This is a genomic window from Microcoleus sp. BROC3 (assembly GCF_036702515.1).
Classification (GTDB): Bacteria; Cyanobacteriota; Cyanobacteriia; order Cyanobacteriales; family Microcoleaceae; genus Microcoleus.
Map to the genome: position 1 here is coordinate 171,194 of NZ_JAUBTQ010000005.1, position 40,636 is coordinate 211,829.

At 46.1% G+C, this 40,636-nt stretch carries 29 protein-coding genes and 2 pseudogenes (1 of these 31 only partly in view); 16 read left to right on the top strand and 15 right to left on the bottom strand.

Features of this window, described 5'->3' with window-relative positions; genetic code table 11:
• On the top strand, window positions 1–179 hold the 3' end of the coding sequence (locus tag QUB30_RS05180) for a Uma2 family endonuclease (RefSeq protein WP_190737295.1). Its footprint begins 397 nt before the window's first position; only the last 179 of its 576 coding nucleotides appear in the window; the start codon falls outside the window, past its left edge; it ends in the stop codon at window positions 177–179.
• A gap of 114 nt (window positions 180–293) precedes the next feature.
• Here QUB30_RS05180 and QUB30_RS05185 read toward each other — a convergent pair whose 3' ends face one another.
• From QUB30_RS05185 to QUB30_RS05195, 3 genes are all read right to left on the bottom strand, one after another.
• Window positions 294–746: an Imm30 family immunity protein gene (locus tag QUB30_RS05185; protein WP_333330158.1), complete on the bottom strand. Its 453-nt coding sequence runs from the start codon at window positions 744–746 to the stop codon at window positions 294–296.
• A gap of 216 nt (window positions 747–962) precedes the next feature.
• A complete protein-coding gene (locus QUB30_RS05190) occupies window positions 963–1,142 on the bottom strand; it encodes a hypothetical protein (protein ID WP_333330060.1) in 180 nt (59 codons plus the stop codon).
• Window positions 1,143–1,410: 268 nt separating this feature from the next.
• Window positions 1,411–2,676, bottom strand: a complete 1,266-nt coding sequence (locus QUB30_RS05195) for a folylpolyglutamate synthase/dihydrofolate synthase family protein (RefSeq protein ID WP_333330063.1) — start codon at window positions 2,674–2,676, stop codon at window positions 1,411–1,413.
• Window positions 2,677–2,734: 58 nt separating this feature from the next.
• Here QUB30_RS05195 and QUB30_RS05200 point away from each other — a divergent pair, with 58 nt between their 5' ends.
• Both QUB30_RS05200 and QUB30_RS05205 read left to right on the top strand, forming a co-directional pair.
• A complete protein-coding gene (locus QUB30_RS05200; protein ID WP_333330066.1) occupies window positions 2,735–3,601 on the top strand; it encodes an NgoPII family restriction endonuclease in 867 nt (288 codons plus the stop codon).
• A 19-nt stretch (window positions 3,602–3,620) separates the two neighbouring features.
• Window positions 3,621–4,865 carry a DNA cytosine methyltransferase gene (locus QUB30_RS05205; protein ID WP_333330069.1) on the top strand — a complete coding sequence of 415 codons (1,245 nt, stop codon included), beginning with the start codon at window positions 3,621–3,623 and terminating at the stop codon, window positions 4,863–4,865.
• A 29-nt stretch (window positions 4,866–4,894) separates the two neighbouring features.
• Here QUB30_RS05205 and QUB30_RS05210 read toward each other — a convergent pair whose 3' ends face one another.
• Both QUB30_RS05210 and rsmI read right to left on the bottom strand, forming a co-directional pair.
• Window positions 4,895–6,112 (bottom strand): glycosyltransferase, encoded by a 1,218-nt coding sequence (locus QUB30_RS05210; protein WP_333330072.1) that lies wholly within the window; start codon window positions 6,110–6,112, stop codon window positions 4,895–4,897.
• A gap of 111 nt (window positions 6,113–6,223) precedes the next feature.
• Window positions 6,224–7,105: a 16S rRNA (cytidine(1402)-2'-O)-methyltransferase gene (gene rsmI, locus QUB30_RS05215; RefSeq protein ID WP_333330075.1), complete on the bottom strand. Its 882-nt coding sequence runs from the start codon at window positions 7,103–7,105 to the stop codon at window positions 6,224–6,226.
• Between the two features lie 69 nt (window positions 7,106–7,174).
• Here rsmI and QUB30_RS05220 point away from each other — a divergent pair, with 69 nt between their 5' ends.
• From QUB30_RS05220 to QUB30_RS05235, 4 genes are all read left to right on the top strand, one after another.
• A complete protein-coding gene (locus QUB30_RS05220; protein WP_333330080.1) occupies window positions 7,175–8,032 on the top strand; it encodes a PfkB family carbohydrate kinase in 858 nt (285 codons plus the stop codon).
• 232 nt (window positions 8,033–8,264) lie between these two features.
• Window positions 8,265–9,389, top strand: a complete 1,125-nt coding sequence (locus tag QUB30_RS05225; protein ID WP_333330084.1) for a cupin-like domain-containing protein — start codon at window positions 8,265–8,267, stop codon at window positions 9,387–9,389.
• A gap of 251 nt (window positions 9,390–9,640) precedes the next feature.
• Window positions 9,641–10,519, top strand: coding sequence for an inositol monophosphatase family protein (locus QUB30_RS05230; protein ID WP_333330087.1), 879 nt, complete (start codon window positions 9,641–9,643; stop codon window positions 10,517–10,519).
• Window positions 10,520–10,971: 452 nt separating this feature from the next.
• A complete protein-coding gene (locus QUB30_RS05235; RefSeq protein ID WP_333330092.1) occupies window positions 10,972–19,113 on the top strand; it encodes a DUF4347 domain-containing protein in 8,142 nt (2,713 codons plus the stop codon).
• A gap of 261 nt (window positions 19,114–19,374) precedes the next feature.
• Here QUB30_RS05235 and dprA read toward each other — a convergent pair whose 3' ends face one another.
• The 3 genes from dprA to QUB30_RS05250 all read right to left on the bottom strand — a co-directional run bounded on the left by dprA (window position 19,375) and on the right by QUB30_RS05250 (window position 22,154).
• A complete protein-coding gene (gene dprA, locus QUB30_RS05240) occupies window positions 19,375–20,526 on the bottom strand; it encodes a DNA-processing protein DprA (protein ID WP_333330095.1) in 1,152 nt (383 codons plus the stop codon).
• A 180-nt stretch (window positions 20,527–20,706) separates the two neighbouring features.
• Complete coding sequence (locus QUB30_RS05245; RefSeq protein ID WP_333330098.1) at window positions 20,707–21,360, bottom strand: YdcF family protein; 654 nt, start codon at window positions 21,358–21,360, stop codon at window positions 20,707–20,709.
• A gap of 146 nt (window positions 21,361–21,506) precedes the next feature.
• Complete coding sequence (locus QUB30_RS05250; protein ID WP_333330101.1) at window positions 21,507–22,154, bottom strand: DUF2301 domain-containing membrane protein; 648 nt, start codon at window positions 22,152–22,154, stop codon at window positions 21,507–21,509.
• An 80-nt stretch (window positions 22,155–22,234) separates the two neighbouring features.
• Here QUB30_RS05250 and QUB30_RS05255 point away from each other — a divergent pair, with 80 nt between their 5' ends.
• Complete coding sequence (locus tag QUB30_RS05255) at window positions 22,235–22,912, top strand: calcium-binding protein (protein ID WP_333330103.1); 678 nt, start codon at window positions 22,235–22,237, stop codon at window positions 22,910–22,912.
• 183 nt (window positions 22,913–23,095) lie between these two features.
• On the opposite strand, the gene QUB30_RS05260 is transcribed toward QUB30_RS05255, so the two are convergent.
• Window positions 23,096–23,851, bottom strand: a complete 756-nt coding sequence (locus QUB30_RS05260; protein WP_333330107.1) for a DUF561 domain-containing protein — start codon at window positions 23,849–23,851, stop codon at window positions 23,096–23,098.
• A 108-nt stretch (window positions 23,852–23,959) separates the two neighbouring features.
• Window positions 23,960–24,807, bottom strand: a pseudogene (locus QUB30_RS05265) (creatininase family protein).
• A gap of 181 nt (window positions 24,808–24,988) precedes the next feature.
• On the opposite strand from QUB30_RS05265, the gene QUB30_RS05270 reads away from it, so the two are divergent.
• Window positions 24,989–30,343, top strand: a complete 5,355-nt coding sequence (locus QUB30_RS05270) for a PAS domain-containing protein (protein ID WP_333330110.1) — start codon at window positions 24,989–24,991, stop codon at window positions 30,341–30,343.
• 382 nt (window positions 30,344–30,725) lie between these two features.
• Here QUB30_RS05270 and QUB30_RS05275 read toward each other — a convergent pair whose 3' ends face one another.
• Window positions 30,726–31,040 carry a WGxxGxxG family protein gene (locus QUB30_RS05275; RefSeq protein ID WP_333330113.1) on the bottom strand — a complete coding sequence of 105 codons (315 nt, stop codon included), beginning with the start codon at window positions 31,038–31,040 and terminating at the stop codon, window positions 30,726–30,728.
• A gap of 337 nt (window positions 31,041–31,377) precedes the next feature.
• On the opposite strand from QUB30_RS05275, the gene QUB30_RS05280 reads away from it, so the two are divergent.
• Both QUB30_RS05280 and QUB30_RS05285 read left to right on the top strand, forming a co-directional pair.
• Complete coding sequence (locus QUB30_RS05280; protein WP_333240629.1) at window positions 31,378–32,022, top strand: hypothetical protein; 645 nt, start codon at window positions 31,378–31,380, stop codon at window positions 32,020–32,022.
• A 20-nt stretch (window positions 32,023–32,042) separates the two neighbouring features.
• On the top strand, window positions 32,043–32,789 hold the full coding sequence (locus QUB30_RS05285) for a pentapeptide repeat-containing protein (protein WP_333330117.1): 747 nt from the start codon (window positions 32,043–32,045) through the stop codon (window positions 32,787–32,789).
• A 176-nt stretch (window positions 32,790–32,965) separates the two neighbouring features.
• Here the strand turns inward: QUB30_RS05285 and QUB30_RS05290 are convergent, their stop codons facing one another.
• Entirely contained in the window at window positions 32,966–33,493 is a 528-nt protein-coding gene (locus QUB30_RS05290) for a hypothetical protein (RefSeq protein ID WP_333330120.1), read from the bottom strand.
• An 84-nt stretch (window positions 33,494–33,577) separates the two neighbouring features.
• Between QUB30_RS05290 and pyrE the strand changes: the two genes are divergently transcribed.
• The 4 genes from pyrE (at window position 33,578) to QUB30_RS05310 (ending at window position 37,475) form a co-directional block, all read left to right on the top strand.
• Complete coding sequence (pyrE, locus tag QUB30_RS05295) at window positions 33,578–34,153, top strand: orotate phosphoribosyltransferase (protein ID WP_333330123.1); 576 nt, start codon at window positions 33,578–33,580, stop codon at window positions 34,151–34,153.
• Window positions 34,154–34,277: 124 nt separating this feature from the next.
• The gene (locus tag QUB30_RS05300; protein WP_333330126.1) at window positions 34,278–35,330 is read left to right on the top strand and encodes a restriction endonuclease; all 1,053 of its coding nucleotides are present in this window, start codon (window positions 34,278–34,280) and stop codon (window positions 35,328–35,330) included.
• Between the two features lie 53 nt (window positions 35,331–35,383).
• A complete protein-coding gene (dcm, locus tag QUB30_RS05305) occupies window positions 35,384–36,670 on the top strand; it encodes a DNA (cytosine-5-)-methyltransferase (protein ID WP_333330129.1) in 1,287 nt (428 codons plus the stop codon).
• Between the two features lie 319 nt (window positions 36,671–36,989).
• Entirely contained in the window at window positions 36,990–37,475 is a 486-nt protein-coding gene (locus QUB30_RS05310) for a hypothetical protein (protein WP_333330132.1), read from the top strand.
• Between the two features lie 131 nt (window positions 37,476–37,606).
• On the opposite strand, the pseudogene QUB30_RS33765 reads toward QUB30_RS05310, so the two are convergent.
• The 3 genes and pseudogenes from QUB30_RS33765 to QUB30_RS05320 form a co-directional block, all read right to left on the bottom strand.
• Window positions 37,607–37,786: pseudogene (locus tag QUB30_RS33765) on the bottom strand (response regulator transcription factor); the annotation flags it as partial.
• Window positions 37,787–37,820: 34 nt separating this feature from the next.
• Window positions 37,821–38,009, bottom strand: coding sequence for a hypothetical protein (locus QUB30_RS05315; RefSeq protein ID WP_333330135.1), 189 nt, complete (start codon window positions 38,007–38,009; stop codon window positions 37,821–37,823).
• A gap of 28 nt (window positions 38,010–38,037) precedes the next feature.
• Complete coding sequence (locus QUB30_RS05320; RefSeq protein WP_333330138.1) at window positions 38,038–38,433, bottom strand: hypothetical protein; 396 nt, start codon at window positions 38,431–38,433, stop codon at window positions 38,038–38,040.
• A 477-nt stretch (window positions 38,434–38,910) separates the two neighbouring features.
• Here QUB30_RS05320 and QUB30_RS05325 point away from each other — a divergent pair, with 477 nt between their 5' ends.
• Window positions 38,911–40,305: a phthiocerol/phthiodiolone dimycocerosyl transferase family protein gene (locus QUB30_RS05325; RefSeq protein ID WP_333330141.1), complete on the top strand. Its 1,395-nt coding sequence runs from the start codon at window positions 38,911–38,913 to the stop codon at window positions 40,303–40,305.
• Window positions 40,306–40,636 lie beyond the last annotated feature (331 nt).

A 40,636-nucleotide genomic window follows, 5' to 3' on the forward strand; every position in this document is an offset into this window, starting at 1 on the left:
TCGTCGGAATTCTGATCGATCCTGATGAAGAAACAGTGACTATTTATCGCTCTACAGGTGAACCGACGGTTTTAGGAAATGGCGATATCTTAACAGTAGCAGAACTTTTTCCCGGTTGGGAATTGCCCGTTTCGGAATTGTGGCCTCCTATCTTTACTGAGGAAGAAACACAAGGTTAAAGAAAAAAGAGCGTGAAGCGAAGCTATCCCGAAGGGAATCGCCCACTCTACTCATCAAGGTTTTCCTTTATCGCGATCGCACTTCCAAATATTCATCAGCGGTGGAGATAAACGCTAATGAACTTGTCCAGCTAGCTCAATCGGTGAATCTTGATGCGTCAATCGATAGGCAGCACTTTCTTCCAGCAATTGTCGAATAAAATGGGGGCTGTCAGCGTTAATTGAATGTAACAGATTTCTATACAAGCGGCAGGCAACCTCATCATTCAAAATGCGACTGTGGAGTATTCTTGTCCAATCAGAGGCAACAACAATTAATTGTGGGATGACACGGATAAATGCTTGTAACTGCTGTTCCATTTCAAAAGATTCTAAAAAATGAATTAGGCTAAACATGACCTCCGGCTGTTGGCAGCGATCGTCTAAAATCAGATGTAAATCTGGTAAATGTTCACTCTCAGGATGCTTCGCGAATTCCGCTAAAGCATTTTCAAAAGCTGTTACTTCTTCCGCAGATCGCATTAATTTATTAGCGGCCAAAATGGTAATCCAGCTATTTTCCTTCATCACCTATTTACTCTCTTTTCAAAAACGCCCAACCAAGCTAACTTATTTGACTGGATAACTTGCTGTAAGCTGCGCCTAATTTGTGGCGTGTAAAGTCCCTGACAAGCGAATTTATTGATGGTACAAGCCTCCGGATTTATCCGTGGAATCAATCCCAAATCGAAAATCGAAAATCCTCAAGCCCCCGCATTTATCTCGCGCAAGTCAATCTAAAATCTAAAATCTAAAATCTAAAATCGATTGACGGCGATAAATTGCTCGCGCATCGCTAATTTCTCTAGCTAGTGCTTCCCTTGGTAACAAGCTGAGATTCGGAGATTGTCCGTAAGAGATAGTCTGGCGATGACGACCTCCTTTACCGGGCAAAGGGTGTTCCATCATTATAGCAATACCCATTTCTCTGCTGTAACCAAGAACCTTTGCTGCCATGAATCCATTAGAAGGAATGTGATGTGGTGTCAGATTATCGCCTCTTCGTCCAGCTTTAAGCAGGTCTCCGCAACATCCAACTGCGCCTTCCCCTGGGAGAAGTCTGTTTGTATAATTAGCTATTTCTATTCTCCTATTCGCTGCTAACGGACATGATATTACGACAACAAACCCAGTGTCTATGAAGCACCTCTTGCCAGTTTACCCGAACAATTCATCTTAAGGCAGGATGCGTTTAAGCTTGGGATTGTTGTTGTTGCAGAAAATAGCCGACGAGATAAAGCGAACCGCAAAGGATTGTTAGGTTGTCACCTGTAACAGCAGCATCTAAAGCTGTTGTTAAGTCGGGGAAGGCTTGACAGAGAGTTAATTCGGGGCAGATAATTTGAGCGAGGGCGGCTAATTCTGCGGGGGACGATGACTTTGGATCGGGTACGGGTACTAGGTAAAGTCGATCGCCCTTTTTGAGTAATTCTTTCAAAATATCGTCGCAGTCTTTGGTAGCCAGAATCCCAATTACCCAGTTAATCGGTGACGGGTGAGTGTTCAGGCGATCGACATATTCACGCAGTGCGATCGCTGCGGCGGGGTTGTGCGCGCCGTCAATTAATATATTGCGGTTTTTCCAAGTTGTCTGCTGGAGTCTTCCGGGCCATTGGGTTTTGGCTATACCGTTTTCGATGGCGGTTGGGGAAATTTGCCATCCTTGGTTTTGGAGAGTTTGCAAAGTTGCGATCGCAATTGCTGAATTCATTAGTTGAATTTTTCCCAGCAGCGGCAATTGATATTTTATTTTAACCGCATTTTGATTTAACTGATATTCTGCGAATCCTTGTCCTAAATCTATTGCTGGTTTTACCCAAGTTGCCGGACAGTCTAATTCTTGAATGCGTTTTTCTACTACTATTCTAGCTGATTCTGGCAATTCTCCGATAACTGCCGGACACTTTGATTTGAGAATTCCCGCTTTTTCCCCAGCAATATCTGCCACGGTGGGGCCGAGTATTTGCCAGTGTTCGAGACTGATAGAAGTGATGACGCTAGCCAGAGGTGTTTCGCAAACGTTAGTCGCGTCTAATCTACCGCCCAATCCCGTTTCTATGACTGCGATGTCTGTTTTTTGTTCGGCGAAATACAGCCAAGCTGCGGCGGTGATTATTTCAAATTGAGTGGGAGTTTCGGTGTTGTTTTGGGTGGCAGCGACAACTCGTTCTAGACACTGTTGCAATTCTGTTGGGGAAATCGCTTTTTGGTTGATGCAAATTCTTTCTGTCCAATCGATTAAGTGCGGGGATGTGTAGCGCCCGACTCGATAGCCTGCTTCTGTTAGTACGGAAGAGAGATAAGCGCAAACGGAACCTTTACCGTTTGTGCCGGCAATGTGGATAATGGGTACTTGTTGGTGGGGGTTGTCTAGTTTTTGGAGAAGTTGGTGAATTCTTTCTAAGCCGAGGTGGACGCCGAAGTGTTGGTAGGATTGGAGGATGGAACTTGCATTCATTAAGGATATCTGCTATGATTAGGCCGGGTTAAATGAGGGCTTCTAATTTTTATAACAGATGACGAATATACTGCAAGCGATCGCTACAATTATTAATAATCCTATACCTGACTTACTCAGCTATTATAAAAACCAAAGCAATAATAGAATTAATGCTCTGGGTGATGCCCTCCAATATTTTGTCAAGGATGCTTTTGCCAATACTATACATGAACCGGAACTCAGCAATAAATTTGAAAAGTACAGTGAACTATTTTCTTGGAGTGGCAATCAGAATAATCCTCCAGATTTAATTATCAGAAATGGCGATGCTATAGAAGTCAAGAAAATACAAATTTCCAGCCCTCAGATTCCATTAAATAGTTCCTACCCCAAATCAAAATTGTTTTCTAACAATCCACAAATTGCCTCAGCTTGTCGTAATTGTGAAACATGGACAGAGAAAGATATTGTGTATGCAATTGGAGTCACCAGTGCCGACAAGACAAAACAAACTCTGAAAAGGCTATGGCTTATTTATGGTGACTGCTATGCTGCTAGTAAAGAATATTATGAACGGATTAGAGATCAAATAGCTACTGGGATTAATGCAATTCCCGATGTCGAATTTAGCAAAACAAGAGAACTAGGGAGAGTGAATAAAGTAGACCCATTAGGTATAACTTACTTAAGAATTCGAGGAATGTGGGGCATAAATAATCCTGCGATAGTTTTTAATTATATAAATACAGGAGACGACCCCCAGACAAATTTTCAGATAATAGCCATAATGAAGGAAAGTAAATATTCTTCTTTTCCACGTGACAGCAGAACAATGATCGAATCTATATCACTTCCAGGATTTAATATTAATACTCAGCGGATTAAATGTCCCGATAATCCTGTAAACCTTATACCTGCTAAAATTATTACTTACAATATCTAACACTAAAGGTAAAAGCCTTATGAATATCATATCTCTGTTTGCAGGCTGTGGCGGGTTGGATTTGGGTTTTCGACAAGCAGGATTTAATATTGTTTGGGCGAATGAGCACGATCGCACTATTTGGGATACTTATGAATATAACCATCCTGGCACTCCACTAGACAAGAGAGATATTAGAAACATTAAATCTGAGGAAATACCCAACTGCATAGGGATAATAGGTGGACCACCTTGCCAAAGCTGGAGTGAGGCAGGCGCTCAAAGAGGTATTAATGACTGTCGGGGTCAGCTATTCTACGACTACATTAGAATTGTACAAGAAAAACAACCCTTATTTTTTCTTGCTGAAAATGTGAGTGGCATATTAGCAGCAAAGCACAAACAGGCTTTCGCTAATATCTTATCGCAGTTTAAAGATATAGGATATCAAATTACATACAAATTACTGAATGCTAAAGACTTTGAAGTTCCTCAAGATCGTGAAAGAGTAATCATCATTGGCTACCATGAAAAAATGAATGCTTTTTTTGAGTTTCCCGAAGCGAGAAGTAAAATTTTAAGTCTTAGGGATGTTATCGAGGATTTGGCATCTATAGAACCCTTAAAAATTACATATAAGGAGGCATCAAAAGACTCTCACCTTAAAGTTCCCAACCATGAATATCTAGATACGGGATTTTCTAGTATGTATATGTCCCGAAATAGAGTCAGGAGTTGGTCCGAACCTTCTTTTACAATCCAGGCCAGTGGCAGACACGCACCTCTTCACCCTCAATCTAGCAAAATGATTGTCGTTGGCAAAGACAAACGCATTTTCGACCCTAATTCGCCTGTGCCTTACCGCAGGCTTTCTGTGAGAGAATGTGCGAGAATACAGACGTTCCCGGATGACTTTCTTTTGAAGTATCAAAATATTATTGATGGCTACAAGATGGTTGGAAATGCCGTGCCTGTTAATTTAGCGCGGGTACTAGCAAGCAAAATACATGAAGATATTAAAGAATATCAAAAATCGGGTTTGAGGAGAATTAAAAATCAGGCTGAATATCCGATTCAGTTAAGTTTATTAGGCTCTGAATGGGAAATTACCGCTGAGGGAAAGAAAAAACATTTTGCCAAAATAAATAATCAAAAACATCACACTTCTAGTTTTGGCAAGCATTCCAATGAAACTGAATGTCCACTCCAGTTAAATTTACTAGGATCTGAATGGGAATTCACGTCTGACGTAGAAAGTAAATTTCTGGCAAAATCAAAATCTTAGGGTGCGTTGACTCAGGCTATTTTGATATGTTATTTGAATTTTGTTAACTCGCCGAGATTGTGCTGAATCGCATTTATCCCGCGAATATGAGACAAGGGAGAACCTCCGTACAAAAAGCTGTTCAAACTAACTTGATAATTTTGTTGAACTGCTAAATCCAGCCACAAATTGTTAATCGCATCTCCGGGCTTGTAGTCGGGAATGTTGTGCTGATAGTAAGGAAAACTGTCTATACAAGTATTGAAAAAGTTCTTGCGTCCGCAATGCTTTAAATACTGATATCGCGGTTTGAATTCTGTTTGATTTTCCAATACTGTATATATAGTATCTGCGAGAGATTCCGGGTCAAATTTGGCGTAAAGACCCGCACCTTCGGGGAAAACTGGCGAGTTTCCTCTGGCGTATTGGTTGAATTCTTCAAAACAAATTACTGGTACGTTGCAACTCATTGCTTCGGTAATGCCCCGGTTTTTTCCTTCGAGGAGGGAACCGAGGACGAATGCTTGCGCCCGCGAATAATATGTGGGTATTTCGCTGTAGTAGTCAACTCTCGGCACTAAGTTAATGTAGTCAAAGGGATTGGTTAAAATTGTCTCGATTTGCCGCCATTCGTTTAAAGCGTATTCATCGAGTCCTTGCATGGTTTTAGCATCAAAGTCGTGTCCGGTGACTACTGTTAATTTTATCGGTTTTTGCGGATATTTTTGGCGGTAAACTTTTAAGGCTTTGGCTATGATTGGCAAGTTTTTTTCTTCGGAGAGTCGGGCGACGGCGAGGAGGTCGATGTCTTTTGCGAGGACGTTGCGCGGGGAAATTAAGTATTCGTTGATGAAGTCGGTGTCTTGCAGTGGTATGATTGGTTTGTGAGCGCGATCGGGATAAGTTTCGCGAAACCATTTATCCCGCTGCGGGTTTTTGTATAAACTCGAATAGGCGTCAGCTATGGGGGCCCAGGAATAGGAGATTCCGGGGGAATAGGTGAAGGAGAAAAATACTGAGGAAAGTTGGGGAAATAGTTTGTTGATGAGTTCGACTGCTTCGCTGAAATAAATTCCTTTGATGAAACGCCCTTCGTAAAACAGCGGGGGAAGCAAGACGTAGAAACTGACGGTATCGAAGCGGTGGGGTTGGTCTTCAAATATCTCCCAGCTAAAGGCGTCTAAGTCTGCATAGATTTCGGCGATTGGTTTGTTGATGTGGGGGTTTCGTAAATATGGCTTTTGTCGATCGTAGTTTCCGCGTACCATAGAAGTTTTTTGGTATTATTGTATAGCAATGTTATTTGTTTTGTGAACAAGATTTTTTTTTATGAACCGCAGAGGGCACAGAGGGCGCAGAGGAGAAGAGAAGAGAGTTCTTCACAATTCATCTAAGGGTTGTTCTAGTGATTCATTGTCGCCAATTGTGAGGGCGAGTTGGTAGATTTGGCGGCGGGGGAGGGATGTTTGTTGCGCTAGCTGGCGGCTGGCTTGGGAACGACTTATGCCTTCTGCAATTAATGTTTGCAATTCTGCTTTGATGGCGTCTTCGGAAAATATTGGTGCGGCTGTTTGGATACCGGCTATTACGAGGGTAAATTCTCCCTGGGGTTCGCGATTGGTGTAAAGCTCGATCGCACTTTCCATACTACCACGCCAAAACTCTTCGTGCATTTTAGTTAACTCTCTCGCCAGCACAATCTGTCTGTCGCTTCCCAAAGTATTTGCTAAATCTTGTAAAGTTTGCCGCAATCGGTGGGGAGATTCGTATAATATTATAGTGCGGGATTCTATTTGCAAAGCTTCTAAACTTTGTTGGCGTTCTTGGCCTTTCACGGGTAAGAAACCTTCAAATACAAATCTTTCTGTGGGTAATCCTGATGCAGTTATGCCAACAATGCAGGCGGTAGGGCCGGGAATCGGAATAATGTTAATATTAGCATCGGCGCAAGCTTTGACTAACTCGTATCCGGGGTCAGAAATCCCAGGCATTCCGGCATCTGTGACGAGGGCGATATCTTTGCCTAAATGCAGTTTGTCGATGAGTTCGGGAAGTCGCTGGTGTTGGTTGTGCTCGTGATAGCTGATTTGGGGGGTTTTGATTTGAAAATGGTGCAAGAGTTTGCCTGTATGGCGGGTATCTTCGGCGGCGATGAAGTCTACTGCTTGCAAGATTCGGATGGCGCGAAAGGTCATGTCTTCCAGGTTGCCGATCGGGGTTCCGACGATGTAAAGTTTACCTGTATTGGGATTTGGCTGCATTTGGATATTTTTTATTTTAACCGCAGATAAAGCACGGGCGGGACGCCCATGCCACATATTTAAGAACTTATGAAAACGGGATTGTTTTTGGGATTGGCGACTTTAGATTTAGTTTATTTGGCCCAGAAGCCTCCGGGTGAAAATCAGAAAGTTGTTGCTTCTGATTGTACCATTGCTGCGGGCGGGCCGGCGGCCAATGCTGCGGTGACTTTTAGCTATTTGGGGAATGCGGCGGTATGGGCTGGTGTTTTGGGCACTCACGCGATCGCCCAATTAATTCGTGCAGACTTAGCGGAGTATAATGTCAGGATAATTGATTGGGAACCCGGGCGATCGCACTCGCCGCCAGTTTCCTCGATTATTGTAACTGAAGCAACGGGCGATCGATCTGTAATTTCCATCAATGCTACGAAATCGCAAGTTGACAGTCAAACAATTAACCCGGATATTTTAACATCAGTTAGTATTGTACTGGTTGACGGACATCAAATCGCAGCCAGCAAAGAAATTGCTCAACTTGCCAAGTCAAAAAACATTCCCATTGTCCTCGACGGTGGCAGTTGGAAACCCGGATTAGAGGAAATATTGCCTTTCGTTGAATGGGCGGTATGTTCCGATAATTTTCATCCGCCCGACTGCGACAATTCAGAACAAGTCTTTGCTTACCTTTCAGCAGCCGGAATTTCCCATATTGCCATCACTCGCGGCGAAAAATTAATTTCATACCTCAGCAATGGCAGTTACGGCACTATAGAAGTACCTCAAATTCAAGCCACAGACACTTTAGGGGCTGGCGACATCTTTCACGGAGCTTTCTGTCACTATATTTTGCAAAATAACTTTACAGATACTCTCACGGCAGCCACTAAAATCGCTTCCGATTCTTGCAAAAGCTTCGGAACTCGCGCCTGGATGAATAAGGGTTAATTTTAATTTAAAATTAACCAAAGTATCCGGTTAAAACCGATCAAAGCTAGAAAACTTGAACTAGGAACACTTGCTGAGTTAAAATCCTGACAGCAACCTCGAAAAAATTTGTGAACTTCCCTCTTCTCTTCCTTCGCGCCCTTAGCGCCTTCGCGGTTCGTTAACAAAATTGCTATATTAGTAAGACAAGTTAAAGTCACACAAAACACTCCCAAAACAACATACTCGAATCATGTCTGACACCCAACCCCTAAGTATCACCCTTCCCCCTTTGCGGATTACCCTAACAGAACAACAGCAAGTTAACCTAGAATGGCTGACACAAAACTTGCCCAATCTACTCACCCCAAGCAAACAAGAAGTCCCCGACAATATGAAACAGTGGGTGGCGGCAAACAAATTATTAAATCAACCCGACGCAGAAATCATTCAAGCGCTAATAAGTACCGGCATAGATGCGGAAACAGCCACCGCAGAAGTTAGGGAAATCTCATCTCATCCCTACTTTCAAGCAGGCAGCCATTACGTGCAGTTATTGCAGAAATTAGAATCGCATCTCAGAATTAACAATCAATTAGCTGCATTGTCTTCCAAGTTTGGCACAATCGAACGCAAAAGCAGTCTTTCCCGAGAGTATTTTCTCGAAAATTACTACGCCAAAAATACTCCCGTAATTATTACCAACATCATGCACAACTGGAAAGCATTGCAGTTGTGGACGCCGGAGTATTTGCAGCAAAAATACGGCGATGCAGAGGTACAAATTCAAGCCAACCGCAACTCAGACCCTAATTACGAAATCAAGATTGAAAATCACAAAAAAATTGTTTTGTTCCGCAAATATGTAGAGATGGTGGTCAAGGGCGGGCCTAGCAACGACTACTACATGGTTGCTAACAACCAAACTCTGGAAAGAGAGGAATTTAAACCGCTATTTAACGACATTGAAATATTCCCAGAATACCTAAACCCAACGGATACAAAAGGCAGAGTTTTCTTTTGGTTCGGCCCGAAAGGCACGATTACACCGCTGCACCACGACCCAGTTAATTTAATTTTAGCGCAAGTGTCGGGCCGCAAACTAATTAAATTGATTTCTCCGCAGCAAACACCTCTGCTGTACAATCATGTCGGCGTTTTCAGCAAAGTTGACGGCGAAAATCCCGATTATGACAAATACCCGCTTTACAGAGATGCAAAAATTATTGAAGTGATTTTGGAACCGGGAGAAGCTATCTTTATTCCTGTCGGTTGGTGGCATCATGTAAAATCCTTGGAAGTTAGTATTTCGGTTTCGTTTACTAATTTTGTGTTTCCCAATTATTATGAATGGAAATATCCTCATATTAATTGGTAATCTCTCGTTACTATGCTCTGCCTGGTAACGCATATCTAGAGGCTCTGCCTCCGATTCTACTAATAGGAAAAGGAAAGCTCTGCGCCTGATTTTGCCAACAGGAAGAAGGAGGCAGAGCCTCCGAATAGGCATTCCCATGCTCTGCCTGGGAACGAGTAAATGTATAGTTCCCAGGGGCGGGCACGGGGGCACCGCCCCTACAGAAATCTGCGTTAATCGGCGTTTATCTGCGGTTCAAAAAAAAGAAATTCATGAAAACTCTCGAAGAAATCAGCGAAATTGCCCGATCGATCGCCTGGAGTGCATCAGATATCCTACAATCCTACTATCGCCAGGACTCCAACACTCCTAACCTCGACATCCAAGAGAAAAAAGATGGCCCCGTCACCGCCGCCGATGTCGCTGTCAATTCTTACATTCTCGACGAATTGCAATCGGCTTTAGGAAATGCAGAATTTGGCTATCTCAGCGAGGAAACTTACAAATCTTATTTAAAAACCAACGGTCAAATTCCCTTACCTCAAAGTTGGGTTTGGATTATTGACCCTTTGGATGGAACGCGAGATTTTATTGACAGGACAGGGGAATTTGCCGTTCACATTGCTTTAGCATTCGAGGGAAGACCGATATTAGCAGTGGTGGCTTGGCCCGAACAGCAAAAAATTTATTACGCGGTACAAAATGCTGGCGCTTTTATGGAAAATCGGGGCGGTTCTGCGGTAAAATTGCAGGTTTCTGCGCGAAATATAGTGGCAGATTTATCTATAGTAACCAGCCGCACTCACCGAGACGATCGCTTTAATCAATTGTTACAAAAACTGCCTTGTCAAAATCAAATAGCTGTCGGCAGTATCGGCTGTAAAATTGCGACAATTGTGGAACAAAAAGCGGATGTTTATATTGCGCTTTCGGGAAAGTCTGCGCCCAAAGATTGGGATTTAGCGGCACCGGAATTAATTTTGACGGAAGCGGGCGGCCGATTTACTCGTTTTGACGGTTCTGCTTTGCAATATAACCGGGGAGATGTGAGTCAGTGGGGGGGATTGTTGGCGAGTAACGGTTGCTGTCACGCTGCTTTGTGCGGGCAAGCTGAGGGGATTTTAGGGGGGATAGATGCGAATTTGAAGTAAGTCCGCGCGTGCGAAGCTATCCTCTAGGGAATCGCCCGTAAAGATGGTAACGAATAAGTTTTAGGGGCGGGTTTACGAGATAATTGCCTAACAATTATCTCTAAAACCCGCCCCCACCCTTGCCCGAAAGTCCGCCAGGGTTGAAACGAACGGCGGAACCCGATCGCAGATATCTATCAAAAATCCCGCTCTTAATATTTCAGTATCATCACACTTGCTATTGAAGTGTTTTTGTGTTATGTCATCCACCTCGCACTCGCTCATCCGCAATATTACTTAATAAATTTCCCCATCTTCATCACAACTTTAATTAAATAGGTGTTTATAAAGAAAACTTTATAAAAATTCTCTGAAAAAATAGTTATGGTTACTACAACCTTCAGAAAGTGTTTCGGATGCAAGTCGCGAAACAGGGAAATCATTGTCTTTTTTTAGCTATCAATAGGTGTATTATGCCAAATTTAAATAATCAAGTTTCAGGATGTGCGATCGCCTTTATCGACACTCAAGTAGAAAATTATCAAAGTTTAGTCGCTGGGGTAAAACCGGGTACGGAAGTAGTCGTTTTGGATGGGAACCGGGATGCGATCGACCAAATTACTCAAATTTTAGCTCTTCGTACTAATATTGACAGCATTCACATCGTTTCTCACGGTGCTCCGGGTAGTTTGCAACTCGGCGACGTTCGCTTTAGTTTAGATGGTATAGAGTGCGATCGAGATTCTCTACAGCAATGGTTTTCGCCACAAACCGACTCGATCGGCAAAAATCGACCTAATATCCTGCTGTACGGATGCTCAGTAGCAGCAGGCGAGACAGGAAAAGCATTTGTCAAACGCTTGAGTGAGTTAACCGGGGCCTCGGTTGCAGCTTCCAAAAACCTCACGGGAAGTGTAGCCAAAGGCGGCGACTGGGAACTGGAAGTGAGAACCGGGAAAATTGAAACGCCGCTGGTATTTGCACCCGAAGTATTAGCAGGCTACGAGTACGTTTTGAATAGTTTTGGTGCGGCAACAAACTTTCCCGTAGGTTCAAATCCTGTCTTCGTCGGTGTCGGTGATTTTAACGGCGACGGAATAAAGGACTTAGCTGTGGCGAACAGTGCCGCTACTGGCAGCGCTTCTAGCGGCGTTTATGGCACATCAATTCTGTTAGGAAATGGCACGGGTAGCTTTGGCACCGCTACTCTTTTGCCACGGGGAAGAAAAGCCCTCGCTGTTGCTAAATTTAATCCAGATAACTATGACGACTTGGTTGTAGATAATAGCAATGGTTCTGTCTCAATATTTCTTGGGAGTAGCACTGGCTTCGGTGCTCCCCTCAATCTATCTTTCGACTCGCTGATTGTGGCTCAATACATTGCTGCGGAAGATTTTAATGGTGATGGCAGGACAGACTTAGCTCTGGCTAGTTATCGCGCCACGGGTTCCACCAATACTAATGGTGTCGTCTCAATTCTCTTGCAAAATATTGATGGCACTTTTGCACCTCCTCAAAACTTTTTGGTAGCAAAAGTTCCTGAATCTATTGCCGTTGATGACTTTGACGGCAACGGCACAAAGGACTTGGCTGTGACAAGCACTCAACCTAGTAGTTCTAACAGCGTTTCAATTTTACTGGGGAATGGCAGTGGGAGTTTTGGCGCTGCCAATAATATTACAGTAGGGTCGCGGCCATATTCTATCGCTGTGGGTAAGTTTAACAATGACTCCTTTCCCGACTTGGCTGTGACGAATTTCGAGTCTCAAAGCATCTCTATTCTGCTGGGAAATGGTAGTGGAGGCTTTACTACTACGGAAATTCCAGTGGGTTCGAGTCCCAGTTTCCTCACCGTTGCGGATCTCAACGGTGACTCCAAGCAAGATTTGGCTGTCGTGAACAATAACAAGGTTTCAACTCTGTTGGGAAATGGCGACGGCACATTTACCAAGACTGCTGATTTAGATGCGGGATCAACTCCTAGTGCTGTTACTGCAAAGGATTTGAACGGGGACGGTTTGCCAGATTTAGCAGTGACCAACTTTGGTTCAGACAACGTTTCAATTCTGGTGAATACACCCAATACAGTTAATTTCGGTACTGCAACTTACAGCGGTACAGAAGGAACTACGGATACAGTAGTTAATATTCCCGTTACTCTCAGCGCCGGCACTCCTTTTGCTGATGTAACTGTACCAATTGCGATCGACCCCAGCAGCAGTGCCACACAAAATTCTGACTACACTATTTCCCCAACCTCGATTACATTCCCCGCAGGTGCAACAGGTGCCGCACTCACCCAGAATGTTGCAGTTACTATCAAACCCGACAATCTCCCTGAAAACACCGAAACCGCAATCCTCAACTTTGGCACAATCACGGGTGGCGTTGCAGGTACAACCAAACAAACAACATTAAATATTGCAGCCAACGGTAGTGTTTCTTACGCTGTAGCCGCCGATATTGCAAGCATTCCCGAAGGTAACAGCGGCACAACTCCTCTGACTTTTACCGTGACTCGCAGCGGTGGCACTGGTGTAGCGAGTAGCGTAAATTATGCAATAGGAGGAACTGCTACAAACGTCAGCGACTACAACAACATCGGCGGCACTTCTGGGGCAACGGGTATTAGCGGCACAATCAATTTTGCTGTGGGTGAAACATCTAAAACTATCACATTAAATGTGGTAGGCGACGGATTAGTTGAACCTGACGAAACTGTTGCGGTTACGCTGTCGAATCCTGTTGCACCGGGGCCGACACCTACCTTTACTGCTGCAACTGCGACAACTACCATCAAAAATGATGACACTGCCGGTTTCAGCATTGCACCTACGAACATCACTGCTACAGAAGGCGGCGCAACTGGCAGTTACAAAGTCAAGCTAACTTCGCAACCGACGGCACCCGTTAACATTAGCTTTAATACTGGCAATGCAATTAGCCCGATCGCCACACCGATTACTTTTGACAGCACTAACTGGAATGTCGATCAAACTGTCACTGTTAGTGCGATCGACGACAATCTAGCACAAGGAACCCACAGCGGTACGATCGCTCACACAGTTACCAGTACCGATGCCAGTTATAACGCCAAAGCGATGCCCGATGTGACGGCTTCGATTACTGATAACGATAGTCCCGGTGTTTCCATCGTGCAATCGGCAGGCAGTACAAATATTGCTGAAGGCGGTGCAACGGCTACCTACGGCGTGGTTTTGACTACCGCACCTGCTGCCAACGTTACGATTAATTTTGACACTGGGACTCAAATTAGTGCGATCGCACCTCTGACTTTCACCCCCAGTAATTGGAATGTTGCTCAAAATGTGACCGTTAGTGCGATCGAGGACAGCATCGCCCAAGGAACCCGCAGCGGCACGATTACTCACACTTCTGTCAGTACCGATACTTTGTATAATGGGCTGACGATTTCTCCTGTGACTGCCACCATTGCTGACAACGATACCGCAGGCGTGAGTATTTCACCAACGAGTACAACTGCTACCGAAGGCGGTGCGGGCACGTACAGGGTTAAGTTAAAATCCCAGCCGATCGCGCCTGTGACGGTTAGTTTCGCTACAGGGGATCAAATAAATGCGATCGCCGCAATTACTTTTGACAGCACTAACTGGAATGTGGATCGGACTGTCACTGTTAGTGCGATCGATGACAGCACAGCCCAAGGAACCCGCAGCGGCACGATCGCTCACACTTCTGCCAGCACCGATACTAAGTATAATGCGCTGACGATTTCTCCTGTGACTGCCACGATTGCTGACAACGATACCGCAGGCGTGAGTATTTCACCTACGAGTACAACTGCTACCGAAGGCGGTGCTACTGGCAGTTACAGCGTTCAACTAACTTCTGTGCCGAGCGCGCCTGTGACGATTAGTTTCGCCAATGGCAATCAAATTAATGCGATCGCTGATGTTACCTTCGACTCTACTAACTGGAATGTCGCGAAACCAGTGACTGTAACGGCTACAGACGATGCGATTGTTGAAGGAAATCATACAGGCAGTATTTCTCATACGGCCCAGAGTGCTGATACTAAGTATAGTGCGATCGGGATTCCGGGCGTGACAGTGGCGATCGCTGATAACGATGTAGCGCCGACGCCGACACCAGTCGCAGTCGATCCAGTACCGCCGACACCAGTTGCACCGACACCAGTCGCAGTCGATCCAGTACCGCCGACACCAGTCGCAGTCGATCCAGTACCGCCGACACCAGTTGCACCGACACCAGTCGCAGTCGATCCAATACCGCCGACACCAATACCGCCGACACCAGTTGCACCGACACCAGTCGCAGTCGATCCACTACCGCCGACACCAGTCGCAGTCGATCCAGTTGCACCGACACCAGTTGCACCGACACCAGTCGCAGTCGATCCAGTACCGCCGACACCAGTTGCACCGACACCAGTCGCAGTCGATCCAATACCTCCGACACCAGTCGCAGTCGATCCAATACCGCCGACACCAGTTGCACCGACACCAGTCGCCGTCGATCCAGTACCGCCGACACCAGTTGCACCGACACCAGTCACTACAGGAACAGGTGGCACAAACCCATTCCCGATCGCAATACCGAGATATCAGGAAATTCCCTTGGTAAGACCGAGATCTAATGCTCGGTATGGGGGCGGCGCTCTGACGACACCTGGTTTTGTCGGCGCTAATGCTTGGGGAGACTACGACAATGACGGCGATTTGGATCTATTGGTAATGGAAGGAGGTAGTTTAGAAAACTACTCACTTTCTTTTCCCCGATCGCAATACATCCCGAAAGTGTACAGCAACGAACGTGAGCAAGGCTTTAAACCAATTGATATAGGGCTGCCTACCGTTTATGGAGGTGTGATCCAGGAAAATGGGAAGAGTCATGATTCCAAACCTTCTGCTACGTGGGGAGACAGCGACAATGATGGTGATCTCGATATCTTGCTCACAGGGGTAATTGATACTCCTCCACAAGACAACTCCACCCCCGGTTCGCCCTACACCCCCATCACCAGACTGTACCGGAACCAAAGGGTTGATAGCACTCTTCCCTATAACCCAACCTCGATCGACCCCACTAAATTTACTCTAGACACGAGGGTAAAGCTGCCTGGTATTTTCAACGGTTCCGCAGCTTGGGGAGACTACAACAACGATGGCAGAAAGGATCTCGTACTCACAGGTGACACGAGTTCAGGATACATCGCCAAAGTGTTCCGCAACGAACCCATTGGTTTTAACAACGGCAGTATCTTTAACTACGCCCTTACCTTTGAGGAGGAGACTGGGGTTAACTTGCCGGGTGTTATTGGCAATGCCGCCTGGGGAGACTACAACAACGATGGCAAACCCGATATCTTGCTGGCAGGCGACACCGGTTCAGCATACGTCGCAAAATTGTATCGCAACACTGGCAATGGCTTTACCGAAGAGAACAAGCCACTCCTGCAAAATCAAAACCCTAACGAACCTATTAATTACGGTGCATGGGGAGACTCCAACAGTGATGGACAACTGGATATCTTGCTTACAGGTACAAAGCAGGGTCCTAGCTTTACCAGGGTGCTTCTGAACAAAAGCAACTATCAAGAGACTAAGTTTGAGGATCGTCTGATTCCATCGGGACCTGATGCTGGTTTCGGTGCTTGGGGAGATGAAGACAATGATGGTGATCTCGATATTCTGCTGACAGAAAGGAATAATTCGGGTGGGCTCGCCAAAGTTTACCAACAAGATGACCTTGGCTCTTTTAAACCCATCGACGATCCAACGCTACCTAATAATGTTGCCGGCGCGGCGGCCTCTTGGGGAGACTACAACAATGATGGAAGACTAGATATTGCACTCACGACAACTGATTCATCTGGGAGTGGCAGCTTTGTCAAAATCTACCGCAACGATACCCCTGAACCGAACACGCAACCCTCTGCACCTGAAGGTTTAAATTCCCATCAGATTACTCAGGAAGGAGTTATCTTAAGTTTGCCCGGAGGATTGGGAAATCAGCTCGACGCTCAAACTCCAAATCAGGGTTTAAGCTACAATCTGCGAGTTTGGACTACTCGTCCCAATCCCACTCCCGGTGGCGACCCTATTAAAGAGTACATTGTTGGCCCGATGTCCCTGGATAATGGGACTCGGCAAGTAGTGCAGTTGGGGAATGTGAACCAAGCCAACAGCAGCAGCAACTACTACTCGCCTGGTTGGCTGTTAAAACCAGATAACTTAATCCCTGGACAAACTTATTACTGGAGTGTACAGGCGATCGACAGTGCTTGGGCGGGTTCACCTTTTTCCGAAGTAAAAAGTTTTGTTGCCCCCGATATCAAACCAACCCTCACTATCACCGCTACCGATGCTAATGCGGCAGAAACACGTTGGGAGGAACCCGCGACCGCGAATCCCGGAAAATTCACCATTACCCGTACTGGTGGCAACCTAGCTAATCCGCTGAATGTCTACTACAAGTTCGATAATCTATTAGATATTCCAAGCAACACTGCCATACCCGGTATCGGTATGTATGGAGATTACCAATTGTTTTCCGACTCCGAGTCGAGTCAGCCCTCCCAACCTCGTCAGGCCTTGCCTTTCACCCTGTCTGGCAGCAACATGATCACAATTCCAGCAGGTAAGGGCAGCGTCAACATAGATGTGGATGTCTACAACGACAGCCTCGTAGAAGGCGACGAGAAAGTGTTTATCAGCTTAGATCCTATCAGCAACTACAACAGCAAGATAGGCGAGTCCTCTAGTGCTACTGTGACGATCGCGGACAACGAGCCCAACTACCCGCCAGGTGTGAATCGTCCTCCAGAAATGCAGATTAACCTAGGCGGTACGTACACTGCTCTCAATGTAGACGTTCCTAACGTCTACACAGACCCGGATGGCGACCTACTCACCTACACACTAACCCGGTCTGACGGCAGCTTATTACAGAGCAATCCGAACAGCCGTTGGCTTGGATTGTCGTTTAACTCTGCCACAAACACCATCAAGTTCACCGGAACTCCCCCAAGCAACTGGGATGGCTTCTACGCCAAGTTAACAGCAACAGACCCTTATGGTGCAAGTGCCAGCCAGGAAATCCACGTAGTGAACAACAACGGAGATACCTGGGTGATTGACGGCTACATTTCTGGTGCAACTGTCTTCCTCGATGCCAACAAAAACGCCGTCCTCGATACCAACGAACCATCCACCACAACCGATTCAGGCGGAAAATTCAATCTCAACATCCCCTTCGAGACATTCGACACCAACAACAACGGAGAAATCGACCCATCAGAAGGCAATCTAGTAGCCATAGGAGGCATTGACACCGCCACCGGCTTACCCCTAGAAACACCAGTCACCGCACCACCAGATGCGAGTGTAGTCACCCTCCTAACCACCTTAATAGCCGACTTAATCGACAAAGGAATTGAACCAGAATCAGCACAATCTTTAGTCAAAGCCGCCCTTTCTCTCCCCGCCGATGTTGACTTAACTAGCTTAGACCCCATAGAAGCTACCAACAACAACCAACCCGGCGGAGTCCAAGTCTTAGCAGCAATGGTGAAAGTCCAAAACTTCATCACCCAAACCAGCGCTTTGATTGACGGTGCATCCAGTGCACTCAATACCGATATTGTCAAGGCTGTTGTCAGTTCCATGACGGCTCAAATTCAATCCGGTACAGTCTTAAACCTCAGCAATGCAGCCGCTTTAGAACCAATCATTCAGCAAACTGCCGCGAAAATCCAGCAAATAGACCCCAGTTTCAACACTCAACAAGTCAGCCAAATTACCTCGCAATCCGCGACAGTAATGGCAACAGCAAATCAGCGCATTGATACCGCTGTCTCCAACCCAACAGCAACATCAATTCCTGAATCACTTGCCCGCCTCCAACAAGTAGCCTTGGGCCCAACAACTCAAGACTTCAAAGAAGTTGGTACGGGAAATAAACCAATTTACCAGCTAGTTGCTGACAATACTGGTACTGCTTTAGATAGCAGAATTGAAGCTGTCATATTGCCGGCTGGGATTGCAACTCCTGTTGTCAGCGGCGATGCAGATTTGGGCAGCAATTCCCCCAATGCAATTCTCGGTACCAATGGCGACGATATCCTGACGGGCGACAGCGCGAATAATGTGTTGATGGGCATGAGGGGCAATGATTCCCTCGACGGAAATCTGGGAAATGACACACTTTTAGGTGGCAAAGGTAGCGATACAATCCTGGGAAGTAGCGGTGATGATGCCTTATTTGGCAACCGTGGTGCTGACATTTTGAATGGCGATGATGGTAATGATATTCTTTACGGAGGTAAGGGAGATGATTTGCTGAATGGCGGCTTGGGAATTGATAGTTTGATAGGAGGAATGGGAGTAGATAAGTTCTTACTATCTACGAATTCCGGTACTGATACGATTACTGATTTTGAAGTCGGTCAAGACTTGTTAGTATTGGGTAACGGGTTGAGTTTCTCGCAATTGGCGATCGCTCAAGATAGCGGTGCAACATTAATCCGGTTTGCACAAACAGGGGAGATTTTAGCTTCTCTCAATGGTGTTTCTACTAGCAGTATTAGCGCCGTTAATTTCGGATTGATTTAAAGGTTCGTAATGAGGACTTTAGTCCTTATTATTCTTCAGTCTCTTAGAGACGGACTTCGTTTGTATATATGCGGTTTCAACCGCTGACTATCAATGCCTTGATCCCCCCTAACCCCCCTTAAAAAGGGGGGGACAAGAATCTTCTCAAAGTCCCCCTTCTTAAGGGGGATTTAGGGGGATCTGGCCTCGGCGGTAAACGAGAGATAAAGAGGGTTTTAGACTTAAGTTGACACCAATGCCCTAAACCGTATTACTTACAAATCAGCATCGCTGATATCGCATTCCCGGTAGCTGGGAAACTAATCCCAACAATTCCAACTGCAAAAGTATACTAGAAACTCTTCCCGCTTCTAATCCCGCTGCTTCCACAATTGTATCAAAAGAAATCGGCCCAGATGCGATCGCACTTAACACCTTAGCCAATTCCGGCTCCAACGGCGGCCCTTGCTTCTCAACCGTCGGATTTGGAGGAAATAGCGACAACTGCTCGGCTCTATCCAATTTTGGCATAGCTCCGAGCATTTCCAACAACCTGTCTTCGCTTAACATTCGATCGCTATTTGGCAGAATCGGATGAGCACCTTTACTCAGCAATTCCAAACAACCAAAGGAACGCTCATCATCCAATCTGCCCGTCAAAACATACACATCCCGGCAAAAATCATTCGCTTGATAAGCAGTAATTAAAGCACCCGATTTATGCGGAGCTTCTATCACGATTGTAGCGCGGCTTAAGCCAGCAATTATGCGATTTCGGCGCGGAAAATTAGTTTTATTCGGTTGAGTCCCCGCCGGATATTCGCTAATTACCAATCCCTGCTGCAAAATGCGATCGCACAACCTCTCATTTTGTTTAGGATATACAATATCTACTCCCGTCCCCACCACTGCAAAAGTCCTTCCTCCCGCCTCCAAACAGCCTGTATGAGCCTCTGTATCAATGCCAGCCGCCAATCCCGAAACCACAGTAAAACCGCTTCTAGCCAAAGCCGTACTAATTTTGCGAGCCCACCTTCTGCCGTATTCCGAAGGGCTGCGAGTACCAACCATTGCCACCGTCGGCGTAATTCCGTGATTCTCTTTTATATCAACTAAACCGCGATAATACAACACTGGTGGCGGATTGGGAATTTCCAATAATAAGCGGGGATAATCTGGATCGGCAGGCGTCCAAAAACAGGGATTTTTTATAAGATGTTTTTCGATAAATTCTTCAGGATTGAGTTTATTGCGTTCTTGCACAATGGTTTCAATTATCTGCTTGCCAAACCCTTCGATTCGCATTAAATCTACTGATTTTGCCGTCCAAGCTTCTGCCAAACTATTGAAATTTTGCTGCAATCTTTGCAACAAAATCGGCCCGATACCGTTTATTTGCGACCATGCTAACCAGTAAGCGCGTTCTTCTAACAACGAGTTGCCCTCAACTTATCTGAGAAGAATTTTATCATTTTTGGTGGAATTATGGTAGGAAACGGCACTGCCTTGTCCTCTCTTTCTACAGATTTACAACGGCTATATAAATATTTTTTTACGAACCGCGAACGCGCTAAAAACGCGAAGGGAATTAAGAGGGAAGTTGACAATTACTGGCTAGGTTTTCCAATCTACGAAACGGGCATAAATATAAGCAATAATTTCTCCGATTACTGTCCGAAAACCTTCGCTAGATTTCCACCATTCTTGGGAATTGTAATCTTGCGGTTCCGCCGCTATAATCCCGACTTTAATCTCAGGATTCAGCACTTCTTTAAAAACAATCCAACTTCTGCGGGCGTGAGGGCCAAAGGAATAAAGATTAATTGAGTTAACTTTTAAAGCTGAAGTAGAAAACCAATCTCGAAGTGCGATCGCAGAAGCAGCAGTGCGGTGTTTCACAACACTCGCTGCTGGTACTGCTACTACTTTGTTTTTATCAAATCCTAGCGCAATACAAGTCGCTGCCGTCAGTTCCGCATAATTTTTATATTCAGCGAGATAGTAGCCTTTACTTAAAGGAACTCCTGTGGTAATTAATTGGCGGTATTCGCCTTTTTTGAATTCGGCGATCGCACTTTCGATCGCATAATCGGGCAACCAGCCTTCCACAACCAATATATCTGCTTTAATCGGCGCATTTACCGCCAAAAACGGATGGATATTTGTAATAATTAAGAGCATTAAAATTATCAACCCCGCGCTTGCAATTACCCAACCTTCCCTAGTAATTGCCCAGATTTCTCGACGACGGATTAAACGAATTCTCATTTTAGAGCATAAGGAAGAAAATCGATGTGAAGATGGAAGAAGCCACAATACCAATGGTTTCAGGAAAATGGAAATAGTGGGACAGTGAGAGAGCGATCAAATTGCTCTTCGGCCCCATGCCCCATTCCCTATGCCCCATTCCCAAATTATTTGTGTTTCAGATACTCAAAAACGCTTTTATCCCCGATATCCTGCGGCATCGGTTGAAAAAACTTGCGTACAGCAAAGATGATAAACAAAGCCGCCCAAATAGCCAGCAAAAACTGTTCATTTTCGGCTGACAAAAAGCCGAAAATATGTCCTAAAATTAAAAGAGGAACTCCGGGAGTCAAAAACTTGGTTTCGAGGCGATTAAAGCAGAATGCTTCCTTAAAATAAATGCCATTTAAGGCGGCAAAAGTAAAGCCAATTCCCCACAACGTGGCGGGATGTTCGTACACTGCTAAAGCTAGAGGTTGGCTGCTTTGTAGGGCGACAAACAATGCTGCCGCGCCGCCGATCGCCCAAAACGCCTGTAGTGTGCGGTGCAGCGCAATCATGTAAATGTGAATAGTTGCCAAGCTGACGCCTAAAGCTATCCAGAAACAAGCAAAAACAGGCGTTACAGCTTGGATTGCCATCGGGTTGTCGCCCTGTTGCAGCACCAGAGTAGCGCCGATCGCAAAACACAGCGCCGCCACCCCCAATCCGGCGCGGTAAATCAACACTCCCGTGCGATCGTTTTGAGTAATCGTAAATTCGCCGAATTGTCCTTGATAGACTGGCGATTCATCAGGTGATTTCAGTAGTTGCATAATAGCTTCCTCCTATCAGACACGAATGTACTTCTGCCAAGATATACTTTATTGATAAACCGAGCCAGCGAGACCGAGCGATGCCTAAATTTAACAAGCCTAAACTTAACCAGCCTAAAGTTAACAAGTCTAAAGTTAACCAATCTAAATTTGACGATCGCCCAGATCAAAGCAAATCCCTTTCTTCACAATCCGACCTTCCTCCAGTTCAGCTTGATGAAACCATTGTAGCAGGCAGAAGACCCAAACCGGTAAACGACTTCCAGCGCCTGCTTGAGGAATTATCCGAATTGAGATCGGGGTTCGATCCTGAAATTTTAGCGCATATCGAGGAAAATATCCCATTTAATACCCAGCAATTTGAAACTAAAATCAGCAAAATTTTGGGTTCTAAAAATATTGATTGTACTCTGAAAAATTCAGTCAAATATCTCGAGTACATCAAGCAAAATATTCAACTTCCCTGTCACGTTACCGGCATAGAAGAGTTTGAATGGGAAGAAGAATATACAATGGGTTCTGGCAGCAAAAAAGAATATGCACGGCTCAAAAAAACTAAACCTTCTTATACTGATAGATTCACAATTAATCGGTTGGAGGATTTGGTGGTTCAGGAAGAAGAGATATTTGTGGAAGTGCAGCGCGTCGGCGATTGCAGAACATTTACCTTGCCTTTATCTGATTTAGAATCAGTTGATGCAAGTTCCCCAAACAATCAGTTATTAGATGATTATGCTGTGTGGTTTATCAATTATTAAGGAAGTTTTGGAAGACGGGAAAAGTGGGGGAGGGGAAGAGGGGAAGAATGGAAGAGTGGGAGAAGGGGAGAGTAGGAGAAGGGGAAAAACCTTCCTTCTTCCTTCTTCCTTCTTCCGACTTCCATCGGACTGACATCCGTTACATCCGAAGAAAGCTAATCCGTTGCCGAACTTCCTGCTTAATTAAATTGAAGTCGCAAAGTGCGATCGCGAAACCAAAGCCAAAGCTTCAACCAAACTGCGAACAGCCGCGATCATCGCCACTTCGCTATTAAGTTGACTGACAGCAGAACCGACACCAATACCCGCAGCACCGGCTCCAATAGCGAGGGGTGCGGTGACGCTGGAGATGCCGGAAGCGCAGAGTACGGGGACGGATACGGCGCGGGAAATTTCAAAGGCTGCGGCCAAAGTAGGTGCTGCTTTTTCAATTAATCCCAAGGTGCCGGCGTGAATTGGTTGGGCGCTGGTGCCGCCTTCGGTTTGAATGATGTTAGCGCCAGCTTTGACTAATTCTGTTGCTAACTGCACTTGTTTGTCGAGTGCCAAAATGTGGGGAACTGTTACAGAAAGAGTGATGTTGGGAAATAGCGATCGAGTTTCGCGAGTCAACTGCAAAACTTCCTCAGCTTCAAAGCGGCGGCCTACTGCGTAGAAAGCATCAAAGTTGCCAATTTCAATCAAATCAGCGCCAGCTTCTACCGCAGGCACAAACTTTTCCGCTTCCACAGCCGATACACAAATTGGCAAATTTGTCAATTGTTTTGCCATCAATACCAAATCTCGATCGGCAGCAATATCGACAAAGGAAGCACCGCCGAGATCCGCTGCTTTGACAACAGCCGCAACGTTCGCGGCATCAAAATTATTTAAACCGCTGATAATTTTCAGGGCGCGACCTTGCTCAAATGCGCGCTGCAATTTAGAATTTACACTCATCGTTAGTTTTCCAACTCAAAAAATTTCTTAGACTCATTTTGACACGGATTAGAACAAATTTTGATTTTTAATTCTTAATTTTTAATTACCTCACGGCTGTCGAAATTTCTAAACATCTTTGATAACTTGTACCCAACCGTCAGAGAGAAATTCGAGAATACGAGACCCCTTTTCTTTCGTCCCCGCCGCCGCATCGCCCAACACACCGCTTTCAGTCAAATCTTGCGTCAGCCAAGCAAAAGGCAAATTGCCTTCCATACTCAGCAAACTGTCGATCGGCAAATTCTTCGGATATTCTGTAACAGCCAGTTCCATTTTCACCTGCGACGGCAAAATCGACAACATCAAACTCGTTTCTGCATCACCAGCGTGAATCCCAAAATCCAACTCCTTCGCACTGAATAACAGTCCAGGACGCACGCTTCCCAAAAAAAATCGGTTTCTCGTTGTAGCGATGTTTTTGCGTCCCGGACTGAATAATTCAGCAGCAACATTCGCAACCCGTCAAATAAACAGCGAAAAAACCGAGAAATCCTGATATTTGCGATGAATGTCCCGCGCCGCAATTTCCATTACCTGCGGCTGTCCGCCGTGGCAATTCATTAACACTAACTTCCGCAATCAAGCCTGGTAAATACTGTCTGCCATTTCGCCGATTACAGCTAAAAGTTTCCGATCCCCGAGCATAATTGTACCGGGGAAATGGCAGTGTTCGTTCGACTTGCCAGACTACAAAGGCGGCAAAGCCTAAGCAGGAATATTTGCATCTAACTTTGCCAGGGCTTTGCCTGTCACCGCCGCGCTGGCACATCTACAATTAAATGCAAATGGTGGCCGTGCTGTTCGATCGCACCTAGCGGCTGAATAATCACAGTATTTTCCCGATCCCGGATAGACTGAATTTCTGTCCGAGTTAGATATGGAAAAAATCGCGATTCTGGAATACAATTGTGCATAAGAGCGCGACAAGAGTAAAGGCAACCAAGGCAATCAACTAGCCTGAAAACAAAAAAGTAATTACCAAGAGAGATAACTAATTCTGTCTGTCGGTAAATGCTATAATTTATAGCAGATGATTGAACAGGTGCTGATATACGCTCGCCAGCTCAAACCGAAAGACTTAGAGACGACTAATTGATGGAAGCTTGGCAAACCCCACAAACTAATTTAACCGAAATTCCGATCGCCAATGAACTGTCGCGCCGCATCCCTAGATCGCACGATCGAAAAGCAGAAAACCGAGCGCTGCAAACGCTGGCTAGACAATTGGCAACCTCACCCCACAGGCTGCTCAAAACACTGGTTGCGATCGCTAAAGATTTGTGCGGCGCAGGAAGTGTCGGAGTCTGTTTGCTAGAAGAAAATGCAACTTCCGAACAAATATTTCGGTGGGAGGCATTGGCGGGCGCGTGGGAAGCAGCAGAAGATAGAAATATACCCGGCACATTGTGTTTTTCGGGAGCAGGTCTCGATCGCCAAACTCCCCAGCTTTACTTCGCTCCCGAACAATATTTTACCGACTTGCAGCAGCTAGAATTGCCGGTCGCCGAAGCGTTAGTCGTGCCGCTGCAAGCAGAAAATCAACCGCTGGGGGCAATATGGATTGTATCTCACGAGGACGATCGCCAATTCGATGCTGAAGACTTGCAGATCGCGATCGCCCTAGCAGACTTTGCCGTTGCCGCCGTACAAATCGATCGCGCCGATCGAACCAAAGAAGCCCTGCGACAAAGCGAAGAACGCTGGCAGCTAGCCTTGCAGGGAAACAACGACGGCATTTGGGATCGGAACCTGCAAACCAATTGCCAGATCCTGAGCGATCGCGGTTTAGAGATTTTGGAACGTCGGCCCGAAGAAGTCAAGGACTTCAGCCAATTTTTGAGCTACATTCATCCCGATGATTTGGAGATAATGCAAAGCAATTGGCAGCAGCACTTGGATCGCGAAACCTCACATTACTGCTGCGAGTACCGCATTCGCTGTTCCGACGGGCGCTACAAATGGATTTTAGCCAGAGGGCGAGCAATTTGGGACGAGTCAGGGAATCCCTTGCGGGCCGTGGGCTCCCTCACAGATATCAGCGATCGCAAACAAACTGAAATTGCCTTAAAACAAAGCGAAGAACGTTTGAGCATCGCCATCGAAGGCTCAGGCATGGCAACCTGGGATTTAGACGTGCGAACAAATCGAGTAATTTGGTCGGCGACCCATTTCAGCATTTTGGGCTGCGAACCGGTACCGGGCGGCGAAACAACCTTCGCTGTGTGGCAAAACAGCGTGCATCCAGACGACTTAAAGCAAGTCCTGCAGGCAATAGAAACAGCTCGGCAAACACGATCGCTCTACTCCCCCGAATACCGGATCATCCGGGCAGACAGCGGAGAAATCCGCTGGTTGAGAGCGTTCGGGCGCTATCTCTACGACGCGGCAGGCGAAGCAGTGCGGTTTATCGGAGTATTATTTGATGCTACCGATCGCAAAAACGCCGAACTCGCCCTGCACCAGAGCGAGCAAACCGTGCGCCGTCAACTTCTAGAGATAGAGTCGCTTTACCAAACAACTCCCGTCGGTTTGGCCGTTTTAGACACAGATTTGCGGTACGTGCGGCTCAACCAGCGGTTAGCCCAAATCAACGGCTTGCCCGTGGAAACGCACATCGGCCGGACGGTGCGCGAAATATTCCCCGGCTTGGCAGACACAGCCGAAGCTGTGTTCCGCAGCCTTCTCGAAACCGGAGAACCGATGCAAAATTGTGAAATCAGCGGTGAAACCAAAGCTCAACCCGGTGTTGTACGCACTTGGCTCGTGAATTGGTGGGTGATCGAAGACACGGGCGGGGAGATTGTCGGGATGAATGTCGCGGTACAGGAAATTACCGATCGCAAAATCGCCGAACTCGCCTTGCAAGAAAGCAACAACCGCTTTCAGTTAGCTACAAGGGCGATCGACGGCCTGGTGTTTGAGTGGGATTTGGCAGCAAACTCCGTTTACCGTTCCGAGGGACTGTACTCGATCGTCGGTGTCCGCCCAGAGGACGCACCCGCAACACCAGAGTGGTGGAGAGAACGCATCCATCCCGTGGATTTGGCACGCATCCAAGCCGGGGAGCAATCAATCTTAAGTGCCGAGCGCTACGAAGTCGAGTACCGAGTCCGGCACGAAGATCGGCGCTGGATCGATGTTTGGGAGCGCGGCTGTTCGATCCGCAACCAGCAAGGTGAAGTGACCAAAATAGTCGGCTTCACCAGCAACATTACCCAGCGCAAACAAGCAGAAGCTGCACTGCGCGATCGCGAAACCCACCTGCAGTTGATTCTCGACAGCGCCAAAGACTACGCCATCTTCACCCTCGACATCGGCGGACACTTTACCACTTGGAACTCAGGCGCGGAAAGATTGCTGGGCTATACCGAAACTGAAATCGTCGGCCAGCACGGACGAATCATCTTCACCCCAGAAGACTCAGCAGCCGGAAAGCCGGAACTAGAAATGCACCTCGCCCTGACTCAGGGAAAGGCAGTAAACGAGCGCTGGCACGTCCGCAAAGACGGCAGCCGCTTTTGGGGCAGCGGGCTGGTGATGCCCCTGCGCGACGCAGCCGGCGAGGTGCAAGGTTTCCTGAAAATCATGCAGGACAAAACCGAGCGCCGGCAAATAGAAGAAGCACTGCGGCAAAGCGAAAATCTCTACCGCACCATCGCCGATGGCGTCCCGCAATTAATGTGGATCAACACCGCCGACGGCAGGTTAGAGTTTTGCAACCAACACTGGAAAAGCTACACGGGCATCAAGCCAGCACAATTGCCGCTGGCTGCACCGGTGCTGCACTTATTTCATCCTGAGGATCTGCCAACAGTTGTCCCCACGCGCACCCAGGCGATTGAAGCAGGAGAAGCCTACGAATTCGAGTGTCGGGTGCTGCGGTTTGACAACACCTACCGCTGGCATCTAGCGCGACTTGTACCCATCAAAGACGCGAAGGGACAGGTGGTGCAATGGGCGGGTATCGGCATTGATATTGACGATCGCAAACGAGCCGAAGAAAGCTTAGCAGAAAGCGACCGCCGCTTCCGCTTCCTGGCTGAGTCGCTTCCCCACCTGATTTGGAACATAGACTCCGCCGGAGAAATTCGTTTTACCAATCAACAAAAATGGTTGGAATATCTGGGAATGTCTTACGAGGAAGCCGCTCACAACAATTGGGAGTCCCTGGTGCCGCCGTCCGATGCGGCAGAAGCTTTTGCCCGCTGGCAAGAATGTCTAATCACCGGAGAAGTTTATCAAGTTGAGCTGCGCCTGCGGCGGGCAGCAGACCAGATGGAACGCTGGCATTTGTCCCGGGCCGTGCCAATTCGCGGCGCGGGGGGCCAGATTGTCGAGTGGATCGGCACGAATACCGATATTCACGATCGCAAACAAGCCCAACTCAACGAGCAGTTTCTTTTTGATCTCGAAGTCCGCTTGCGGCAGCGCTTCAACCCCGCAGAAATGTTGTGGGAAGCGATGAAAAGTCTAGGAGAATATTTAAAGGTCGATCGCTGCGTGTGGCACGATATCGATCTAGAAGCCGACCTAGTAATTGTCCGGCAAGACTGGCACGAGTCCGACCTTGCCAGCGCCGCCGGCACCTATCCCATCTCCGACTTTAAGACCCCAGAACTGAAAGCTCTCTCTATCGCAGGTCAAACACTTGTCATCTCAGATATCGCTAATTACCCCCATACAGCGCATTTATTCGATAACTACGGTGCCGTGTCGATTCGCGCTTTGGTCGATGTTCCCTGCCTTCAGGAAGGACGCTGGGTGGCTCTTTTGCTGGTGGCATCAAAGGTAGTTCGGCACTGGCGGCCCGATGAAGTTTGGCTGATGCAAGAAGTGGTGGCCCGCCTCTGGACGGTCATCCTGCACGCGCGAGCACTGCACGAGCTGCACGAAAGCGAGGCTCGGTTCCGCGCTCTAGCTGACAACATCGCTCAGTTGGCCTGGATGACAGATGTCACTGGCGGGATTTTATGGTACAACCAGCGCTGGTTTGACTACACGGGTACCACCCTAGAGGAAATGCAAGGCTGGGGCTGGCAGCAGGTGCTGCACCCTGAACACCTCGATCGCGTGGTCGCAAAATTTAGGCGCTGCATTGAAAAAGGTGAAGCCTGGGAAGATACTTTCCCTTTGCGCGGCAAAGACGGATCTTACGGCTGGTTTCTTTCCCGCGCCGTGCCGATTCGCGACGGTGGAGGCAAGGTGCTGCGCTGGTGCGGTACCAACACTGACATTACCGATCGCAAAGTTGCAGAAGCCGAACGGGAACGCCTTCTAGCGCGGGAAAAGGCAGCCCGGGAAGAAGCAGAACGCGCTAACCGCGTCAAAGATGAATTTTTGGCTGTTTTGTCCCACGAATTGCGGACTCCCTTAAACCCGATTGTGGGCTGGACGAAGCTGCTTCAATCGAACATTCTGACACCGGAAAAGCAGCGTTATGCCTTAGAGACGATCGAGCGCAACGCCAAACTGCAAACCCAGCTTATCGAAGATTTGCTCGACGTGTCGGGGATTCTGCAAGGCAAGGTCAGCTTGAATATTGCACCTGTGGATTTAGCCGCGGTCATCGGCGGTGCTATTGAAACGGTGCGTCTGGCGGCCCAAGTCAAGTCGATTCAAATCAGCACTCAATTTGCACCGCATCTGGGCCCGGTGTTGGGCGATGCGGGCAGACTTCAGCAGGTAGTCTGGAATTTGCTGTCAAATGCCGTCAAGTTCACCCCGCCGGGAGGCAAAATCGAAGTCGTTCTCGATCGGGTTGACACCAAGGCCCAAATTACTGTAACTGATACGGGAAAAGGTATCGAACCTGATTTTCTGCCCTATGTATTCGACTACTTCCGACAAGCTGACAGCTCGATGACGCGCAAGTTTGGCGGTTTGGGTTTAGGATTGGCGATCGTCCGCCATCTCGTCGAACTCCACGGCGGCACGGTGAAATCCGCCAGTTCCGGCGAAGGCAAAGGCGCAACCTTGACCGTCTGGATACCCCTGATGCCCGTGCAACCTCAGGCAAGTCCTGCCGGAACTGCGCCGCCGGAACAATCCTTCAATTTGAGCGGTATCAGGGTGTTAGCGGTGGATGATGATGCCGATGCCCGAGATTTGGTGATTTTTCTGCTTGAGGATTGTGGGGCAAGTGTTACAGCAGTTGCTAACGCCGCCGATGCCTTGGCGGTTTTAGCTGAGTCTGTGCCGGATTTGCTGTTGAGCGATATTGGAATGCCCGACACTGACGGTTATATGTTGCTGCGGCAGGTTCGGGCTCTCCCGCCTGACCGAGGGGGACTGGTTCCGGCGATCGCCCTCACCGCTTATGCTGGAGAGATTGACTATCGGCAGGCCCTGGCTGCGGGGTTCCAGCGCCACATTGCTAAGCCTTTAGACCCCGATAAGTTGGTGCAGGCGATTTGGGAGGTACTCGATAGTTCTGGCGAAAATATTTTTTAAGGTGTTTTTGTGTCTGAAAAGTCTTTATTTAACGAACCGCGAAGACGCTAAGAACGCGAAGGAATAAAGGAAGAAAAAAAGAAGTTAATAATCTCAAGTCCGGTACGATCTGAGATATTGCACCCTTCTCAATCAGCGTTTTATTGACGGGCTAGGAGTAATGGCCCACAATAAAATTCGTCTGTTGTGGAACAGGCCGGAAAGCCTTTTCAGGAAAATGGTAAAATATCTCAGATGCAACCAATTTTCTTGTCGTTCGATAGCGCATCATCTCCAACAAAAAAACCCCACCGGTGGAGGTTTTTTGAGGATTATTGGTGCTGGTCGGACAGGTTAAAACATCCTGTCCCTGCATCATGCCCACAGCCCTAAGACTCGATTCTTAGCGGTAGTCAGTGCGAACGGCGGGGTCACGATCTGCGGTTGTAGTGGTGTAGCGGACATTTTCTTCGCGTTTGCGGGGAATCAAACCCAACAAACCAGACAAGCCGAGCAAGCCCAACCATCCCCAATCAAAATCGCGATCGGTCTCTGTATTGTAGACATCCGAGCGAGGAGTGGTGGTGGTGGTGGTGGTGCTGTTAGTGCCGCCAGTTGTATCTGTCTGAGCAGAAGCAGGCAGATGAGCTGGTGCTATGGCTAAACCAGCAGCTATAATACCTGCACCGATTGCTTTGGATAAATCAGAACGTTTCATAATTCAAATGCTCTCTGCGTTGGGAAAAATCTTTAACTATCACAACTATATCGATCGGCTTTTAAAGTTAAATCCACCTCTAGCAGTAAACATTGCTAAGTTCCACGTATAACTACAGATTGATATCAAATTTTTAGCAGGCGCACGAAATTAAAAATTGCTCGCGGAAGCACTCGGGTACTATAAATCGCGGGTCTGGCACCTCACTAGGTTGTGAGGCACTCCGGCATTTCCCGACAACAGACAAGGTGTTGTTGACAAAAAAAGGTAAACTCAGATATTGCACAAACAATTGCACAGAGAACAGTTGGAACTCGATCGACGGAGATAAAAACTTTTGGGAATAGAGCTACGCAGCTACGTATTTCTAGACAATTTGCAGCCGCAGCACGCAGCATACATCGGCACAGTCGCCGCCGGATTCTTGCCGCTGCCGGGGGATGCGTCGCTGTGGATAGAAATCTCGCCCGGTATCGAAATTAACCGAATTACCGATGTCGCCCTCAAATCTGCCTCCGTGCGCCCGGGAGTGCAGATAGTCGAACGCTTGTACGGCCTTCTGGAAGTACACTCGAGTCAGCAGGGGGAAACGCGGGCCGCAGGTAAAGCAATTCTAGAATTCATTGGAGTCCGCAGAGAAGAATGTATCAAACCGCGAGTGATTTCCAGTCAAATTATTCGCAATATTGACGCCCACCAAACACAATTAATCAACCGCACCCGCCGCGGACAGTTGCTGCTGGCGGGACAAACGCTTTACGTCTTAGAAGTAGAACCGGCGGCCTATGCAGCGCTGGCGGCAAATGAAGCAGAAAAAGGCGCATCTATTAACATCTTAGAGGTTCAGGCTGTCGGTAGTTTCGGACGGCTTTACCTCGGCGGCGCAGAACGAGATATTATAGCGGGTTCCCAGGCAGCAATTGCGGCGGTGGAAAGCGTGGCTGGTCGGGAAAATCCAGCAATTTTTGGCCGCAAGGAATAGCCGTTAAAGGAGATGTAATTATGGCAAACAAACAGCATTTAGCGCTCCTGAAAAAAGGTGCAGTTACTTGGATTGAGTGGAGAAATCTCAACCCGAATCTAGAACCGGATCTGAGCGAAGCTAATCTGGCACAAGCAAATCTCAGAGGCGCGCATCTTTGGCGGTCGAACCTTTTTAAAGCAGATTTGTTTAAGGCTAAATTAATTGCGGCAAACTTAGCCGAATCTAACCTCAGTTTAGCAAATCTTTCCGGAGCGCAACTGTTAGAAACTAATTTGATTAAAGCTAACTTAACTGGCACAAACCTCCAAGCGGCTGACCTCAGAGGAGCGGATTTGAGCGGTGCTAATTTAATTGGGGCGGACATTAGCGGTGCCAATCTCCAACAAACTGATTTAGGAGATGCGAATTTAATCGGTGCGGTGATGTTTCGAGTTAATGCGATGGGCGCAAACTTCAACTGTGCTAATCTCAGTCAAGCCAATCTCCCTCAAGCCGAATTGATTGAAGCACATTGTTATGCAGCCAATTTCTCTAAAGCTAACCTCGGAGAAGCTCACTTCACTGGAGCATATCTTTTTAGGGCAAATCTCAATTTTGCGGAGTTGAGCGCTGCTGATTTTCGGTGGGCAAACCTCGGCAAAGCTGATTTGAGAGGGGCGAATTTGACCGGGGCAAATCTCAGAGGTGCGAACTTGGCGGGAGCTAATCTGGGCGAAGCTCTTTTCAAAAGAACAATCATGCCTGACGGCAGCATTGTTCCATAAATATTGGATAATATTTATTCTTGTAAAATAACCGCGATCGTGAAAAAAAGCCAGTTGCGCGTTTACCGAAAGGATTGCCAAAAAGTAAATTTTTAGGCGGGTTCAGACTTTCTCTCTAATACAAATCCGAAATTTAGTAAACCCGCCTCGGCTCAAAACTCGCAACTGTCGATCGATTAATTTTTGCCAGCAGGCGATACTTGATAAAGTCCTCTAACTGGCCCTGGATCTGTCTGTGAACCTTCCTGCTGTGCTGGAAGTGTAAACTGATCTTGGAGTCCGGCGGGAGTGGCGAAACAGCCGCTCGGTTGAGGTGCTAGCTGGCAAGCTGCAGGCAGTGCCATGACTGAGGCATCGAAGGGATTAACTGCATCCGGGACGCGGAGAATCGGGTCGCTGGAAACTTGCCGCTGCATTATTCGTCGGTAGAGGCCGTTGACGCGGCTGGCATCCCTCTCGATTTCTTTTTCGGGAAAGGCAACGACGCCGCTGGGGGAACCTATGCCTAAATAGTCGCCAAAGTAACCTTGCAAGCTAACGTTGTGGTAAAAGTCTCCTGAAGCTTCAAAGAATTGTCGGTTGAAGTCGTCAGAAATCGGGTGAAATCGCTCGGTTTGTGCTTGAGCTGGTTTGACGGATGCCAGTGCGGCAGAGGCGACAGCGAGAATCAACGCGCCGCTCAGGCTTTTTAACTTTCGACTCATATTTTTCAGCCTCCTTAATTAATTCCGATTCCACTATAAACTGATTATCGGCGGATTATTTGTGTTTTTTACACGGTGTGAGTTATGGATGCTGCGGATTTAAAGGTGTTGCGCGATCGACTTCTAGATTTGTTGTGCGAGTTTGCTTATCGTGAAGGCGATTTTGTGCTGTCTTCGGGGCAGAAAAGTTCTTATTACATTAACTGCAAACCTGTGACGCTGCACGCTGAAGGTGCTTTGGCAACGGGACGTTTGCTGTTGTCTATGCTGTCGCCGGATGTGCAAGCCGTGGGCGGTTTGACTTTGGGTGCTGACCCGATTGTAACTGCGGTGAGCGTGGTTTCGGCTTTGGGCGATCGACCTATACCAGCTTTAATTGTCAGAAAGGAGACGAAGGGACACGGGACAATGGCGTATATTGAGGGGCCGCTGTTGCCAGAGGGGACGAATGTGGCGGTTTTGGAGGATGTGGTGACGACGGGCAAGTCGGCGATGCAGGCGGTGGAACGGTTGCGGGGTGCGGGTTATAAAGTCGATCGCGTGTTGTCGCTGATTGACAGAGAGCAAGGTGGTGCGGAGTTTTATCAATCTGTTGGATTAAACTTTGAAACAGTTTTTACGATTAACGATCTTCAAAAGTGGATGGCTAACAAAAAATAGGGAAAAGTGCGATCGCCAGCCTCCTCCCCTGAAGAATCGCGTCAACGGCCGCCGAACATTTAATAGCGAGAAGGGCGGGCGATCTCATCATACTCACAGCACTTCGTATCACACAAAACCAAAAATGTCAACTCAAAATTACATAAGAACAGTTGAAGAAATCCGTGAGTTAGCTTCTATGTTTTGGCCTTCCGACTTATCTCAAAAGGAAGCAGAACTCAGTGTCATACCAAAATTGATAGAAACTCAAGAGCAATTTATTGCTATTCTTAGTGTCCCAGTTTCGGAGTTAAGCGGATTATTTCAAATAGTAGAAGCTTCAACACTTTCTGCAAATATGTTCCTGAAGCATTTAATTGTACTGGCGGACTTTGGGGGGGAAATGATAAAAAGAGTGAATAGTCAGTTTAATTCTATGTTTCCCTTAAAGAGATTAGATTACCTTTGGAACCTGCAAACTTACTCTTATCAATTCACTTTTCTACCAGCATCAGGTCAACTAACCAATAATAAACTAGGGATTGACGGTAAAAAAATACTCCAAAATCAATCTCTCTCTTTGGCACATAAAGATTTAATAGCAATTCTTTTGTTCGGCGCTAGTTCACTGAATGAAAAAAGCGCTGAGGTTCTAGCTAAATGTGAAATTGGTAATTACTTAGGTCAACCCGATAAATTAAATAAGTTTATTAAACAACGATATATCTGGGTTAGCCGGATAACCTCTGGATCACAATCCAATACTTTAGGTCAAATCGCTCAAAACTTTGTCAAAGAATACTTACAAGATAATTTAGGGGTTATAGATATAGCTATTAGACCTAACGCTCATTTACCCGGCGTTAGACATACTGACCAAGAAAGCGAAAAAGGACTAACAACATTTGATCTGGTTATTTCTAAAGAAGATAAGTTTGTTGCAATAGAGATTAGCTTTCAGGTAACAACAAATAGTGTAATTGAACGTAAAGCTGGACAAGCAAGAGCTAGATTTGAGCAGATTGAAAATGCAGGTTATAAAATGGCTTATGTCATTGATGGCGCTGGTAACTTTGAGAGGGAAAATGCGATCAGAACCTTGTGTAAGTATAGTCATTGCACTGTTGCATTCTCCCACAATGAACTTAATGTACTTTGCAATTTTTTGAGGGATTACTTTGTGCCTAACAAGGAGTAAAGAGATGGTATACTGAAGAAATGGTGTTAAAATCTAAACTAACTAAAATTATTATGCCAAAAATCCGTTTTATTGACTTATTCTCAGGAATAGGCGGCATGAGATTAGCATTTGAATCCGCCGCTCGTTCCTTGAATCTGGAAACAGAATGCGTATTAAGCAGCGAAATCAATCCCGACGCTCAGTTAGTTTACCAGCAAAACTTTGCCGACACACCTTTAGGCGACATCCGATTAATTGACAAACTGCCTGAACATGAAATTTTACTAGCGGGATTTCCCTGCCAATCTTTCTCCTATGCTGGCAAAAAAGAGGGATTTGGAGACACCAGAGGCACCCTATTTTTTGAGATTGCAAGGTTAATTGATACCTTTAAACCTCAAGCATTTATTTTCGAGAACGTGCGGGGGCTTGTCAGCCACGACGGCGGCAGAACTCTCGAAACTATTAAGGGCGAAATCAAAAGCCGAGGTTACAGCTTCGATTATTTTTTGCTCAACAGCTCTAACTTTAGTTTACCTCAGAACCGTGTCCGAGTTTACCTAGTAGGAATTTTAAATGCTTCGCCCCAATTTGCGTTAATTTCCGACTTAGGCCCAAAAGATTCGCATTCCTCTAGTCATCAACAGCTATCGTTATTTTCCCCGTTAAGTCAACCTGTCACAGTTGCAGATATCTTGGAAGACAATCCCGATCCAAAATATGATTGTTCGCCAGAATTTGTTAATGCCTTGAAACAAATAGTTAACAATGATTTCAGCCGACTGCACGGTAGGCGGCTAATTGACTATCGCGGTGGCAATTCGATTCATTCTTGGGAACTGGGTTTGCGAGGCGAGTGCAGTTTCGACGAAATTGAATTAATGAATATTTTTATATTGAAAAGGCGCAATAAAGAATTTGGAGCTGACCAAGATGGTAAGCTATTAACTAAAGAGCAAATAGCTACTTTTTTCCCTCATCACAATCTTGATGAAATTCTGGATTCTTTGGTAACAAAAAAGTACCTGCAACGGAACAACAATCAATACAAACCTGTATCCGGTAACTTTTCCTTTGAAGTCTATAAATTTCTCGATCCGCAGAAAATTTCGGTAACAATTGTTGCCAGTGATGCTAATAGATTAGGAGTTTACTATCATAACCGAGTCCGCAGGATTACTCCCCGCGAGGCGGCGCGGTTACAAGGTTTTTCCGATAGTTTTATTCTGCATCCTAATGATGAGAAAGCTTATCATCAACTGGGTAATAGTGTAAGTATTAATGTAGTTAAAGCTGTTGCTCTAGAAGTTATCCAGAATGTTTTGTGCTCTACCAAACAAAAAGTTAGCGCCTGGTGAATTGGGAAGGGTGGGCGGAAACACTCCGCCCACCCTAGCAACTAGCTTTGCGTTACAGGTTCCTCAGCCAAAAACTTCTATAATTCCGTCAAAGCATCGGCATCAACCTTAGATCGGTGTTTTATTGAATGAAACTATAAACTATGCTCGCTCTAATTCTATCAAAATCAGGTCAGGCACTTGGAGGACAAGGGAAAATAAAGTTTTCGGTGTTAAACAAGCGCAACCTTTCAGATTCAAAATCTCTACCAATCGGCAGATTTTAGCAGAGAGAAATTATAACCTGAGTGATATACTAACTAGAGAAGACTGTTTTAATATGTTAGATGACCCCGCGCAAGGAGAAGCAGAAATGATTTTACCTGCATCTGTTAAAGGGAAATGGAAACTACTCGCAACAGCCTTTATTTGTCCTCTGACACTAATTGGTGTTGGCATTCAGCAACAACCGATTCAAGCACAACAAAACCCATCTAAGACTAATGTTGCTGCTTTGCCAGATGGTATTTACCTGTACGGAGATTCGCCACAGCCCAACCAAGTTCTTCAAAACTACATTGTGTTTCAACGCCAGAACGATCGGGTGGTCGGTGCAATCTACGCGCCGCGATCGGACTTTGCGTGCTTCACTGGTAAAATCCAGGGAAATACACTGTACGGGAAGGCAATCTCAGCCGGAAAAATTCAAACAGTTGAAATCAATACTCAGCTAACCAATCTGCATTCTATTCGCACAATTAGCTCAAACGATCGGCGCATTCTTTCAACGTGCCAAGAAACAGCGCGAGCTAACATATCCAGGTAAATCTGTTACTTAGATCAAATGCTGCATGAGGCTGGCGGTGCGTTACACGGCGTTAACGCACCCGAGGTATTAAAACTTTAAGGGAAGGATAAATATATAGAAATAAGCTGCAACATATCAAAGTAAATCTTCTATCTCAATGCTGTATTAACAAAAATAGACAACGGCGAGTGATTTTTTAGTTCCAAGCGCGCTAACAAATGCGTCACGTGAGTTTGAACAGTTCCTTCCGCAATATACAACTTTTCAGCAATTTCGCGGTTGGTTGCACCGTTGCTAATTAAATGCAACACCTCTTGTTTGCGAGGCGTTAATTGAGATAAATCTTGTGGAGGTTATTTGCTATCAGCTTTTGATTGAGGAACCTTTGCTATTAGCTTTTGCCAGGAATCCTAGCGCTAATTGAGTATAGCCGCGTATGGCTAGCCGAATAGCTTGCAGCAACTCATCAATCGGCATATCTTTAAGCAAATAACCCTTCGGTTCGGCTCGCATCGAATCATCAATATATTGGTCGTCATCAAAGGTACTCAAAACTATAACTTGGGTATCTGGAAACTGCTCACCAATGATCTGCGTCTAAGTGCATCCAAAATGCCTCTTGTTGTCCTCCTAAAAGCAACAAAGTAGTATTTTGAACGTACCGGACTTGATCCACTAGAAATAGGAATAAAGGCAAGCAAGCGATCGTCCACCGCCCCACTTTTTCAAATAAAAAGCAAGTGCGGATTAATACAATTAAGTACACCGTGAGTAAGATGTGGAGATAACCTAACGTTGCTCCATAAAAAATCAAGACAATTTCAATGCAAGTATAAAGCAATTTTAACGCAGTTGGACTTTTTGGCAACATCAATCCCATTCCTCCCAGGATTGCTAAGGTCGGAATGTGTTGGAATGGTAGATGTTGCTGCTCAAAAACTTCAATTAAGGCAAAAGAACCCCAACTGACAAGCATCACCCATTCGGTGTATAACAAGAATCGAAACGGTTGGGGTTGGAATTTCAATAAGCCATTGATAGGGTGAGCCGATCGCGTGGTGTTTCATTTCATTAAGACGCACGCTTTACGGCGACAGCACAGCCAAAGATAAATTGACGACTTTCGTTGAGTCTGGGTGCAGAACCTCTATCTAAAGTCGTAAGGAGATTTACCTAGCCCTCTGGAAAATTCGAGCTGGGATTCGAGACGTTTTTCAGATGTTTGTTTGAGGTATAATTTCTACGATGAGGTTAGTTGATATTGCATGCGCTTGAAACCCAATTGAGAATCCACTCTTAAGCTACGCAAGAGGATGGTAGTATGAAAGTTAAACATAAAACTAAAACTGCCTGCACTCAAAATACTGGCATTTATTTAGAAATACTGGCCAGATCGTGATAGGTATAAACTTCAAAACTCATTGCTGTAAAACCAAAAATAGAAACATTAACAATGACGACTCATCATACTTCAAAATATGAGAATAGTCTTAAAAACAGAAAACTCGTCCCCATTGAGCAAGGGATGGAGATCGCAAATCGCTACTCTGGTACATACAATGTAGTGACAATTAGCCGCATTACCGGCCCCTTGACTGAAGAAATTGTCAGAAAAGCTCTAGACTTGGTTCAGTCTCGCCACCCCCGTCTTAATTCTCGCATTGTTGGTGAATTAGATAGTCTCCGTTTTGAAACCGAAGAAACGCAAACAATCCCTTTGCGTGTCCTGCAGGAGCGGCAGTTAAATGATATTGTTTTAGAGCAGATAAATTCAGGATTTGATAGCAGTAAAGGTTTAGTTCGATTTGTGTTCCTTCCTCCTGAAAAAGATGCCCAAACCAGTTATTTAATCGGCACAATCCACCATGCGATAACAGATGGGTTATCCAGCATCCAACTGCATTCAGAAATCTTGACATATTGCCAGAAAATTGCATCGCGCGATCCACTAAACCCGGGAACTAGCTTGAAACCGCTTCCACTGCTTTACGATTTAGTACCTGCTTCAATGAAGGGATTGAGAGGGATGCTGAGTATTATGTTATTTGTGTGGCATTTGAGGTTCAAGAAGCTTTGGTATCGCCCGGAAACATTAAGTTTTGAAAAGTGCGTACCTCTTGACTCGCGTCATTGCGGGTGGATTAGAAGACAACTAGACGAAACATTGACTCAACAAATTGTCAATCGTTGCAAACAGGAAAAAACAACGGTGCAAACGGCTATCTGTGCAGCGATGATGTTTGCAGTAGGGAAAAAAATCGCAATGGGAAATGAAAGAGATGTGCGCGTTAGCTGTCACTCGTATGTTGATTTAAGGAGACGCCTGTCACCAGTTGTTCATCCCGAAAATTTGGGCGTACTGGTTAGCGCTGCGATATCATTTCACACTTTGAAACCTCGCACATCTTTTTGGAATTTAGCACGGGATGTGAGAAAACAACTGGAAAGCCAGTTAAATAACAGCGATATTTTTGTCCCGTTTTTAATTTTAAAAACAATGATTGAGTTGATACTGAAAGATTGCGATCGCGCCCCAGCAACAGTAGCTCTCACCAATGTTGGTCGAGTCAATATTCCCAGTATTTATGGGGATTTTAAACTAGAGGAAATCAGCTATCTTGCCGGATTGGCTACGGTTGGGGGTGTTTTGACTGCTGCTGTGACAACTTTTGAGGGCAAAATGACTTTGAATTTTATGTTCTCTGAGCCGTCAATTAGCGGGGAGACAGCGGAGATACTTGTTGATAGCCTTATCTCCTGTCTGATTGAATCTAGTAAAGGAGATTGCGCTTGGCAGAATCCAGATACACCAAAATCAACTGATGAATTGGCAGAAATTGCCAAATGATTTCGCCCGTTGTTACGGCGATCGAGCTCCCAGTGCTGGTGGATGCAACTTGCATAGATAGTAAGTTACTCTACTATCCCTACACCCTCGATAATCGTTAGAAAACGGAGTCCGGGATACCCTACAAATCGATAGTCCTGTGACAGTTGCGTCCAGGACTATCTCCTTTATTTTTTGATCGAAAAATCGCTTTTACAAAATGCTAGGCTCAGGCACAGTAAAAATTACGATTAAATTACTCGACAAAAAAAGCAGTAAGCTGATACGCAGCTAGATTGTATAATATAAATATAAAATAAGCGCTCATTAGTTAGAATGTATGCCAGCCAAA

Excerpts from the sequence above, each read along its gene's own strand:
- rsmI (WP_333330075.1), bottom strand. The coding sequence starts at position 7,105 with ATGCAGCCAAATCCCAATACAGGTAAACTTTACATCGTCGGAACCCCG.
- QUB30_RS05200 (WP_333330066.1), top strand. The coding sequence starts at position 2,735 with ATGACGAATATACTGCAAGCGATCGCTACAATTATTAATAATCCTATA.
- QUB30_RS05320 (WP_333330138.1), bottom strand. The coding sequence starts at position 38,433 with ATGCTTGTCAGTTGGGGTTCTTTTGCCTTAATTGAAGTTTTTGAGCAG.
- QUB30_RS05270 (WP_333330110.1), top strand. The coding sequence starts at position 24,989 with ATGGAAGCTTGGCAAACCCCACAAACTAATTTAACCGAAATTCCGATC.
- QUB30_RS05195 (WP_333330063.1), bottom strand. The coding sequence starts at position 2,676 with ATGAATGCAAGTTCCATCCTCCAATCCTACCAACACTTCGGCGTCCAC.
- QUB30_RS05290 (WP_333330120.1), bottom strand. The coding sequence starts at position 33,493 with ATGAGTCGAAAGTTAAAAAGCCTGAGCGGCGCGTTGATTCTCGCTGTC.
- QUB30_RS05275 (WP_333330113.1), bottom strand. The coding sequence starts at position 31,040 with ATGAAACGTTCTGATTTATCCAAAGCAATCGGTGCAGGTATTATAGCT.
- QUB30_RS05210 (WP_333330072.1), bottom strand. The coding sequence starts at position 6,112 with ATGGTACGCGGAAACTACGATCGACAAAAGCCATATTTACGAAACCCC.
- QUB30_RS05235 (WP_333330092.1), top strand. The coding sequence starts at position 10,972 with ATGCCAAATTTAAATAATCAAGTTTCAGGATGTGCGATCGCCTTTATC.
- QUB30_RS05260 (WP_333330107.1), bottom strand. The coding sequence starts at position 23,851 with ATGAGTGTAAATTCTAAATTGCAGCGCGCATTTGAGCAAGGTCGCGCC.
- dcm (WP_333330129.1), top strand. The coding sequence starts at position 35,384 with ATGCCAAAAATCCGTTTTATTGACTTATTCTCAGGAATAGGCGGCATG.
- QUB30_RS05245 (WP_333330098.1), bottom strand. The coding sequence starts at position 21,360 with ATGAGAATTCGTTTAATCCGTCGTCGAGAAATCTGGGCAATTACTAGG.
- QUB30_RS05325 (WP_333330141.1), top strand. The coding sequence starts at position 38,911 with ATGACGACTCATCATACTTCAAAATATGAGAATAGTCTTAAAAACAGA.
- QUB30_RS05250 (WP_333330101.1), bottom strand. The coding sequence starts at position 22,154 with ATGCAACTACTGAAATCACCTGATGAATCGCCAGTCTATCAAGGACAA.
- QUB30_RS05230 (WP_333330087.1), top strand. The coding sequence starts at position 9,641 with ATGAAAACTCTCGAAGAAATCAGCGAAATTGCCCGATCGATCGCCTGG.
- QUB30_RS05255 (WP_333330103.1), top strand. The coding sequence starts at position 22,235 with ATGCCTAAATTTAACAAGCCTAAACTTAACCAGCCTAAAGTTAACAAG.
- QUB30_RS05285 (WP_333330117.1), top strand. The coding sequence starts at position 32,043 with ATGGCAAACAAACAGCATTTAGCGCTCCTGAAAAAAGGTGCAGTTACT.
- QUB30_RS05220 (WP_333330080.1), top strand. The coding sequence starts at position 7,175 with ATGAAAACGGGATTGTTTTTGGGATTGGCGACTTTAGATTTAGTTTAT.
- QUB30_RS05310 (WP_333330132.1), top strand. The coding sequence starts at position 36,990 with ATGTTAGATGACCCCGCGCAAGGAGAAGCAGAAATGATTTTACCTGCA.
- QUB30_RS05225 (WP_333330084.1), top strand. The coding sequence starts at position 8,265 with ATGTCTGACACCCAACCCCTAAGTATCACCCTTCCCCCTTTGCGGATT.
- QUB30_RS05205 (WP_333330069.1), top strand. The coding sequence starts at position 3,621 with ATGAATATCATATCTCTGTTTGCAGGCTGTGGCGGGTTGGATTTGGGT.
- QUB30_RS05300 (WP_333330126.1), top strand. The coding sequence starts at position 34,278 with ATGTCAACTCAAAATTACATAAGAACAGTTGAAGAAATCCGTGAGTTA.
- QUB30_RS05185 (WP_333330158.1), bottom strand. The coding sequence starts at position 746 with ATGAAGGAAAATAGCTGGATTACCATTTTGGCCGCTAATAAATTAATG.
- pyrE (WP_333330123.1), top strand. The coding sequence starts at position 33,578 with ATGGATGCTGCGGATTTAAAGGTGTTGCGCGATCGACTTCTAGATTTG.
- QUB30_RS05190 (WP_333330060.1), bottom strand. The coding sequence starts at position 1,142 with ATGGGTATTGCTATAATGATGGAACACCCTTTGCCCGGTAAAGGAGGT.